Here is a 57,671-nt window from a genome sequence, read left to right as displayed (position 1 = left end):
GCGTTATGTCAGCGACGCTGCCGACCAGCCCAAACTGTCATGGATAAGACACACGCTGCAACACCAGGGCAAGGTGATGATAGAACCCCGCTATAACAAGATGTGCGACTTCGCCATGGAGTTCGTCTCCACTCCCGATGGAGGCGTGAGATATTGCGGACTGTCGGTGTTCAAGACCCTCAACGCCCAGTATACGGGCAATGTGGTGGGCAGCGAGCGGTTCAAGCGCGACATTCTCAGCCGCTATGTCAGCGAGACGCTTCTCGACGACATAGCCAGTCGTCTGGAGCAGAATCTCACCGCCATGCTCTCCGGACGCTATGCGGGAGAATTCGGCGTCGACATGATGGTAGTGGCTGGAGCCGAAGGCAACAGGTTCCTGCTCCATCCGTGTGTGGAGATAAACCTGCGCCGCACGATGGGCCATCTCGCCCTCTCGCTCTATGGCGGTGATGACGAGCACGCACGGTTGATGAGCATCGTACACGACGTGAACTACCAGCTGAAGCTGCAACGCATCGAAGGCGAATACGTCAACGTGTTGTAAGGCGAAACAGACAATCACTAACAAATCAAAATAGCATAACCGATTATGAAAAGAAAACACCTTCTGCTGATGATGCTCGCATTGCCTATGGCAGCGCTGGCACAGTACAAGTCGCAGGTGTGGAGCCCAGACAATGGCAACAGCACCTACACCAACCCCGTTATCAATGCCGACTATAGCGACCCCGACGTGTGTGTCGCCGGCGAAGACTATTACCTCACGGCAAGTTCGTTCAACTGCATCCCCGGTCTGCCCATCCTCCATTCCAAGGATCTGGTAAACTGGGAGATAGTAGGCCATGCCGTTAAGGAACTGGAGCCGAAGCAGGAATTCGACCGGCCATCCCACGGCAACGGCATCTGGGCGCCGTCAATACGCTATCACAACGGCGAGTTCTATATCTATTGGGGCGATCCCGACTATGGCGTGTTTATGGTGAAGGCAAAAGACCCCGCCGGCGAATGGTCGAAACCGCTGTGTGTGATTCCGGGCAAGGGACTGATAGACACCACACCACTCTGGGACGACGACGGCCGCTGCTATCTCGTCAACGCATACGCCAACAGCCGTTCGCGTTTCGCCTCCGTAATCGCTATCCGTGAGTTGTCTGCCGACGGTACTAAACCCATCGGCAACCCCGTGATTATCTACGACGGCAACGGCACCGAGAGCCGCACTTGCGAAGGACCGAAGATATACAAGCGCGACGGATGGTATTGGGTGATGTTTCCTGCCGGCGGAGTGCCGACCGGTTTCCAGGTGGCGATGCGCTCCAAGAATCCGTTCGGTCCATACGAGAGCAAGGTGGTTCTCGCCCAGGGCAAGACAAAGATAAACGGTCCTCATCAGGGCGCATGGGTACACACCAAATTCGGCGAAGACTGGTTTCTGCATTTCCAGGACAAGGAAGCCTACGGCCGCGTGGTGCATCTGCAGCCTGTGACATGGAAGGACAACTGGCCTGTGACGGGCATCGATAAAGACGGCGACTACTGTGGCGAACCCGTCACGACATACCGCAAGCCGAAGACCTCAGGCAAGGTGCAGGTGGTGAATCCGGCAGAGAGCGATGAGTTCAGCGACACCAGACTCGGACTGCAATGGCAATGGCATGCCAACTACAATGAGACCTTCGGTATGCCGACAGCCTTCGGTTCGTATAGAGTATACACCCACAAGGTGTCGGAGAAATTCCAGAACCTCTGGGAAGTGCCCAACCTGCTGCTGCAGAAGACACCAGCCGACAAGTTCACAGCCACCACCAAAATCCGTTTCACATCAAAAGACCAGAACCAGACCGGCGGACTGCTGATGATGGGTCTTGACTATTCTGGCCTTGTGGTGAAGCGAGTGGGCAATGATTTCCAGCTCCTTCAGATTTCATGCAAGAGCGCCGACAAGGGCAAACCGCAGACAGAGCAGCTTATCGCCACACTCAAGCCAACGGCAGTAGACCAGATAGACTATCAGCCAGGCACTCACATCGACATATATATGCGTATGAGCGTGAACGATGGCAAGATGCATTTCTCTTACAGTCTCGACGGCAAGAAGTACACCAAGTGTGGCACCGAGTTCACCATGCGCGAAGGCAAGTGGATAGGAGCCAAGATAGGCTTCGTGGCATACGAGCCAGGACAGAAGACCAACCGTGGCTGGATTGATGCAGACTGGTTCAGAGTGACCAGAAAGTGAAAATGAGATCTGTAGGAAAGGCATTCCTGTAATGCCGCAATATATGAAAATGCAGTTTGCAAAAAGGAACCGTGTCGGATTAGTTTCTGACACGGTTTTCTTTTTCTCATAGTTCTATTATTTTAGTTTATATTCTTTTTAAACATGTGTACAGACATAGTCTGCTATTTAAAATATTATAAATGTAACACCTTTTTCAGAATCCTTTTTGATACAAAGACAAAAAGATAAATGTGAAGGCACACAAGGAAGGAGCGAAAAAATGAAAAGTTTAGAGAAGAAAGAGCGAAAAAACACCTGTTAACTGTTAACTCTGTTAACCCAAATCGGGCATTAGGGCTTGCTTGGATTTTGTTTTTTTAGAAGGGTGGATTTCGTTTGGATTTTAATGAGTAATAGTGGGCTATTGCGAATTTAAACCCGAATCGGTCATTAGGCCGTTTATAGAATTATTTAATGACTGCTTGCAGTCTTTTGCTTTTTATAAGGCGTCTTTTGTCTGTTTTTAATTCGCAATAGCTCGCTATTACTCATTAAAAGCCAAACAAAATCCACTCTTCTAAAAAAGCAAAATCCAAGCAAGCCCTAATGGCCGATTTGGGTTAAAACAGGCAAAAGACGCCTTATAAAAAACAAAAGACTGCAAGCAGTTATAAAACACAGCATTAAAACGGTCTAATGACCGATTGGGGTTCGATTGTCTTATTTGTAGTCAAAAATGGCTGTTTATACGTCATATCCTTGCGCTTCTTAATTAAAATACATAAATTTGCAGACAATTCGTCAATATGGCAGCATGTGGGATACATGCGAAACAAAAGTATAAACAAAAGGGAAAACGTTATGAACAGATTACTTACCACATCGTTCGTTTTAGCCGTCGCGGCAGGCATGGCATATACAGCATTTGCCACCGATGACAACAAGGTCTTAGTAGGCAAAATACAAACCGCCAATCCGGCCAAAGACAGTAAGGCATTACGCCTGGAATACCGTCCTGCGCCATTTCCGTCGAGCATGCCCCGCACCATCCGTCGTGCCGATGCCAAGGGAGTGAAGGCAGACTTCAGTGTGAAGAACGCCGCGACAGGGCAGGAAACGGTATGGGCAGAGAACTTCGACAACGGTACGCTTGCCGACTGGACCCAGGACAATGGCGAAGGCAACAACGTGACCTTTACCCTGAAGCAGCCCTCCGGCGACAAGGCATTCACGGGCATCGACCCCGACGATAAAGCATCGCTGCATATCGACGGACCATATAATATCGTGCGCCGCACCATCGGCACGATAACGAGCAAAGACATCGATGTGCCCGCCAATGCACAATTTCATGGATACGTATACTTCGACACTATGTGGAACGAATACGCCACTCTGACAATCAGTGCTTCAGCCGACGGCTTCGCCACTCAGACAGACCTCTGGAAGAGCACGAGCGTTGCCGACAAGGGAAGCGCATGGCGAAAGGTGGATGCCGACCTCACCGAATTTGCCGGCAAGACGGTGAAGCTGCGCCTCACCTACGGTCCGGGAACCGACGATGGCTTCAACGTTGGCGGATACCTCGGCGACTTCTATGTGGACGGACTCACGGTGAGCAGTATGACCACCATCGACCAGATTGCCGTGAAGACAGGCGAGGAGATACAGTTTGCCGACCTCACCGCCGGCACCCCGGAGTCGTGGGAATGGACATTCCCCGGCGGCACGCCGGAGACCTCGACCGACCAGAACCCTACCGTATATTACACCAAGCCCGGCAACTACGACGTAACGCTGAAAGTGAAAGCCGGCGATGAAGAAGACGAGGTGACCAAGACAGCCTTCGTAAGCGTTGAAGGACAGGAGCCGACGGCACAGGTGGGATGGCCGGCAGAATTCCGCGATCTCACCACGAGGATGCGTATGATGGCACCGCTCGCCACCGTGCATTACACCGACCGCTCTACAGGATTTCCCGACCAGTATTCATGGGCGATATATTCAGAGTATGAACTGAAAAACAACACCGACCCTATATTCACGCCAAAGGGTATATTCACTACAAAGGACGTGGATTTCAGTCATGAGAAGATGAACAAATGGTATGTAACACACATCGCCCAGAACGAGACCGGCTACACGTTCCAGGACGACAGCGTACAGGTGCAGTTCGACGGCTACATCACGAATTTCGAACCCAAGGACGGATATCAGACCAATTTCACCGATGGCAACCTTACCCTGCCGGGAGCCAACAAACTCGGCATCACGGCATGGGCAGAGAAATTCTCGAAGCCGTCCACGCCGATGCTCCTCACCGGTATGTATGTCAACTTCACCAAAGCCTCGGCAGAGGAACTGACAGACCAGATTACAAATGTGTCGTTCTCGCTCTATACATCAAAAGACGGACTCCCCGACCAGAAGATAGACCTGCTCGACACGTGGACGATGACAGAACTGAACTATGCGCTGACTACCAAAGACGGAGTGGTGGAAGTGCAGCTCAGCAAGGATTATGTCATCAACGATGAGTTCTTCGTTGTCATCGACGGCATTCCGGAGAAAAACGACGCTATGGAATGCGCCTTCGCAATGGCTCCGATGCGCGACCACGGCAACACCGCCTATATGCTGAAGAATGGAGAGTGGCGCCCGCTGACGGGCTATTTCCAGGCTGCCCCTGGCGGACAGACATCACTCGCCGTATTCCCGGTGGTGAAACACTCCGTGATGGTGTCGGCGAAAGTCAGCGACAAGGGAGAAGTGACGGTAGACAACGACACAGTGTTTGTGGACAAAGAAGCCGGAGTAGCCACAAAGACCATCTTCTCGAAGCTCGGATGGAAGACGGCAACGTCGGACGAACAGTGGTGTAAGGTGGTCAGCGAGCCGGGAGAATATACCGCCGACGACCTGCAGATAGAGTATTCCGCATTGCCTGTCGGCATTGACAAACGGGATGCCACCATCACCATCACCGATGGAGTGGGAGAGATGAAGATTGTCTTGGTTCAGGAGAACAAGGTGGTGTCTGCCATCAACGACGTCTCTGCCGGCGCTGCTCTACAGGGCAAGGAGGTTTACGACCTCAATGGCATGCGCATAGACTCCTCCGTCCTGCCGAAGGGTATATATATTGTGAGAGACGGCAAGACCATGAGGAAGGTCGTGAGATGATGCAGGCCTGGCATCTCCTATGCGAGATTTTCATTCCATGAATGCTATGGTAGAATTTTATTATCTGCAAAACAAAGATAATCCAAAGGTTTATCGATAATAATCAGGGCTGAACTTCTAGTATGAATAATTAGGGCTGAACTTCACTGGTATGGAGTTCAGCCCTGATTATGATGGAAGTTTTTTGTGGTTGTTGCCTTGTCATGTCGTCATTGCCGCCTTGTCAAGTCATTATCGTTGTCTAAGTTGTCATTATTGCCGTTTCGTTGAGGCTCTTATCTGTTGCGGATTATTCTTTTGCCGTCGCATTCCATGCGTTCCGCATCGGCGAGATGACTCTTAAGAGTTTCTTCTTCGCATATCGAGACCTTGAGTGCAGAGGAGTTGGGAAACTGGTTGAAGAATGTGTCATTGCTCATATAGAGCTGTATTGCTGATACATCCTTTGCCGAGAGCACATTGTTGTAGTAGTAGGTTATCCGTTCCACGATTCTTGGTAACACCTTCACTCCTGTGCGTCCGTCGGTGAAGGTCACCACAGCCACCACATGCCATGACCGTCTGCCTTCCCTTGCCTGCTGTTTCTGCGTTTCCGTTGGTTTGTGTGATATGGCTATATGTCTGCCGAATCTGGCGTTTATGCCGTTCATCATCGTGCGGAACATTCGTCCGTGGGCACTCGTGTCCTTCAGTTGGTTGCTGGCGATGTAGTAGTGTATCATCTCGTGTATGATAGTATCCTCCACTATTTCCTGCGGCAGGTCAAACCGTGTGTTGATGCGCAGCACGAAATCGTAGTTCACCACCTTGCCCATCAATCCGTTGCGTTTCTTCTTGAAGCAGCACATGCCGAGAAACCCTTTGGCGTTGCTAAGCCTTATGGGTATGTCGGGCAGTTTGCCGTCGAACATCATCCTGTTGTATTCGTCGAATTTCTCCTTGATGAATGGAATGGTTGGTGTCATGCGGTTGTGGTTGTTTGAAGGAGAATTTATAAGTCCTTAAGTTCGCCAATTGAAATTCCTGTCAATTCAGAAATCACTTCCATATCCATTCCTTTTGCAAGCATGGCACGGGCAATTTCTGCTTTTCCTTCTGCTTTTCCTTCTGCTTTTCCTTCTGCAAACTTTTTCTTTTCTGCAGTTTTGATTGCGTTTACGATGTCGCGATAAGCATTTACACTATCTTCGTATGATTTCAGTTCCTGTGGGTTGAACTTGGAAATTTCAGCTTGTTCAAACAGACGTGTGAACACACGCTCTTGTAACGAGGCGGGACGTTTCATTAGAGATGAGAGGTTTTTCAGTACAAACATCCATTTGTCATACATCGTTTCAAGTTCATTTTCTGTTTTGTCGAATTTGGGAATCTCTACATATACATACGTTAGTTTGTCATAGAAGACCTCTTTGGTGTCTGTTTCCATTAATTTCACTTCATGATGCCACCTCTTTGCGTTCTGCAAACCCTCTGCAAAGTTGAAGTTCAGCAATCCTATCGTATATACGGAATTGAGATGAAAGTCCCAATCTCCGCCACGTTGCGCTTGCTCTCGTATTGGAAATGTTGAATAATATATTGTTCGGTCTTTGAAGAACTCCTGATATACATTTTGCATCTCTACGATGAATTTTTCGCCTTTGTCATTCTCACAAAACACATCGAATACTGCACGCCTGGCGTCTATGCGGTCGCCGAGCTGTTCTGAGTTCAAGTAGGTAACATCCTTCACGTTCTGTTCTCCACGGAACAAAGCGTTGAGAAAACTTATCAGCAACTCTTTGTTGAATTCTGATCCAAACAATCTCTTGAATCCAAAGTCTGTATGTGGATTGATGTATCTTTCTACCATAATGCGGATTATTTTATCAGTGACAATACAAAGTTAAGCAAATTACTCCGAATGTGCAAATTACTTTTGTCATTCCTTGGTTCTTTATTTATAGAGACAATCACAATTCTTTATAATATAAAGCCTAATTGCCCGTCTGACCCGTTTGGGGTTAAATGAAAATGTATTTCATCACGAACAAGGCAGCGAGGATATAGAGCGTAGGGTTGAGATTCTTCCAGTTGCAGCACAGGATGTTTATGGCAACGTATGCTATGATGCCGCAGAGAATGCCGTCGGAGATGCTGTATGACAGCGGCATCATCACGATGGTGATGAATGCGGGGATGGCTTCGGTGTAGTTGTTCAGGTCGATGTCTTTTATCGGCGACAGCATGAAGAGTCCCACGATGACGAGAACCGGAGTGGTGGCGGCAGCAGGAATGGCGAGGAAGATGGGAGCGAAGAAGAGAGCCACGACGAAGCAGAGAGCCGTGGCAAAAGCCGTTAGTCCGGTCCTTCCGCCCTGTGCCACACCAGCGGCACTCTCCACATAAGTCGTTGTGGTGCTTGCTCCCAGACACGCTCCAGCCATCGTCGCCACGGCATCAGCCATGAACGCTTTGTTCAGACCAGGAATGCGACCGTCTTTTCTCATCATGCCTGCCTTGGTGCATACGCCGACAAGCGTGCCCATGGTGTCGAACATGTCGATGAACAGGAACGTGAACACCACGATGGCCATGTCGATGGTGAAAATGTTGTGGAAATCAAACTGGCAGAAAATAGGTGCTATAGACGGCGGAGTGTCCATTATTCCCTGGAATTTCGTTATTCCCATCGGGATTCCTATCAGCGATGTGGCGAGTATTCCGATGAGCAATGCTCCCGGCACGCGTCTGGCAATGAGCACCGACGTGAGCACTATGCCTATCGACCCGAGCAATGCCGAACCGTGAGGCAGGTCGCCGATGGTGACGAAAGTGGCGGAGCTCTCCACTATGATGCCCGCATTCTTCAGTCCGATAAACGCTATGTAGATGCCGATTCCGGCACCTATCGCCCGCTTTATGGAAGCCGGTATGGAGTCAACGATAAGGGTTCGTATGCGTGTCATTGTGAGAATCACGAATATCAGTCCCTCGATGAGTATCGCCGTGAGCGCAAACTGCCATGAGTATCCCATGGTGAGACACACGGTGAACACGAAGAAAGCGTTGAGCCCCATGCCGGGAGCGAGTCCGAACGGCTTCTTGGCATATATCGCCATCATCAGTGTTCCGATTATGGCAGCAAGAGCCGTTGAGGTGAACACGGCATTGGTGTCCATGCCCTTGGAGGCGAGGACCGAAAAGATGCTTGGATTAACGGCAAGGATGTATGCCATCGTGAGGAAGGTGGTGATACCAGCCATTACTTCCGTCTTGATGTTGTGCTTCGCTGGATCGAAGCCGAAGAGTTTTTCTAACATTGTCGTTGTTCTTGATTTTTGTTTATTTGGCATGAATTGACTATTGTCTTTTGGGGATGAAAGATTATAAATATAGATGGTGCAAAATTATCAATAAAAGTTTGAAAACAATAATCATTACTATTACTTTTGCATGCAGAAGAAAATAAAAGATGATCTTGATGACTATAGACGACATAATATCCAGGTGTGCCACGTTGCCGGCTGCCGACATTGCCAAAGGTGTGAACAGAACGCTCGACGAGAACAATTCTCTCGTCGTCACGGCACCGCCGGGAGCAGGAAAGTCCACACTCCTGCCACTTACCATCATGGATGGGACTGCCGCCGGAAAGATAATGATGCTTGAGCCAAGACGCCTGGCAGCGCGACAGATTGCCGAACGCATGGCGGAGATATTGGGAGAACCCGTGGGGAAGACCGTAGGCTATAGAGTGCGTTTCGAGAGCCGCGTCTCTGAGGCAACGCGCATAGAAGTGGTAACTGAGGGGGTGTTCCTCCGTATGCTCGTGGATGACCCTACGCTCGACGGGGTGTCTGTAGTAATCTTCGACGAGTTTCATGAGCGTAGCATCAATTCCGACCTCGCACTTGCCCTCGTCAGACAGTCGCAGACTCTCCTTCGTGATGACCTGCGCCTCGTCTTGATGTCGGCAACGATTGATGCCACGTCGCTCTGCAATACATTGCATGCCCCGTTGGTGGAGAGCCAGGGAAGGATGTTCCCGGTTGAGGTGGTCCATGCTGACGACGACACCATCGCTATGGCATCCTCCCGTCGCAACGCCGACATTCCGCTTGCCGTGGCACGCATGGTGAGCAGGGCGCATAGGGAGAGCGATGGCGACATACTGGTGTTTCTGCCAGGACAGGCAGAGATACAGAAAGTGACAGACCTGTTGGGCGACTCTTTGCTGCCCACTGTCGTGATGCCCCTCTACGGCAACCTCTCGCCAGAGGCGCAACACAGGGCGATAGCCCCCTCTGCCGGGGGAAAGCGAAAGGTGGTCCTTGCCACGCCGGTGGCAGAGACCTCAATCACTATAGAAGGAGTGAGAGTGGTGGTGGATGCCGGACTGTGTCGCCGCCCGGTGTTCAATGCCCGCAGCGGACTCAGTCATCTTGATACCGTTGCAATAAGCAAGGATATGATGACGCAGCGAACGGGACGTGCCGGACGAGTGGCGGCGGGAACCTGCTACCGTCTCTGGACCGTAGCCACGGAGAACCAGCTTGCCGACCAGCGCCGGCCGGAGATAGAAGAAGCCGACCTCGCCCCGATGCTGCTGCAGGTGGCGGCATTCGGTGAGAGAGACATCCTTTCGCTGCCATGGATCACTCCACCGTCAGCAGGCAGCGTAGGCAAGGCGCAGCATCTTCTGAAACTCCTCGGAGCCGTGGATGCCGACGGAAAGATAACCGCCATTGGAAAACAGATGGCTGCAATGCCCTGTCATCCACGTGTGGCAAGGATGATATTGGGATGCCGCACAAAGGAGATGAGAAGTCTGGCATGCGACATCGCCGCTATCCTCGAAGAGAAAGACCCGCTGACTGCCGAAGAGTCTGCCGACATTACGATACGTATAGGAGTGCTGCGCTCGTGCAGAAACAAGAGGAACGTAGGCCGCTGGCAGCGCATAGCGATGATATCACGGGAATACCAGCGCATGACAGGAGCTACCGAAGACAATGCAGCCATCGATGCCGACGATGCCGGGCTGCTGATTGCCTATGCCTATCCGGAACGTGTGGCGATGGCAACCGACGATGTGGGAGGCTACAAGCTTGCCAGTGGCGACAATGCTTCGCTGTCTGTCACCGATGCCCTCTCGGCAAGCAAATGGATTGCCGTGGCGTCTCTCTATTCACAGAGCAACGGCGGACGTATATATCTTGCCGCACCGGTTGATGTGGAACAGATGCAGACAATTTCATTGGACAATGTTTCATGGAACTCAAAAGAGGGCATGGTGGTGATGCGAAGGGAGCAGAGAATCGGTAAACTCATCGTTGGCAGCAAACCGATACACGATGCCGACAAGGACAGGGTGGTGGAGATTGTGTGTGATGCCGTGAGGAAAGACGGACTGAGCATGCTGGACTGGAGCGATGATGTGGCGAGACTCCAGAACCGTGTGGCTGCCGTTGCCGCCTGGCATCCAGACATGGAACTGCCTGATATCTCAACTCCACACCTGATGCAGACGGCGGGCAGTTGGCTGCCTATGTATCTCGTTGAAGGCAGCAGAGTCATGACATCTGTGACAGAGATGAAAAAGCTGGACTTGAGAGACATCATCTGGGCAACGATACCATACGACAAGCAGCAGGAGATAGACCGGCTCGCTCCAGAATACGTCGTCGTGCCTACGGGCAGCAGGATACGCATCGACTATCGTCAGGGATCGGCAGCACCGGTGGTGAGCGTAAGACTGCAGGAATGTTTCGGTATGACGGAGACACCAACAGTGGACGACGGCAGACAACCGCTGCTCATGGAACTGCTTTCGCCGGGATTCAAACCGGTGCAGCTCACTCAAGACCTTGCCAACTTCTGGCGTGAGACATACTTTGACGTGAGAAAAGAACTGAAGCGCCGCTATCCCAAACACTGTTGGCCCGACAATCCTTTGGATGCCAAGGCGGTGAAGAAATAAGAATCGGCATACAACAAAAACTCCCCCAACTGTCATTAGAACGTTTGGGGGAGTTGTATCTTACATCTGCTTCACCTTCAATGCCCTCATGGCATTTATCACGGCAATTACCGTCACGCCGACATCAGCAAACACCGCCATCCACATAGTAGCCAGTCCGAAAGCGGCAAGCACGAGTACGAGCAGTTTGATGAATATCGCAAACACCACGTTCTGCATGGCGATGGCTATCGTACGGCGTGCTATTCTTATCGCCGTAGCTATCTTCGACGGCTTGTCGTCCATAATCACTATGTCGGCAGCCTCTATCGCCGCATCGCTGCCGAGGGCTCCCATCGCCACACCCACATCGGCGCGTGCCAATACGGGAGCATCGTTGATACCGTCGCCAACGAAGACTATCTTCTTGTCAGCCGACTTACCTTTCATCACGCTCTCCATCATCTCCACCTTGTCGGCAGGCATCAGTTCGGTGTGGCATTCGTCGATGCCAAGTTCCTTGCCAACATATTCGCCCACCTCGTGCCTGTCGCCGGTGAGCATCACGGTCTTTTCCACACCAGTTTCCTTCAAGCGGCTTATCGCCTCCTTGGCATCATCCTTTATCACGTCGGTCACCACGATATGTCCGGAATACGTGCCGTCTACGGCAACATGGACGATGGTGCCCACCTTATGACACTGGTGCCATCTGGCACCGATGCTTTCCATCAGCTTGGAGTTGCCCACATACACGGTCCTGCCGTTCACTGTGGCCTTCACTCCCTTGCCGGCAATCTCCTCCACATTATCCACGCGGCAACCGTCATCCTCGTTGCCGAACGCCGTCTTCAGAGAAACGGCTATCGGATGTGTGGAATAGCGTTCCACATGGGCAGCGAGATGAAGTAGCTCCCGTTCGTCGAAATCATTTGGATGTATGGCTTCCACCTCGAACTTGCCTTTCGTCAGCGTGCCGGTCTTGTCGAACACCACCACACCGGTCTTTGCCAGCGTGTCCATATAGTTGGAGCCCTTGATGAGAATACCCCGTCGGGATGCTCCGCCTATGCCGGCGAAGAACGTGAGCGGAACGCTGATTACCAATGCACAAGGACACGAAACCACGAGGAAAGTCAGCGCACGGTTTACCCATACGGGCAGGGCGCAGAGATAGTCGTCGGATAAGAACGGTGGCAGGAAAGCCAGTGCCAATGCCACGTATACCACTATCGGAGTGTATATGTGGGCGAATTTGGTGATGAAGGTCTCGCTCTTCGACTTGTTCTCTCCGGCATTCTCCACGAGATCGAGAATCTTGCTCACCGTGGATTCACCGAAAGATTTCTCAACTATCATCTTTATCACGCCCGACAGGTTGACGCAGCCTGAGCATATCCTTTCGCCCACTCCAGCGCTCCTCGGCATGCTCTCGCCGGTGAGAGCCATGGTGTTGAGGCTTGTCTCGCCCTCGGTTATCTTGCCGTCGAGAGGGATCTTCTCGCCGGGGCGCACGATGATTGTCTCGCCCACTGCCACTTTTCCGGGATCTACAACCTGCGTTTTGCCGTTTCTCACCACGTTTGCCGTGTCGGGGCGTATCTCCATAAGGTGTGAGATGGACTTGCGGCTGTTGTCCTCGGCGTAGTGCTCGAATAGTTCGCCCAACTGGAAGAAGAGCATCACAAACACCGCTTCGGGGAATTCAGTCTCTGCTCCCGGCAGAAAGCCTATGAGCATAGCTCCGATGGTGGCTATACACATCAGAAAATCCTCGTCGAACACCTCGCCCTCTCTGATTCCCTCTATAGCCTCACCGATTACGTCGTAGCCGATGAGAAGGAATGGCACGAGATAAACCAGCAGCAGTTGCCACACCTCGAGCCCCATTGTCTTTTCTATTGCCACGGCAATGACGAGCAACACCGCGGTAAGTATGATTCTTGTGAGTTTTTTCTTGTCCATATCTATATGTTTTAATATTTTCTTAGTCTGTAGCTTTCCATTAAGCGAGAATTGTCGTTTGGAATCAAAGGTAAGCAATGCGGATAAAGAATGTATTTGACTGATAGCCGTATCGCTTTTGTTCGTTTGCAAAGGTATGGCAATTGTGTTGCAATCGGGTTGCAAAGACGACATGGAGTATAAAAAAGACATGCGCCGAGACTTTGTGAATCCCGGCGCATGCTGAAAATGCTGTATGATATTCCTTTATGATATTCCTGCAGTCTGTGGGCAATTCTTCATGCCCTTCTGCTGTCAGTGTGTGGCAGTAGGCTATTGGTTATGATTCTTGCGTCTGCATTCGGCACATTCTCCCTTGACCACGAATGACAGGGAGTGGGCGTAGAATCCGTCGGGCAGCGGGATGTCGTGGATGTGTATGTCGTCGAGACAGAACGAGCGCTGGCACGATTCGCAGTAGAAATGCACGTGGTTGTCGCTTTGGCTGCATTTGCCGTCACTTCTGCATAACTCGTAGTTGAGGATGCCGCGTCCGTCTTCGAACGAGTGTACGACGTCGTGCTCCAGAAACAGTGTGAGCACACGGAAGATGCTCGACTTGTCCATCGACAGGTTGAGCCGCTCCATGTCGGCAAGGCTGACGGGGTGGTCAGACTCTTCCAGCATGCGATATACCAGAATTCTGTTTGCAGTAGCCTTTACGCCCTTATGTCCAAGTTTCGTTATTATCTCTTCTGCCGTCATCTCACGATATCTCCTTTTATTCCTCCACGATTTCCACCGTCATGCTGATGTCCTCCACGGGGCGGTCGGCACGCGATGTCTCACAAGCCTGTATCTTATCCACTACGTCGAGACCCTCGGTCACTTCGCCGAAAACGGTGTATTGGTTGTCGAGGAACGGTGTGCCGCCGATGGTGGTGTATGCCTCACGCTGCTCGTCGGTGAATGTGGGCTTTCCCTTCTCCATGCTTATGGCCTTGGTCTCTGCCACGAGCTCGTCTTGCAGTTCCTGTAGTCCGGCGCGGTCGCGGTTGCGTCGCAGTTCCATTATCTTGTCGCGGTTCTCGCGTGCGAGCTGGTTGAATATCGTCTGTTCCTGCTGCATCTCCATCTGTCTTTCCATCTGCTGCAGTTCCGATTTCTTGTAGGTCTTTCCCCAGACGATATAAAACTGGCTTCCGCTGCTCTCGCGCTCCGGGTTCACCTCGTCGCCGAGACGGGCGGCGCTCAGCGCACCACGCTTATGGAAGAGCTGCGGATACACGAACTCTGCCGGTATGGTATAGTCCGGTCCGCCGGTTCCCAGATTCTTTCCTGCCGGTGCACCTTTGCTGTCGGGGTCGCCGCCTTGGATCATGAAATCCTTTATCACTCGATGAAACAGAGTTCCGTCGAAATATCCTTCCTTGGCGAGCTTTATGAAGTTGTCGCGATGTTTTGGGGTCTCGTCGTAGAGGCGCACGAAGATGTCGCCTAAAGTTGTTGAAATTTTAATGTCAGCCATTATATATGCTTTATGTTTCTTTTGATTGCCTAGTCCCTCATGCCGAGGTCCCATATTATGTTTGCCGCATTCTCTGCCGCCTTTTTTTCTCCGAGCGATTCTCTGATGCCGGCATATCCCTTGAGCATTGCCTGTCTTGGCTCGCCGTCGGCGATGAGCTGCTGCAGTTCGCTGGCGATGTTTTCTTCGCTGAACGAGTCTGCCACGAGTTCTTTCACCACCGGTTCGTTGGCGATGAGGTTTACCAGTGAAATATATTTCACTTTGAGCAGATGCTTCTTGAGAAAGGCGATGACTTTCGGGATGGGAGTCTTGTAGCATACCACCTGCGGCACGTCGAAAAGTGCCGTTTCGAGAGTCGCCGTACCGCTTGTCACCGCTGCCACACGGGAGTGTGACAGCAGTTGGTAAGTCTGTCCGAACACTATTTTCACGCTGTCGTCGCCTTTCGTGAAGGTGTCGTAGTATTCCGGCGAGATGCTTGGTGCTCCGGCTATCACTATCTGGTATATGTCTCCAGCCACCCTCTTCGCCGCCCTTATCATGTATGGCAGATTGTCTTTGATTTCCTGTTTTCTGCTTCCGGCGAGCAGGGCTATCACCGGTTTGTTGCCGTCCAGCTCGTTTCTGATAGCGAAATCAGCAAACGGCTCCTTGTATTCCTCCTTGAATTCCGCCACCTCGTCGGCAGTAGGGTTGCCCACGTAGTGGATAGGGTAGTTGTGTTTCCTCTCATAGAAATCCACTTCGAATGGCAGGATAGAGAACATCTCGTCCACATCGCGCCGTATGTTCTTTATTCTGTATTCCTTCCATGCCCATATCTTGGGTGAGATATAGTAGTATACCGGTATGCTCGTCTTGGCATGAATATATTTGGCGATGCTCAGGTTGAAGCCGGGATAGTCGATGAGGATGAGCACGTCGGGGTCGAACTCCACGATGTCTCTCTTGCAGAGCGCCATGTTCCTGAATATCGTCTTCAGGTGTAGCAATACGGGTATGAATCCCATGTATGCCAGTTCCTTGTAGTGTTTCACCCTTGCTCCGCCTACATCCGCCATGAGGTCGCCTCCGAAGAATCTGAACACCGCCAGCGGGTCTTTCTCCTTTATCGCCCTCATCAGTCTTGAGGCATGCAGGTCGCCGCTCGCCTCTCCAGCTATAAGATAGTATTTCATTCGTTCCTCCTTGTCGTTACAGGTCCCAATCGCTGATTTTCTGCATCGCAGAATAAGCCGTAGTGTCTATCGTTGTTGGCGTTATGGCAGCGTATCCGTGGGCGAGAGCCCATTCGTCGGTGTCTGTCGCTTCCGGTTCCGTGTCGCGGAACTGTCCCACCATCCAGTAGTAGTCGTATCCTCTGGGGTGTCTTTCCTTCACCAGTTCCTTCTCCCAGATGCCGTTGCACATGCGGCACACCTTCGTTCCCTTTATCTCGGGAGTGTCGGGGAAGTTCACGTTCAGACACACGTTCTTTGGCAGCCCGTCCTCCAGCACTCGTCCTGTGATGATCTTTATCAGTCGTGCGGTATTGCTGAAGTCAGCGTCGGGTGAATAGTTGCACAGAGAGAATGCCACGGATGGTATTCCCTTCATGCATCCTTCCCTTGCCACACCCATCGTACCGCTGTAATGGCTGTTCACCGAGGCGTTGTCGCCGTGGTTTATGCCGCTTATCACGATGTCCGGCATGCGGTCGCATATCTGGTCGATGGCGATTTTCAGGCAGTCCACCGGTGTTCCGTTGCATGCCCACACCTGCAGTCCCGGTTCTTCCCTTACGAGTCTGAGTCGGAGAGGTTTTTCGGATGAGAAGGCGCATGAGAATCCCGATCGTGCCGATTCCGGAGCGCACGCTATGATGTCGCCGAATCCCCTGACGTATTCCAGCAGGCTGTTTATGCCTTTGGCGGCAAATCCGTCGTCGTTGGAGATTAGGATTAATGGTCTTTTTTTCTTCATAAAAACACTAAGTTGCAACTTATTTGCTGCAAAGATAATGCAAACCGAGCGCAATACAAAATGAAAGGCTAAAGACTTTCATTTTTATTGCCGAGGTGCCGCTTATCTTATCCAAAGATAATGCAAAAATCCGATTGAGCGAGAGAAATGGGAATATATTCACATTTCCGAGCGTGAGGATTTTATCAAAACCGAGTGCAATACAAAATGAAAAGGCAAAGACTTTCATTTTTATTGCCGAGGTGCCGCTTTTATCAATAGAATCCTTATAGAAATCAGAAAAGAAAGTTCATGAAACGTTTCGTGTTTGCTTCCTTCTGCTTTATCTCCTCCTGCATTCTCAGCATTGCCATTTTGAAGAAGAAACGGATTAGATGTTCGTCGGTGCCCTCCGTACGAATCATCCGCAGGACAGCAATATACTCCTTGCGCTGTTCAGAAGGAATGATTACCAACGGATGTCCCAGGCGCAGCAGGATATAATTGCTCACAAGTCGTCCAGTCCTTCCGTTTCCGTCGCGGAAAGGATGCAGATATTCATAGAAACCATGGAAACGTGCTGCAATGACAATGGCATGCGTATGGTCTTCAGATCCTAGATTGTCGTTGGTTTCGTTTTTCTGTGCCTGTGCGGCAGCCAGTATTGCCCTTTCTGTAGATTCCAATAGTTTCGGCACCATGGCAATCAGTTTTTTGTGGTCGCCAAACACAGTGTCTCCCGCAGCCATATCCGTAGTGGTGTATTCTCCGGGTATGGCGTCAGGGCAGCGATAAGACAGGGTGTGACAAGTGGCCAACCTGTTGATTTCCTTCAGTAGAGTCTCGTCCAGAGCATGCTGTGTGTTTTGCATCATGAATTCGAAAGCCTTGAAGTGGTCGAGTATTTCAAATGCTTCGAGCAGACTCTTACCTGCCGGTATCATCGCCAGTCCCTTTTCTTTCAGTTCGCGTGTGTCGTCAACGGAGAAGGAGTTTCCCTCTATGGCACAAGAGTGTGTGGAGAAGAGGATTTCGTTATATTTCACGTATTCTTCCCCATTCATCATTCCGATGATTTGAGTCTGGTATTTTCTTCTCAAATCCTCATATTCTTTTATTTCTCTTTCAAATGCCATATCCGCTGCAAAGATAATGCAAACCGAGTGGAGAATAAAATAAATTTATTTATTTTTTATCCCGAGGTGCCGCTTATCTTATCCAAAGATAATGCAAACCGAGTGGAGAATAAAATAAATTTATTTATTTTTTTATCCCGAGATGCCGCTTTTATCAAAACCGAGTGGAGAATACGATTTCGTTGATAATGAAATCTTTAGGACACCCGTTGGCGGAATTGATCTATGTTGATAGATATGAGTAAAAGTTGTAAATGTCGCTTGATTCTCAGTAAAACCAAGAATTGCAAAAAACTGTCAGACCATCTGGTTTTTTGTCGTAATATTCTGACAAACAGACAGTTGACTATTTCGCGATTGTCAGCCAATTGTCTGGATGGTTTGCTGATGAGAGGAATTGTCAGATGGCAGGAATTGCATGCGTTGGCTGAACTCTGAAAATATGAATGTATCGGGCAGGTATCAGAAACCAATTCTGCCCATCCGGGGCAAGCAGCTTGCCCATGATGAGAAAGCAGCGTTCCCCTGTTGGGCAAGCAGCTTGCCCATTTAAGGACATAAAGCCATTGTGCCTCAAGTTTGAAAATAATACTCAGCACCCCTATTGAAGTAACTACTCAGCATCCCCTATGGGCATGAGTAGTTACTCTCCAAGTTTCATGTGAAAATATTTCTTAAATTCATTTTCCATAAATGAATCAATGGGAATAGCCTGTTCCAATATACTGTCAAACTCTTTTAAAAGCATTTTGTAATCACTGTCATTATATATCTTTATTAAACGCCTTAACGTGTTTTTTGCTTCTGTCAAGTCTCTTTTACCAACTAAACATTCAACTTTTTTTAGCTTGTATTTTTTTCCAGTCATTTTGCCACACATATCAATGGCTTTATCATAATATGAATCTGACAATTTCTTATTTCCTAAATATTTGTTTTTTACGGCAAAATACTCCAGATATCTGATATCAGTTGTGTCTAATCTAAGAATGCCTTTTTCTTGAGTAAGAAAGCCTTCCACATATTTACCCAACATTGCCAGCAATTGGCTTTTCTTTTGCAACACAGTATACTCATCGTCTGGAGATAAATTCAGACTGTCCAACTCGTCACATCGATGAATTGCCGATTCTATTATAGTTGTGTCTTTACAAGGCGGTAAACTTGCCAAAATATTATCAATGGAATCTAATTCAACAGAAAAAGACTTCGTATATTCCTGACTATGTGAAAACGTAAAAAACAGCAAAAAACACAATGTTAGTAAATATCTCATTTTATCCTGTATGATTTTGAATTAAACATGTTTACATAAAGGTTCTTCGTCAATTTAGGTGGTAAAAAGAGCCGCTTATTTGTGATTTATAATGTCAAAAGTGCAACATCCGGTTATTATTTTCTGTTTATTACCCGTTGGCGGAATTAATTTAAGTTGATAAATATGAGAAAAGTTGTATATATCGCTGATTATACCAACTTAGTGGTGATCAGAACATTAAGTTCAAACCATCGTATGTACAACCTTTATACAAAATTCGTCAAAATACTTGAGATATGCAAGCAATTATCTAAAAAACTCACCAATGAATCGGGGAATGTTCCACAACGCGGCTCTGTTCATAGGTTTTAGTACTTGGAAGTATAGGCCTTATCCCTTCGGCAGAGACAGAGGGCATTGATAGCGAAAAGTGGCTATTAGACTAAAAATGCAAGAGAACAATGCTAAAGATCTTTTAGGTATCCTCAGAATGATACTATGATATTTTTTGTCGGGAAAACCCTGTTTGCATAAAATAATATAGGCATGCCGTGCAAATGCAGACTCAACCAAAATCAGGAAACTACATCCAAGGTTACTTTCCCATATCGGCAATACCACTTTCCCATATTAAAAAGTACGAAAAAAGGTTTAAAACCTCTGATTGTGGCGCAAATTATGTATCTTTGCAAAATAATTGGGCTATACCAAATCAGTAGGTTTGGCTGAATTGCTATGGCCTCGAACAAATTAGAAAAGGATAAAATGGGAAAGATTATTGCTTTGGCTAACCAGAAAGGCGGTGTGGGAAAGACTACAACTACCATCAACCTCGCCGCCTCGCTCGCCACGCTTGAAAAGAAAGTGCTCGTCATCGACGCCGACCCGCAGGCTAATGCCTCCAGCGGACTCGGGGTCAACTCCAAGGACGTGGACTGCACACTCTATGAGTGCATCATCGACCATGCCGACGTGAAGGAAGCTGTCTATACCACTGACATCGACGGACTTGACATCATTCCGAGCCATATCGACCTTGTGGGAGCAGAGATAGAGATGCTGAATCTCGAACACCGCGAACAGGTGATCAAGAGAATGCTGCAGCCGATACGTGATGATTACGACTATATCCTTATCGACTGCTCACCTTCTCTCGGACTGATTACCGTCAATGCCCTCACGGCAGCCGACTCCGTCATAATCCCCGTGCAGTGTGAGTATTTCGCCCTTGAGGGAATCAGCAAACTGCTCAATACCATCAAGATTATCAAGAGCAAACTCAACACACGTCTTGAGATAGAAGGATTCCTGCTCACGATGTATGACGGCAGACTGCGTCTCGCCAACCAGATATACTACGAGGTGAAGCGCCATTTCCAGGAACTGGTGTTCAAGACCGTAATCCAGAGAAACGTGAAGCTCAGCGAGTCGCCAAGCCACGGACTGCCCGTCATCCTGTATGATGCCGACTCCACAGGAAGCAAGAACCACCTGGCGCTGGCAAAGGAAATCATCAACAAGAACGAGAAAACAAGCAAACAATAAGCAAACATAAGCAACGAGATAATGGGAGTACACAAGAGATACAGCGCACTCGGACGCGGACTCGACGCACTGATTTCAACCGACGACGTGCGTCCGCAGGGCAGTTCTACGATAAACGAAATTGAAATAGACCAGATTGAGGCAAACCCTAACCAACCACGTCGGGAATTCGACGAGGAAGCGCTTCAGGAACTTGCCAACAGTATCCGCGAAATCGGTATCATACAGCCAATCACACTCAGACAGGTGGCTGAGGACAGATACCAGATCATTGCCGGAGAGCGCCGCTGGAGAGCCTCGCAGATAGCTGGGCTGACAGCCATACCGGCATATATACGCACGATAAAAGACGAGAACGTCATGGAGATGGCGCTCGTGGAGAACATACAGCGAGAGGACCTCAACGCCATTGAGATTGCTCTGGCATACGAACACCTGCTCTCAAATTCAGGAATGACACAGGAAAAGGTGTCGGAGCGAGTGGGCAAGAGCCGCACGGCGATAACCAACTACCTCAGACTGCTGAAGTTGCCCGCACAGGTACAGATGGCATTGCAGAAAAAGGAAATAGACATGGGACATGCGCGTGCGCTGTTGTCTATCGACTCACCGTCGCTTCAGATCAAGGTGTTCAAGGAAATACAGAAAAACGGATACTCCGTAAGAAAGGTGGAGGAGATAGCCAAGCAGCTCAACAGCGGCGAAGACGTGACGGTGGGCAAAAAGGTGATAGCCTCGAAGACACAGCTCCCGGAGGAGTTCAACGCCCTGAAGGAACGACTCTCTTCGTTCTTCTCCACAAAGGTGCAGATGACCTGTTCGCCAAAGGGAAAAGGAAAGATAAGCATCCCGTTTGCCAATGCCGATGAACTGGAGCGCATCATGGCGGCGCTCGACAAAATGAACGACTAAAAGCGGAACGTGAAGTGTTGAGCAACATTCATAGAATGATGATGTGCCTCGTGGCAGCATGGACGATGCTTGCCGTGAATGCCGCAGAGACGGAGAAACAGCAAACACCATCGGCAACGCAGCCGACGGTTGTGCCGGACTCGTTGCTGAGTGCGGCGAGGGGTGCCGTGGCTGTGGATACAGTATCTATGTTGAATGCAGATTCCATATATATATTAAATAAGGTGGACTCTGTAGGCGTGAAGCAGAAAAAGGCAAAGCGTGACTGGGCGACATGGAGCCCGGATCCCAAGCGTGCCATGTGGCTCGCCATAGTGCTGCCGGGAGCCGGACAGGTGTATAACCGTAAATACTGGAAACTGCCTATCGTATACGGCGGATTCCTCGGCTGTATCTATGCATGGAGGTGGAACAACCAGATGTTCCGCGATTATTCGCAGGCATATATGGACATCATGGACGACGACCCCAATACGCAGAGCTACAACCAATTCCTGCATCTCGGAATGCAGATAACGGATGAAAACAAAGAGCGATATCAGAATCTCTTCAAGCGCAGGAAGGACTACTACCGCAAATACCGCGACCTGAGCATTTTCTGCATGATAGGTGTCTATGCTCTCTCTGTAATCGACGCATACGTGGATGCGTCGCTGTCGCAGTTTGACATATCCAAGGACCTGAGCCTGAAGATAGAACCTTCGGTGATGAACGACCGCCGTTCGGCAAATCCACTGAAGTCGTCGGCGCTCGGACTGCAGTGCTCGCTCAATTTCTAATGAGCCGGTTTGCGCTGCACGATGTATGAATTAAAAAAAGAAACAATTTGATTAAGTAATGATATTTAAAAACAAAGTTATAGTATTGGCGGCATCTCTGCTGTTGGGCAGCGGGTTACAGATGTTCGCACAAGATGTAAATGACAATGAGATAACAGTGAAAGACAAGGATGGCCGTGAAGAAGTGATCGACGTGCCTGAGTCTATGGGCACTGAGTTTGACGACCTCCTGCAGGAGTATTACTCACAGAAATACCTGAAGGTGGACGACGACTGCAACTACCGAGACGAAAACCGTACCTATGAGCCGGAGGTCTACGTAGACCGTCTGAAGCGTCTGCCGAATATCATGGAGATGCCATACAACGACATCGTGCAGAAATTCATCGACCGCTACACCGGTCGTCTGCGCCGTTCGGTGAGCTATATGCTCGGAGCATCGAATTTCTATATGCCGATATTCGAGGATGCCCTCTCGGCATACGACATTCCACTGGAATTGAAATACCTGCCGGTTATAGAATCGGCACTCAACCCTAAGGCTACATCCAGAGTGGGAGCTGCCGGACTGTGGCAGTTCATGCCATCCACTGGCAAGCAGTATGGACTGGAGATAAACTCTCTCGTTGACGAGCGTCGCGACCCTGTGAAGGCATCCTATGCTGCAGCACGCTATCTGCGCGACCTATATAAAATCTATGGCGACTGGAGTCTCGTAATCGCTGCATACAACTGCGGACCGCAGAATGTGCGCAAGGCGATGCAAAGAGCAGGCGGAGAGGCCGACTATTGGAAGATCTATCCATATCTGCCGCGTGAGACAAAGGGATACGTGCCTGCATTCATCGCAGCAAATTATGTGATGAACTATTATTGTGAACACAACATTTGTCCGATGCGCACCACATTGCCGGCAAAGACCGATACAGTGGTGGTGACTCGCGACATACACCTGAAGCAGATTGCCGACATGTGTGGAGTGAACCTCGAAGAACTTCGTGCGCTCAATCCGCAGTATCGCCGCGACATCGTGAACGGCAACTCCAAGCCATCAGTGCTGCGCCTGCCTATTTCGGTGGTCAATTCGTTCATCAGCAATGAAGACTCCATCAGCAACTACCAGGCTGACCAGCTCTTCACACGCCGTTCTCTCGTTGAGGTGGACGAGCAGACACAGCCCCGCTACACATCTTCGAAGCGTACCTCTTCGAAGAAAGGATACGGTCGCTCATCTAAGAAGTCTAAAGGCAAGAAAGGCAAGAAGGGCCGTGGAGGCAAGAGCGTGACAGTGAGAAACGGTGACACTCTCTCCGAGATAGCCGAGAGAAACCACACCACCGTGGGCAAGCTGCGCAAGCTCAACGGTATAAAGGGCAGCAACATACGTGCCGGCAAGAAGATAAAGGTGAAGTGATAACAGCATACAACCGTTAACTCTTAAAATCGCATTATCATGGGTGAACAGAAACTTACAGACCAGGAGCGAGAGGCTGCTGATGCTAAAATGGTAGATGATGCCTTCAAGCATCTGCTCGACAGTTATCTCGCATCGCGCCACAGAAAGAAAGTGGATATCATAACGAAGGCTTTCAACTTCGCACGTCAGGCCCACAAGGGAGTGCGCCGACTCTCCGGCGAGCCATACATCATGCACCCCATAGCGGTGGCACAGATAGCATGCTCGGAGATGGGACTCGGGTCAACGAGTATCAGTGCGGCACTGCTCCACGACGTGGTGGAAGACACCGACTATACGGTGGAGGACATCCAGAACATGTTCGGTCCGAAAATCGCCCAGATAGTAGACGGACTGACCAAGATTTCAGGAGGAATCTTCGGTTCTCAGGCATCGGCACAGGCAGAGAACTTCAAGAAACTGCTGCTGATGATGAGCGATGACATCCGTGTCATCCTCATCAAGATTTGCGACCGTCTGCACAACATGCGTACGCTCGACGGACAACCGCCAAACAAACGCTACAAGATTGCCGGCGAGACCTTATATATATATGCGCCGCTCGCCAACCGTCTCGGACTGAACAATATCAAGACAGAGCTGGAGAACCTCAGTTTCAAGTTCGAACACCCGGAGAAATATGCGCAGATAGAAGAGAAGCTCGCCAGCACTCAGGCATCACGCGACACCCTCTTCGACAATTTCACGAAACCTATCCGTGAGACACTCGACAAGATGGGCATCGAATACACCATCAAGGCTCGAGTGAAGAGTCCGTTCTCCATCTGGAACAAGATGATGCAGAAAAACGTGTCGTTCGACCAGATTTACGACATCCTTGCCGTAAGAATTATTTTCAAGCCGAAAGACAAGGACGAGGAGGTGGACGAATGCTTCCGCATCTATGTTGCACTCAACAAGATATACAAATCACATCCCGACCGTCTGCGCGACTGGGTTAACCACCCCAAGGCAAACGGCTATCAGGCAATCCATGTCACTCTGATGAGCAACATGGGAAAATGGATAGAAGTGCAGATCCGTTCGGAGCGCATGGACGAGATGGCGGAGCAGGGCTTCGCCGCACATTGGAAATACAAAGACGGAGTTGACGGCAATGGAGCCAAGGAAATCTCAGAAGACGAGGGCGAGCTGAACAACTGGCTGCGCACCATCAAGGAAATCCTCGACGACCCGCAGCCAGACGCCATGGACTTCCTCGACACCATAAAACTGAACCTCTTCGCATCAGAAATCTTCGTGTTCACTCCGAAGGGAGAAATCAAGACCATGCCGGCAGGATGCACGGCCCTCGATTTCGCATTCCAGATTCATACTTTCCTCGGAAGCCATTGTATCGGAGCCAAGGTGAACCACAAGCTCGTGCCTCTCAGCCATAAGCTCAAAAGTGGCGACCAGGTGGAGATCCTTACCTCAAACTCTCAGCATGTGCAGCCGTCGTGGATAAACTTTGTGTCTACGGCAAAGGCGAAGACCAAGATTCAGGGAATCCTGCGCCGAGAGGGTAGGGAAGTGCAGAAGCGCGGCGAGGAGATACTCGACGAGTTCCTCAAACGCAATTCTATGGAACTCACCTTCGCCGTGATGGACAAACTCTGCGCTCTGCATGAAGTGGAGAAACACGAGCAGCTGCTCCAGGCATTGGGCGACAAGACCATCATTCTGGGCGACCAGGACCTCGACGAACTGCAGGGCAAGAACAACAAGAAGAGTGAGACTTCCCGTGGATGGCGCAAGTATGTGCCGTTCCTTGGCAAGAAAAAAGACGATGTAGAGAAACAGCAGAGTGCTACTTCCAAGGGCTATGCAGTCGTGCCGGAGAATTTCAACCGCAAGAAACCGATTTACATCACCGACAACAATATCAATACATACATCTTCAAACCCTGTTGCCATCCTATTCCGGGCGATGACGTGCTTGGATTCATCGACGGCAAGAACCACATCGAGATACACAAACGCTCCTGCAAGGTGGCTTCTAAACTCAAGTCAAGCTATGGCAACAGGATTCTCGACGCCAAATGGGACATGAAGCGTCAGTTGCTCTTCGATGCCACCATATCGGTGAAGGGTATCGACCGTATCGGTATGCTCAACGAGGTGACGAAGGTCATCTCAGACCAGTTCGACGTGAATATCCACAAGCTCACCATTTCGTGCGATGAAGGCATCTTTGCCGGAGTCTTCGAACTGCTTATCCACGACCGCAGCGATGTAGAGACTGTGATGAACGGACTGAAGACCATCAATGGTGTGCAGGAAGTGAACCAGACGGTTTGATGCAATATACCCAACTCCCGGATTTTCGGATAATAGAACTATATCAGTATCCTGGTAACCATAATTCCAACGTCGGCATAATGGACGTTTATGGTTTCCAGGATAACTTTCTGGATAAACTACTAATTTAAAACTAATCAATCAAAATGAGAAAATTACTTCTATCCCTTGTTCTCGCTCTTGCGGGAACGCTGGCTGTCAATGCGGCAAACAAATACGACAATCCCGACACACTCTTCGTGGCTCGCGACGGAACGGCAGAGTTCCGCAATATCGACGATGCCATTGAGGTGTGCAGGGCATTCATGGAATACCACAAGGTGATATTCGTGAAGAAAGGCACCTACAAGGAAAAACTCATCGTGCCGTCATGGCTCACCAATATAGAGATATGCGGCGAGGACAGAGACAATACCATAATAACCTACGACGACCATGCCAATGTGTTCATTCCCGGCACCGACCGCAAGATGGGCACCTTCCGCACCTACACCGTGCGGGTGGACGGCAATGACATAACATTCCGCAACATCACGATAGAAAACAACGCAGCACGACTCGGCCAGGCAGTGGCGCTCCACACTCAGGGCGACCGCCTCACGTTTGTGAACTGCCGCATCCTCGGCAACCAAGACACGGTATATACAGGAGGCATTAACACACGCCTCTATTTCAAAGACTGCCACATCGAGGGAACCACAGACTTCATCTTCGGTCCGTCAACGGCATGGTTTGAAAACTGCACCATCCTGAGCCGTACCGACTCCTACATCACCGCCGCTTCCACTCCGCAGAACGTGGAATACGGTTATGTGTTCAACCGCTGCAAGATTGTAGCAGCAGAGGGAGTCAGCAAGGTATATCTCGGTCGTCCGTGGCGTCCCTACGCCCACACGCTGTTCATGAACTGTCAGCTCGGCAAGCATATCCTGCCCGTAGGATGGCACAACTGGAGCAATACGCAGAATGAGACGACTGCACGCTACTGCGAGTATAACAACCATGGCGAGGGAGCGGCAACGAAAGAACGTGCGGCATGGACACGCCAGCTCACCAGGAAAGAGGCGGCAAAGGTGACGCTTGAGAATGTTTTCAGACAGAATGGCGGTTGGATACCGAATGTCTGATTAAAAGAAATTTTGCACATATACCATTAAACTGATGGTATCGGTCATACATTAAACTGATGATATCGGCCATCTGAGTCTGACAGCAATAGAATTTTCTTTATTGCCAGCCAGTTTCAGATGGCCGATTAAAGTTAAATCTTAGTCTTAAAAATAAAAAACTTTTGCTAAAGTTTTGCGTTTTAAAGAAAACTATATATATTTGCACCGAAACAAACTATACCGTTCCATAACGGAAACGGCACAGGGGTGCCAGAAAAGAAGATGAAACAACTACTGCCCCACATATTATAATATGTGTAGGAAATGTGCTCGGGAAGCACACAGACTGGTACACTACAAGGAGATTGCTACTAACTAATAAATCAAAAAATATCATTTATGCATTTACAATTCAGAAGAGCCTTGACGGCTTCAGTATTGCCTATGGTTTGTCTTACGGCATTTGCCCAGAAGACGGTCACGGGTACAGTGAAGGATGCAAGTGGAGAGCCATTGATTGGTGTTACTGTGTTTGTCGATGGCAAACCAGGTTCCATCACCGACATTGATGGTAATTTCTCTATCCCCAATGCATCTCCTTCTTCTAAAGTAAAGATTTCCTACATTGGTTACAAAGAGCAGACCATTACTCTCGGAAACTCTTCAACGATCAATATCGTATTGCAGGAAGACAATGCTCAGCTCGATGAGGTTGTCGTTGTAGGTTACGGTACGATGAAGAAGAGCGACCTCACTGGTTCTGTATCTTCTGCTGATGGTGCAAAACTTGCTGCCAAGGGTACTACAAGTGCAATGGAGGCATTGCAGGGTTCTGTTCCTGGCGCACAGATTACACAGGCTACCGGACGTGCAGGTTCTGACTTCAACATTCAGATCCGTGGTAAGTCTTCTATCCAGGGTACTTCAAAGCCTATCTATGTTGTCGACGGCGTTATCTGCGAGGACATCGGCTTCTTGAACACTCAGGACATCGAGCGTATGGACATCTTGAAGGATGCTTCATCTACAGCTATCTTCGGTTCACGTGCCACAGCCGGTGTAGTTATCGTTACTACAAAGAGCGGTTCTTCTCTCGCCGGAAAGAGCGAGGAGAAAGTTTCTATCTCATACGACGGATACTATGGCGTTTCAAAGGTTGCCCGTATGCCTGACTATATGAACGCCGACCAGTTCTACAAGTGGCGTTTCTCTCAGTTCCTCTCTTCAGGACAGGTGGCAAACGGTATCGCTACCGTTGCCCAGCCAACATGGAAGATGACCCAGCAGGACTTCCTGCAGGGTATGCTTGCCGATACAGAGGACGGAACTTCTGTACTGAAAAACATGCTGCTCAACGGCGAAGGCTACAACTGGCCAGACCTCGTTACACAGGACGGTCAGAAGCAGAACCATTTCCTCGCCGTAAACGGTTCTTCAAAGAATACACACTATCATTTTGGAGTAGGTTACAACCGTGAGGAGGGAGTATACAAGAACGACCTCCAGAACCGCTACAACATGAAGGGAAGTGTTGACAGCAAGATCAACAAATATCTCTCTGCAGGTTTCACCCTGAACCTCGCTTACACAGAAAACCAGTTGGCTTCAGATGATGCCGTAAAGGATGCGTTCCGTCAGGTGCCGTTCGCTCGTCCTTACGCTTCTGACGGCAGCTTCAACGTGAAGCCGGGTAACTTTGAGTCAATGGGAACAAAGGCAAATCAGTTCACTGATACCGTTAACCCTCTTATCTATCTGCGTGACGACTCAAAGGAGTCAAACACCTTCCGTGTGCTTGGTAACATCTACGTGCAGTTGAAACCGGTTGAGTGGTTGTCATTCAAGACCACATTCTCTCCAAACTACGTGAACTCACGCACTGGTGAGTATACAGCTTCGAGCGGTTCTCGTACTGAGACTGCTTCTCACGAGGAGTACACCCGCAAGGACTGGACTTGGGACAACCAGATTGACTTCAACAAGACCTTCGGCGACCACTCTCTGAGTGCTATGGGATTGTTCTCTATGACTTCTTCCGACAGAATGTACAGCCAGGTCGGCAGAACATCTGCTGATGCCACTTCTATCATGACAGGTACAAAGTGGTACAATTTGTATACAGGTACTATCTTTGAGAAGAAACCGGGGGAAAGCGGTATCGGTTCAGGTACTGCTTACTGGGAAGAGACAATGATGTCTTACGCTTTGCGTCTGAACTATTCATACAAAGGCAAGTATATGTTCACAGGTACAGTACGTACCGACGGTTCTTCAAAGTTCCTGAAAGACTCTCGCTGGGGATGGTTCCCATCAGCAGCTCTTGCATGGCGTATCTCTGAGGAAGACTTCATGAAGAACATCTCATGGATCGACAACTTGAAGCTTCGTTTGAGCTATGGTGTGACTGGTAACAACACCGTGTGCGGACATTATAACTCAGTTGGCGTTTCTGGTCCAAACATTTATGCTTTCGGTTCAGTAGTTGCCAACGGCTATTACCCAAGCGGTGTCATCAACGCTGACTTGAAGTGGGAGAAATCTTATGAAACCAACTTCGGTATCGACTACGGATTCCTCAACAACAGAATCAATGGATCTATCGACCTCTATTCTAAGACATCTAAAGACCTGCTCTATGAGAGATACCTTCCATTGGTTTCTGGTGGTGGCAAACTTTGGGACAACGTTGGTGAGGTGCAGAACCGTGGTATTGAGTTCGCCCTGAACACAGTGAACATCCAGACCAAAGACTGGTACTGGACCACAAGCTTCAACTTCGCCCGCAACATCAACAAGGTGAAGAAGATCAACGGCGAGAACAAGATCATCGATTCAGACAACCCTATCACATCTTCTTTGTTCGTAGGTTCTCCAATGAACTCTCTCTACCTGTACAAGTGGGATGGCGTCGTTTCAGACAAGAACATCACTGTTCCTAACAACGATGCTGCTGTTAATGCAGGCTTCACACCTGGTGACCAGGTTCGCTCTTGCGACTACTACCACAAGGTATACGGTTGGTCAGAGGGTATGCCTATCATCAAGGATAACGACGGCAATGGCGTGATCAACGCTGACGACAAGATGATCCTCGGTTGCCAGGATCCTTCTTGGACAGGCAACATCTCTTCTACTTTGCAGTATAAGGATTGGGATTTCTCATTCTCTATCTATACAAAGCAGAACTTCACGGTATACTCAAACACATTGGCTGACACATACGATTATGCTTACCGTGGATGGAACAAGATTGCAATGGATTACTACATCCCTGCTGGAACACTTATCGACTGCGACGGTGTGAACGCTGATGGTACATACATCAACCCTGTATACCAGGAGACCACACACTATGGTTCATTCCCATTCACAAACAGTTCTATCACCAACAACGGTGCCGGTTCTGCATCTTATGAGAAGAACGTTTACAATGCTCTCGCAGTAGACAAGATTTCTTACTGGAAGGTCAAGAACATCACTCTTGGCTACACATTCCCAAAGAAGTTGCTCTCTTCATGGGGCTGCCAGTATCTCCGTCTTTATGTTAACATTACAAACCCATTCGTATTCACGAAGTACAAGGGATTCGATCCTGAGTGGGCTGATGCAGCCAAGAAGAATGATGGTCCAAGCACAGTGACATATCAGATCGGTGCAAGCATTAAGTTCTAATAACATTTTAAACAAAGAAGCAAAATGAAAAAGTTTATCATAATGTCTGCCCTCGGATTGGCCACGGTGGCTGGTTTGTCCAGCTGTTCTGATTTCTTGGATACAGACAATAAAAGTACTGTAACACCTGAAAGCCAGTTCTCTGACATCTCAGGTTGGAACCAGCAGCTTAACAATGCATATTATGCTCTGCGTGATGTATACAGCGATCCTAAGGTGTTCTGTCAGGGTACAGACCTCTACACCGTTGGACAGAATGCATCGGCTCCTGTATTGCAGTCGTATCAGTATTCTTCAGACAACGAGGATGTTACAAATCTTTATAAAAACACATACGCTGCCATCAACTATGCCAACTGTGTGTTGAAGTATTGCAAGGACGACAAGCTGAACGACCAGGCTCGTTTCGTGCGCGACTATTGCTATTACATCCTTACACAGCAGTTCGGTGCAGTGCCATACATCACCGACTATATTGAGTCGGCAAGCACAAACTATCCTCGCACAGACCTCGCTACGGTTTATGCCAACGTCATTGCTGACCTGAAGGAAATCATCGCAAACGGCAATCTCGAGAGCGTAAGTTCTGAGAAGGATGCCAGAGGACGTGCCAGCGTTATCGGTGCCAAGGCTCTTCTTGCCAAGGTTTACCTCGCAGCAGGATGGGACTTGCAGACAACTGTCAATGATGCAAAGAACGGTACATACACAGTGAACAGCACCGAGTATTTCGCTGAGGCTGCAAAATATGCTTCTGAGGTAGCTGATGCAGTTCCTTTGACACAGTCTTTCGACAAGAAATGGGACTTCGACAACAATGAGAAGGGCACCAACGCCGAGACTCTTTTCGCAATCCAGTACGACCGTGCCACTTCATCCGACAAGGTGACGGGTGGTCACGACCAGCAGCACAACTTTGCTCTCTATATGGGTTCAAACACTCTGGGTGTGAAGGGTGTGAAGAGCGACCTCTGTCCTACAGAGCGTGTTTACTACGCTTTCGACAAGGGCGACGACCGCTTCGAAGGAACTTTCATGACCACAGTATATGGTTATGACGGAAATGAAAGCAACTGGAGCAAGCAGGGCTATTGGGCATACTACAATGCAAATGATGACGAGAAGGCAAAGCTCTCTATCGCATTCAAGTATTTCCCATGGTATACTGAGGATTCTGAGATTGAGGCTTATTGCACAGCCCACGCTTCTCAGTTCGTTACCACTGGTATGAAGAGCACTACCAAGGTGTTCAAGGTTGCTGAGAACTCCACTTGCAAGGCTTATGCCGCAAACGGTTCTTACGATGCAAAGAACTCTGCCACTTACACACAGCCATTCTCTTCTGCAATCCAGAAGATCGGATGTCTGCCTCCAGTACGCAAGTTCGACGACAAGAATACTACCAGCGACTGCAAACAGTCGGGCGGTGACTACCGTGATGTTGTGGTTCTGAATGCAAGCGAGATTTATCTCGTTGCTGCAGAGGCTTACCTTATGATGGGTGACGATGCTAATTCGCTGAAGTATCTGAATGCTGTACGTACACGTTCTCATGCTTCTTATCTTGGCTCATTCAGCGACTACAAACGCTACGACTGGGGCTACAATGATGCCGGTGGATACGTGTCATTCGGACAGACCGACAGCTACGGATTGACCATCAACAAGCTGGATGTCATCCTCGACGAGCGTATGCGTGAGACTCTCGGTGAATATTACCGTTGGATGGACCTGCGCCGCACCCATCAGCTCGTTCGTTACAACACTACCTATTGCGGTCTTTCTGTTGCCAACATGACAGGTAACGACGGTCAGATCAAATGGCTGCGTCCAATTCCAGAGAACGAGATACAGATCAACTCAGGTATCACTGCTGCCGACCAGAACCCTGGCTTCCGTACATATAGCACAGCAGAGGAAAGCGATGCAGAATAATCCTGCTTCATTATTAACCGAATTAAAACAGAAAAGAAAATGAAACTGAAAAGTATATTGTTTTTGATGCTTGGTGTTCTCTTCTCGCTCACATTCGCTGCATGCGACGATGATGACGACCCAGTGACACACACCGATGCATCTGTTCTCGTAGGTGGAACTTTCAATGGTTCTATGTTCGACGAAGACGGAAACGAGAAAGCTTCAGATGTAGTTGTTACAATCAGCAAGTTTGAGGCTGAGAATACTCAGGCAATTACAGTCAAGATAGCTTCCGCTACTTTGAAAATGGACCAGGAGGCTGTGTTCAACGTTGCCAAGGCTGGTGAAAACCGTTACACATTCGGAAACGGTTCTGCTGCAGCAGCAAGAAACACAGGTGGAGTGATAGAGGGTAACGACCTTACTGTCTATACCTCTCTCAGCTCAAAGTTCAAGTTCAATGCCACAAGCTCTGCCAAGCGCTACACCATCAAAGCTGTAAAGGCTGGCGAGTAAAATCTTGAATATATAACGACAATGTGATAATAATCCGAGTTCATTGCTGGATATCATAAATCCAGCGATGGACTTGAACCAAACGATCAATTTTATTAATAACTTAAAAACAAAACAAATTATGAAAAAGAGTTTACTTTTCGTAGCTGCTATGTTTATGGCAGTATGTGCTAACGCACAGGGTCAGTGGAATGCAGTTCCTTCTACAGCTACTGTTGATCAAGTAGTTGCTAACGCAGGTGAGCCTACAGTTGTTGCTACAGAGATTCAGAACGCCAAGGTTGTTCTTCTCGACGGTGGTCAAAACTGGACAGTAAAGAGCGATCCTACTACAGCTGAGACTTTCGTGTCACAGGGCAAGACTTTCTCTAATGCTTACATCCAGGGTGGTACTAATGGTGTTGACGCTTCTTTGGACAAGGCTGGTTCTACATCTGCTCACATAGAGTTCACTCCAGCTGTTGCTGGTAAGGTTTATGTTGCAGCTAAGTATGGTTGTAAAAAGAAGATCTGGACTGCTAAGGTTCCTAACTCAGTTATCGAGAATGAGGAGCTTGACTTCGCTGCTATGGGCGATTATGCTACAGACGTATGGGGACAGTACATCACTGCTGATGGTGGTCTGGCCGCAGAGCAGGCTACAGACGCTGACGTTTACGCAGCTCTCGCTTACGACGTTGAGCCAGGCAACACATACTTCTTCTGGGTATCTGGTTCTAAGATCATGCTTTGCGGTCTTGCTTTCGACACTAACGGTGATGTTAACGGCATCAGCAACGTTGTTGCTCCAGAGGCAGACGCTAACGCTCCTATCTACAACCTCGCTGGTCAGCGCGTAAGCTCTGACTTCAAGGGTATCGCTATCCAGAACGGCAAGAAGTTCGTTAAGTAATAAGCGAATCAATTGAACCCAAATCTGTCGTTTCCGACAGATAGAATATATGCCAAGTCCTTCAGTGGGCTTGGCATTTTTGATATTCCATCGTAAAAGTATATCTTATTATTATATCGTGAAAGTATAAAAAGTGCAAATTATTTTGTCGGTTCGAATAAATAGTGTACTTTTGTGCCGGTAATAGAAACACAGGGGCGTAGCCCAGTTGGTTTAGAGCGCTGCAGTCACATTGCAGAGGTCATCGGTTCGAGCCCGATCGTCCCTACTTGTTTTCTATTTCTTTTTTTCCTTAATAGTATTCCGTAACTTATTCTGCTGATTCCTAATGCCCGTTTTGGGTTAAATCCGTCATTACGTAAGGTAGTCGAACTGCTTTTTCATCTCCTGCAGCTGGTCGCGCAGCTTTATGAGCGTCTCCAGCACCTTGGTGTCGGAGCTTACGGCATTCTTCTGTTCCTTCAGCATCTTGCGGGCGGCGGCAAGCTTGAAGCCACGCACCTTCACCAGGTTGTATACCACTTTGATGTTCTCGATGTCCTGCTCCGTATACTGTCGGATATTGTTGCCCGTGGTCTTGGGTTTTATCATCGGAATTTCCTTCTCCCAGAAGCGCAACATGCTTTCAGAGACGCCCAGCATCTCTGCCACCTCCTTGATGGAGTAATACAGTTTCAGTTTCTTTTCCGTGTTAAGTGCCATATTATATACTTTCTTCGGCAAAGATAATAATTTTCTTCTGTTTCGTCAACATCCGTGGCTTATAACACGCTAAAAAACACAAGGATAACAAATAATTTGGCTGTTTATCATATTTTTTTTAATTTTGCCGATTATATCAATAGGTAAGAGGCATGGGCAAGTACACCCGGCAATATCATTGCCCTTTTCCTGTGCCCTTAGCAACAGAGTCAAAAAGAAATATTATTAAAGAAACAAGAATACGATGATGACAGCAAATGAAATCCGTGACTCATTCAAGAAATTTTTCGAGTCGAAAGGACACGTTATTGTACCGTCAGCGCCAATGGTCATCAAAGACGACCCTACGCTGATGTTCACCAATGCAGGTATGAACCAGTGGAAAGACATTATCCTCGGCACCCGCGAGCCGGAGCCACGCCGTCGTGCCGACACACAGAAGTGTCTGCGCGTGAGCGGTAAGCACAACGACCTCGAGGAAGTGGGCCACGATACCTACCACCACACCATGTTTGAGATGCTCGGTAACTGGAGCTTCGGCGACTACTTCAAGGAGGGCGCCATCGACTACGCATGGGAATACCTCGTCGACGTGATTCATCTCGATCCAAACGACCTCTACGTCACAGTATTCGAGGGCTCTCCCGAGGAGGGACTCGCTCGCGACGATGAGGCAGCCGGCTTCTGGCTCAAGCATGTGCCTGCCGACCATATCATCAATGGCAACAAGCACGACAACTTCTGGGAGATGGGCGACACAGGCCCTTGCGGTCCATGCTCAGAGATTCATCTCGACTCCCGCACTCCGGAGGAGAAGGCAAAGACACCGGGACGCGAACTCGTAAACAAGGACGACCCACAGGTGATTGAGATCTGGAACATCGTGTTCATGCAGTTCAACCGCAAGGCCGACGGTTCTCTCGAACCCCTGCCAATGCACGTCATCGATACCGGTATGGGCTTCGAGCGACTCGTGCGCGCCCTGCAGGGCAAGCATTCTAACTACGACACCGACATCTTCCAGCCTATCATAAAGGAAATCAGCACTCTCTCTGGTCTGAAATACGGCGAGACAGAGGAAGTTGACGTGGCTATGCGTGTCGTTGCCGACCACCTCCGTGCCGTGGCATTCTCCATTGCCGACGGTCAGCTGCCAAGCAACGCCAAGGCTGGATACGTCATCCGCCGCATCCTTCGTCGTGCTGTGCGTTATGCCTACACCTTCCTGGGTCAGAAGGAGTCGTTCCTCTTCCGTCTCGTGCCGGTATTGGTACAGGAGATGGGCGGAGCATTCCCGGAGCTTTCTGCCCAGCGCGAACTCATCACCAAGGTGATAAAAGAGGAGGAGGAGTCGTTCCTGCGCACACTCTCCAACGGTATCAACATGCTCAGCAGCGCCATCGAGGCTGTGAAGGCTGCCGGCAAGACAGAGCTCGACGGCACACAGGCGTTCCGTCTTTTCGACACCTACGGATTCCCTCTCGACCTCACCGAGCTTATCTGTCGTGAGAGCGGCGTCACCGTAGACGAGAAGCAGTTTGACGTAGAGATGCAGAAGCAGAAGGAGCGTGCCCGCAATGCGGCAGCTGTGGAAAACGGCGACTGGATTGAGGTTCGTCCGGGCGAGCAGCAGTTCGTGGGCTATGACTATACTGAATATGAATGTCACATACTGCGCTACCGCAAGGTGACGCAGAAGAAGAACACATACTTTGAGCTCGTTCTCGACAACACTCCTTTCTATGGCGAGATGGGAGGTCAGGTGGGCGACACCGGTGTCCTCGTAAACGAGGAGGAGACCATCACCATCACCGACACCAAACGTGAGAACAATCAGTCTGTACATATCGTGAAGGCTCTGCCAAAGAACGTAGAGGCAGAATTCATGGCTTGTGTGGATACCGACAAGCGTGAGGCGAGTGCAGCCAACCATACTGCTACCCACCTTCTCGACTATGCCCTCAAGCAGGTGCTCGGCGACCACGTGGAGCAGAAGGGATCATTCGTGTCGCCAGACACATTGCGTTTCGACTTCGCTCATTTCCAGAAGGTAACCGACGAGGAAATCCGTCAGGTTGAGCGTATCGTCAACGATATGATCCGTCAGGACATCCCGTTGCAGGATCATCGCAACGTGCCGATAGAGGAGGCTAAGCAGCTCGGAGCTATAGCATTGTTCGGTGAGAAATACGGCGACAGGGTCCGCGTGGTGCAGTTTGGTCCGAGTGTTGAGTTCTGTGGTGGTATCCACGCCCACAGCACCGGTCGCATCGGTATGCTGAAGATCGTTTCCGAGAGCAGCGTTGCCGCCGGCATCCGTCGTATCGAGGCTAAGACAGGCGCTGCCTGCGAGCAGATGATGTATGACCTGGAGGACGGCATGAAGGCTATCAAGGCTCTCTTCCATAATGCCAAGGACTTGCAGACCGTAATAGGCAAATACATCGAGGAGCACGAGGCGATGAAGAAGAGCATAGAGAAGTTCCAGGCTGAGGCAGTGGAGCGTGCCAAGGAGCGTCTTTTGCAGCAGGCTCGTGAGGTTGGCGGTGTGAAGGTCGTTACCTGCGTGTTGCCGATGACTCCAGAGGCAGCCAAAGACCTCGCTTTCAAGCTCCGTGCCGCACAGCCGGAGAATATGCTCTGCGTCATCGGCAGCAAGCATGACAACAAGCCGTTGCTCACCGTTATGGCTACCGACGATCTCGTCAGCGACCGCGGTTTCAATGCCGGTAAGGTTATCCGCGAGGCTGCCAAACTGATTCAGGGTGGCGGTGGCGGTCAGCCTCACTTCGCCACAGCGGGAGGAAAGAACGTCGACGGTCTTTCTGCCGCTGTAGACAAGGTAGTAGAGCTGGCTCAGTTATAAACCTCAAACGGTCTGATGACCGATTTGGGTTAAATCAAAGATAAAGACAATTTTTGAATAAAATTGTCAACCATCTGGTCGTAAGTGCGGAAGTGTCTGAATTACAGATACTTCCGCATTTTAGTACGCGCAAAAACCATCTGGTTATTGTCTGGATGGTTTAAAGAATAACCCATCCTAACCTTCCCCAAGGGAAGGAACAAGTTACTCAGAATATTAACCTCAGCCCCCACCTAGCCTCCCCCGAAGGATAACCCATCCTAACCTTCCCCAAGGGAAGGAACAAGTTACTCAGAATATTAACCTCAGCCCCCACCTAGCCTCCCCCGAAGGGGAGGGACGGATACCTTTGGCTACATGATTTTCGTCAGTAGTCGTCTGATTTATCAATGGTTTATCAATGGCAATAGTGACTGTCCCTCCCCCGAAGGGGAGGGACGGATACCTTTGGCTACATGATTTTCGTCAGTAGTCATCTGATTATCAACGGTTTGTCAGCAGCAATAGTGACTGTCCCTCCCCTTCGGGGGAGGCTAGGTGGGGGCTGTAGTGATTATGTGGTGCTGGGTTTTAGGTTATGTGGTGCTGGTGTCAATATCCGGAGTAATATGTTCCTTCCCTTTGGGAAGGTTAGGATGGGTTTGAGTTTAGGATGGGTTATCCTTTGGGTAGGTCAGGATGAGTATTAAAGTGTTTTTGGGCATCTTTTGAGCATCACCCGTGCCCACATGGGGCAAGGTGCTTGCCCCTGTTGGGTAACGTGCTTGCCCCACATGGGCACGCTGCTTGCCCATTTCGTGACGTTTTTGTTGTCTTTGCCGATGATTGTGATTTGGCTTATCAAAGGATTAGCCCGTGATTTAGGATTCAATGGATTAGCCCGTAGGCTTCAATGAGGATGCTGTGTGGCCGTCACTTTTATGCTCTTGTTTCCATGTTCTATGATACTTCTGTGATACTTCGATGATACTTTTCTGTAAAACATTCAGAAAAGTATCATTTGGTCAAATCGTTAGTATATAAGGTCTTAGGGGTGTAATTGGAGGACAGAATGATACTATGATACTTTATTTTGAGAAAACAATATTACTCGTTGATGTAATGAGGGAGTGTGATGATTATTTGTCGTTGTAGTGTTCTTCTGCTTGGATTATCAGTACTTATACGCGGTCGTCTTAGATGTCGTATATAATGCGGTCATTTTTTCCACTTACGTAGTGTCTTGTCAGCCTCTTTGGAATACTCAATAGTGTAGATCATAGGTTGTCGAAATATCGTTGCATTTCTTCTGGTGTACTACATGAAATGGTCTCGCCATTGGCATACTCGCGACGCGCCTTGTTTATAGAGCGGTGTATGGCGGGTGTGATGGTCTCGTCATCTTTGAGGTTGGCCATTCGTACAGAGGCTACACCTCGTAATAGTTTCAAAGCCTTCTTGATGTCGGCTATGAGCGCATTGTCTTCCAGTGTGACAATCATCTGTACTGGTTTGGAGTTTAATGTTGCTGATGCCATATCGTTATCATTTAGTTGTTCTTTGTTAGTAAAGTTACGAAAATATTTTGAATGTAACCATAAGCTTCTTATCCTTTTATATTTTATTGCGTTTTTATATTATCCGTTTTAGCCCCTGTGTCCATCAGTCTGCGGCGATGGACACTATATTCTCACCGATATCTCATTCCGTGTTGCCGTTGTGTCCCCAGCCTTCGGCGTGGACACAAATCAAAAAAATGAAACACTGATATCACCGAGGAACACGGATTGGTCTTCACGGATCCATTTTTTTTGAAATATTTCGTCAGTGATATTTGGATTATGGTTTTGGATTTAGCAGGATTTTGAGCACTATGGTGCTCGCTTTTTCCAATCACTTCAGCCCCCTCTCGTTCTCCCCCGTAGGGGAGATGCAGGTTACTCCGTCTTGTTGTTAAGTTACTGTAATAGGCAAATTATGATTGCAAAATCAGGGAACATGCGATGCCCTCGTAAAACGCACTGTTTATGCAGTATTGCGTACAAATTCAAGAATTTGGAAGCCATAATCTTGACAAAATTGTGATTATTCGGAGAGTATGCATATCTTTGCGATGTGACAAGAGACGGTGGTCTTTTGGTTAAACCCCAAACGGTCATCAGGCCGTTAAAAACCACTCTTCTAAATAATCAAAATCCAGGCAAGCCCTAATGACCGTTTTGGGTTAAACGGCCTAATGACTGTTTGGGGATTAATCTCGAAGAAAAATCGTTTGGCTTTTACTTGCAACAGTCTGACGAAAGATGTATCTTTGCATTACATAAAATATGTAACATAAAACATGTAATGACTGTAAAGCGCTATGGAACAACTGAATAACCCCTTCGTGATATATGGATATAAGGGAGCGGAATACTTCTGCGACCGCAAGAAAGAAGCGAAGACCATCGTGGAAGCTCTGGAAAATGAGCGCAACGTAGTGTTGATGTCGCCACGGCGTATCGGCAAGACGGGACTTATACATCATGTGTTTGAGAACATACAGGATGCGGATTCCGCTGTGAAATGTTTTTATATGGACATCAATGCCACACGGAGCATGGAGCAGTTCGTGCAGCTCTTGGGAAAGACGGTGATTGGAAAGGTAGACACGTTCTCACAGTCGGCAATGCGAAAGATAAACGCATTTTTCGCCAGCTACAAGCCGACAATGTCGTTTGATGAGCTGACGGGTATTCCTACGTTTTCCATTACCGTGCAGCCCAACCAGAGGGAAGAGTCGCTGAAACAGATTTTTGATTATCTGCGACTATCGGAAAAGCGTATCTATATCGCCATAGACGAGTTTCAGCAGATAGCAGAATATCCGGAGGGTAGGGCAGAGGCGCTATTGAGATCATACATACAGTTTCTGCCGAATGTGTATTTCATCTTTGCCGGCAGCAAGCAGCATATGATGACGGATATGTTCCTGTCAGCCAAGCGCCCGTTTTATCAGAGTTCGCAGATGGTGTTGCTGCCGCTTATCGACAGGCAGGAATATCAGGCTTTTGCAAATCGGTGGATGGCGAAGAAGGGGTTGTCTGTCGATGATGAGGTGTTCGGGTATCTGTATGATTGTGTTGACGGTCAGACATGGTATGTGCAGGACATATTGAACCGTCTGTATCAGAACGGCAGACCGATAACGAGAGAAGAGGTGAAGGTGGTAATAGACGAACTGGTGGATGAGCAGGAAGTGGCTTTCATAAACTATTATGAGTCGCTCACCGACAACCAGTCTGCTCTCCTGACAGCCATAGCCTGTGAGGGGAAGGTGGCATCGGTGATGTCGCAGGAGTTCTTGGCAAAATACCGTCTTCCGGCGGCAAGCAGTGTGAGTCTTGCTCTCAAGACATTGGTCAGCCGTGAGTTTGTATATCGCTACGGGGAGGCATACATTGTTTATGACCGCTTCTTCGGCATGTGGCTGCGGAAGAAACTGGCTTAATGGTGCTCCTGTCGGTGTGCTTGCGGCAGTCTGCCGTTACTTCTTGCGGTAGTATGCCCTTATGCCGTCTTTGAATTTCAGCTGCAGACTGTCTTTCATCATGAGTACAATCTCCACGGTGTCTTTCTGAGGCTTCAGTTTGCGGCGCTTCTTGTTGCCGGTGTCTATCGTTCCCTCGGTGAACACCAGCTTGCCGTTGAGCACATGCCACTCCTTGTAGTATTCCGCCTGTGGATATTCCACGGGGCTCTCGCCCGTCAGACTCGTCTGCTTGAAACGCAGTCCCACGGGATCCATCGTGAACTGCTTCTTGATTTTGAATCCCTGTTCTATCGGCACCATCAGCTTCTGTATCATGGAGTCGCGTTCCGGACCGGCTTTTGGCTGCGGCATACCGGCGATGTGGGGCATCTTGCGCAGTTTCGGCATTACCTGATACACCCATGTGCCCTTCAGCTCATCGAGGTCTATCACGATGTCCGCCTTCCTCTTGTCCTCCTTGTTTATTACGATGGCGAGCTGGTCGCCGATCTTCGGTCTGCCGAACACCTGTCGGGACTGCATGGCGTCGATGATGCTGAACGTTATGGGGTCGCTGTCGTCGGTAGGCAGCACTACCACTACGGAGTCGGTGCATCCCTCGCAGGCAAGTCCGTAGAATGTGGAGTCGCCGGGTATGCGCTCGTCTTTCACCACAGCAGGTTTGTCGTCGCTTTTCTTGTCGGATGAGCATGCTGCCGTGATGGTGAATATCGCTGCTGCTATTATGAATAGGGGTAGGAATCTCGATGTTCTCATTGTCTTGTATTTTCGTTTGTTTTCTTCTTCAAGGCAAAGGTAGCGTAATTTGTGTGAAATCACAAGACAATCAATTAAAAAAAAGAGCGGACCCCGTCTGTGAGTCCGCCCCTCGTATTGTTTTTCGGCTGCTGCCATATCCGGGAAAATCAGTCATTCCGCGATATGGCGGCTGTCGTTATCTGTTGAAAGATTTGATAGCCTTTCCGTTTCTCATGAGCATCATATTGAAGCCACGCACTTTGGCGTCCTTCTGAACCTGCTTGCCGTCGGCAGTGAAACGAGCCACAACCTTGTTTGCAGCGTCGGCAGATGGTGCAGACTCCACGGCGTCGGTGTCGTCATACTGAGTGTCGAGAACCCAAGACACATATCCGCCGCCGAGCTCATCAGAAGTAGGGTCTTCTTTGTATGCGAATCCGGCGATGTAGCGACCGTCGGCAGAGATGGCAGCAGGAACGTTGAATGCACCGTTGTCGTAGTCGGCAAGGAGAGTAGCCTTAGGGAATTCAGAGGCGAGCGCCTTGATGCTTTCGTCGCCCTTCTTCCAGATGAATCCCAGACGCGGTCCGTAGAGTCCGCCATAGAATCCGATGATTGTGCCTTCGTCAGAAACGGCGGAGCCAAACACCTGGCTTCCTGAATTTACGAACATCTCGTCTTCGGCATTAGGAGTGAATAATTCCAGAGAGTCGTTCTCCGTGTTGTAGCGTGCCACGCTCTGGATGGATTCCCACTCACCGGTATACTGCTCGTAGTTTATCACCAGGTATTTTCCGTTGGCACTCATCACAGTCTGGTCGCAGCTGAATATTATGAATGGCAATGTAGATTCCATTGTAGCTGCAAAATACGGACGGGAGAAAGGATAAGGCATAAATGTCTTTCCGTCGCGGTTTGGAGCCCACAGCAGGGCAGGACGCGTAGCCATATCATCAACCCAATATCCGGATATTATGGAGTCGTTGGAAACCGACAGGGCAGTAGCACCGGAACTGGTAGCGCCGAGGAACTTGTCAGAAGGCTGCGGCAGGTCTACCGGAGTGCCCTCGTTGAAGATACAAGGTGTTCCCTCGAAGTCATCACCGTCGTAGTGAGCACCAACAATCAGTTTTCCGTTCGGACTGATACCCATGAAAGTATACTGTTCGTTCTCGCCGTACTGAGTGCACTGCTCTGTGGCGAAATCGAATGTTGCTGCAGGACCGTTCCATCCCACAGCCACGCCATTGTCGGCCATAGACTTGATCTGTACGTCTGCTTCTGGGTCAGCGGCAGGGAAAGCCACAAACTTCTTGCTTTCCATATCGTATATCCATGCCTCGTTGACGCCAAATCCCACACCGCCAAAGAATTTGCCGTTTGGAGACAATGTTGTGCCCATGAGCTCTACACCTTCTGGATCAGGAATTTCAGTTATCCCATTCTGTGCCATCATCGCACTGCTTGTTGCCATCATCGCAACCATTGTTAGTAAAGTCTTTCTCATATCTTTTCGTTTTTATTGTGATTAGTTTCGTATATTGTGTGCGTTTTCGTATTGCAAAAGTAATGATTATTTTGGATATACTGCAAGAAAAATGCTAAAATTTTACATATATTATCCGTTTTGTCGATAAATAGTAAGTTTTTTAGGGTCTGTTGGTGATATTCTATTAATAAGATAAGGTGTATGAGATACAGATGCTGTAACGCAGATTCCCTGTGTTGATTATCACGTTTGACCGGTTTCTTAAGAACAAGATGAGCGAAACTTCGTAATTTACCCCCAAACGGTAATAGACGGTGTTATGACAGGTTTGGACTTAAAATAAATAAATTATTTTGTATTGCTCACGATTTAGTTTATCTTTGCAATGTCAAAGGAAAGAGAATATAAGTGAAAAGAACAAAGATAAGCAATGTAGCTCTGAAATTCGTGCTGCCCGTGTTGCTCGGAGGAGTGATACTTTATTGGATGTATCGCGACTTCGACTTCAAACGCATAGAGAAAGTGATGCTACACGACATGGACTGGACATGGATGCTGCTGTCGCTGCCGTTCGGTATCACGGCACAGCTCTTCAGAGGCATAAGATGGAAGCAGACCCTGGAGCCGGTGGGCGAGAAGCCACGCCTCTCCACATGCGTCAACGCCATCTTCCTGTCATACGCCGCAAGTCTCGTGATACCCCGGGTGGGCGAGTTTACACGCTGCGGAGTGTTGAAGAAATGCGACGGAGTGTCGTTTCCGAAAGCCTTGGGGACGGTGGTCACGGAGCGAGCCATCGACACGCTGCTCGTGATGATAGTGACGGGAGTGACGCTGCTGGCGCAGATGACAATCTTTGAGAGCTTCTTTCTGAGCACCGGAACGAGCATCGACGGCATACTGGCAAAATTCTCTGCCACAGGATATGTGGTGACGGCGATTTGCGCCGTGGCAGTGTTGGTGTTGCTCCATTTCCTGCTCAAACGCCTGTCGATATATAATAAGGTGAAGGCAACGCTCAGCGGCATCTGGCAGGGAATGCTCTCGCTGAAGAGCGTGAAGAACATACCGTTGTTCATCGTGCTCACGCTCGGAATATGGGTGAGCTACTTCCTGCACTACTATCTCACGTTCTTCTGCTTCGGCTTCACCTCGGGTATGGGAGTGACGTGTGCCCTCGCCACCTTCGTGGTGGGAAGCATAGCGGTGATAGTACCCACGCCAAACGGAGCCGGACCATGGCATTTCGCCGTGAAAACGATGCTGCTGCTGTATGGTTCGGCAGCCCTCGGTCCCAATGCCATCACGGCAGACGAGGCACTCTCGTTTGTGCTCATCGTGCACACCATACAGACGATGCTCGTGGTGCTGCTCGGAGTGTGGGCTATGATAATGCTGAAGGCCCGTCCGCAAGCCATCTCGGAAATAGTGGAAAGGGAGGGAACGGACAGTATGGCGCAGAGATAACGAAACCGACTTTTTTTTACAACCACGCTTCTCCGCACGAAGAATGCGATGCCGGAGGAGCCTAAACTTTAAATACTATGAGTGAAATCAGAAACCTGAAGCCAGAGTGCATCTGGAGAAACTTCGATGAGCTGACAAAAGTGCCACGCCCATCAGGACATTTGGAGAAAGTGCAAAAGTTCTTGCTTGAGTTTGCAAAACGTGTTGGTGTGGAGGCATTCCAGGATGCAGCCGGAAACATCGTGATGCGCAAACCGGCATCCGCTGGTATGGAAAACCGCAAGACAGCCATTCTGCAGGCCCACATGGACATGGTGCCACAGAAAGACCCCAAGAGCACTCACAACTTCGAGACCGATCCTATCGAGACATGGATCGACGGTGAGTGGGTAAGAGCAAAGGGCACTACGCTCGGCGCCGACAACGGTATGGGAGTGGCTGCCATCATGGCAATCATGGAGGACAACACGCTGAAGCACGGTCCGCTGGAGGCTCTCATCACCGCTGATGAAGAGACAGGCATGTTTGGTGTTACCGGCCTGCCGGAGGGCGAACTCGAGGGAACAATCCTCCTGAACCTCGACACAGAGGACGAGGGCGAGCTCATCATCGGTAGTGCCGGTGGTGTGGACATCACAGCAACTCTCGACTACAAAGAGGTGGAGACCGACAAGACCGACATCGCAGTAGCAGTGACCGTGAAGGGCTTGAAGGGTGGACACTCTGGACTGGAAATCGGTCTGGGCAGAGGAAACGCCAACAAGATGCTCGTGCGCATCGTTCGCGAGGCAATCACCGACGACGAGGCCCGTCTGGCTACATGGCACGGAGGAAACATGCGTAACGCCATTCCTTTTGAGGCTACGGCAGTGCTCACAATGCCTAAGGAGAACAAGGAAGACTTCATGGCTCTCTGCGCTGACTTCAAGGAGGATTTCATCGCTGAATATAAGGGTATAGAGGACGGTATCGACGTAGTGGTAGAGGATGTGGAGCTGCCTGCAACACAGATGCCACAGGAGATACAGGACAACATCGTTGACGCTATCTATGCCGTTCACAACGGCGTATGGCGCTACATCCCGTCTATCCCTGGAATCGTGGAGACATCATCAAACTTCGCTATCATCAACATCGAGGGTGGCAGCGTGGCATTCAAGTTCCTGGCACGCAGCTCAAGCGATAGCGTGAAGGCAGAGATCGGCGCTTCTATCGAGAGCTGCCTGAACATGGCAGGCATGAAGGTGGTGTTCAGCGGCGAGTATGGCGGCTGGGATCCAAACCCAGACAGCGAGCTGATCAAGGAGATGTGTGGCATCTACCGCAAACTCTTCAACAAGGAGCCTACAGTACAGGTGGTACATGCAGGTCTGGAGTGCAGCATGATCCTGAACAAATATCCAGGTCTTGATATCTGCTCATTCGGTCCGACACTCCGTTCACCACATACTCAGAACGAGCGTTGCCTGATTCCTACAGTTCCTATGTTCTGGGATCTGCTCGTGAAGACTCTCGAGGAAATTCCTGTGAAGTAATACTGAATCCATCATCCCTCAACTGGCACATCGGGACACTCCATGATGCCAGTGGGGGATAACCCAATCATCGTGATTTGGGATAATCCCCAATCGGCCATTATGCCATTCGGGGACAAACAATAAGCCGTGTTGACAACTACACTCTCTGTAGCATTGTCAACACGGCTTTTGGTTTTATTCCTTGTTTTATTCTTAGCTCGTCATTTGCCTATAGGTTCCTTCCCTTTGGGAAGGTCAGGATGGGTTGCCCTTTGGGAAGGTCAGGATGGGTTGTCCTTTGGGAAGGTCAGGATGGGTTCTATGGTCATGATGGTTCCTGTTCAGCTCTTCCATCTCCATTTCTTCTTCACTTTATTGCCGATGCGCGAGAATACGTATGTGATATGCTGCGTAGGCAGGGATTTGCCCGTAACGATAAGAATCACGGCAGTCAGAATAAGCAGGATGCCGATGCCGAGACGCATGCTGAAAGACTCGCCGAAGACGAATATGCCGATGCATACCGCCGTGATAGGTTCCAAGGCTCCCATCACCGCAGTAGGAGTAGAGCCGATGTCGTGTACGGCTACTACCATGAGCACCAGTGATATCACCGTAGGGAATACGGCGAGCACCAAGGCATACACCAGTTCGTGCATGGAGGTGAGCGGCTGCAGCCGGGCGTCGGGACCTACGAAGGAATAGCCGATGAGGATGAACGTGCCGATGAAGAGCACATAGAACGTGAGCTTGACCGACGACAGGCGCAGCGACGACTTGTTGACCACCACGATATACACGGCATAGGTGAGCGACGATATGATGACGAAGAACACGCCGATGGTGGACAGTGTGGCTCCGTCGCCACCCTTGTATAGCAGACTGATGCCGCTGAGGGCGAGGATGATGGAGACTACGGTGACTGCCGTGACACGCTCCTTGAAGAACACTGCCATTATCACAGCCACCATCACGGGATATACAAACAGGATGGTGGAGGCAATGCCGGCATCCATGAAATTGAAGCTGAAAAACAATGTCAGCGACGATGCCACCATCAGTGTGCCGAGCGTTGCCAACGTCTTTATCTCACGTAGCGTCACGGCAAACGACTTGCGCTGTGCCACCATCATCACTGCGAGAATCAGTGTGGCGAAGGCGTAACGATAGAAAATCACCGAGTTGGTGTTCAAACCGTCGGCATAAAGGTTCAGGGCACCAAGCGGGTTAGTGCCATAGCTGACAGCGGCGAGGATGCCGCAAATCGTACCTCTGATCTTTGGATTCATTTCTTGTTATTATTCTCTTTTATTGGTGTTTTAAAATAGAAAGGGGAAAATCTTGATGGGCTATATAGGACAGGCTGAAGTCAGCAGAATCTCATCTGCAAGGCAATCAAGGATTAAGAATTGGAATCCTCTTTAACCCAAATCGGTTATTAGGGCTTGCTTGGATTTTGTTATTTTAGAAGAGTGGATTTTGTTTGGCTTTTAATGAGTAATAGCGAGCTATTGCGAATTAAAAACAAGCAAAAGACACCTTATAAAAAACAAAAGACTGCAAGCAGTTATTAAAATTAGACTTTAAACGTCCTAATGACCGTTTTGGGTTTAACCCAAATCGGTTATTAGGGCTTGCTTGGATTTTGTTATTTTAGAAGAGTAGATTTTGTTTGGCTTTTAATGAGTAATAGCGAGCTATTGCGAATTAAAAACAAGCAAAAGACACCTTATAAAAAACAAAAGACTGCAAGCACTTATTAAAATTACACTTTAAACGTCCTAATGACCGATTTGGGTTTAATCCTGTTAGCCTTCTGCAGCCGTTCCAGGTCTTCCTTTTCACCTACCACCCAGATAGTGTCTTCATCAGCAAACTTATGGTCGGGAGTGAGCTGCGAGAGAGCCTCTTCGCCTTCCTCCATACCCACCACCATACAGTTGTATTCGTCGCGGATGCCACTCTCAGAGAGGGTCTTGCCGAAGAACTGCCCGTCCCGGCATATCATGAGCTGGCGCAGTTTCATCTCCCTCTTCTCTATGTCGGGATCTTCGGGGTGGAGGTCGCTTCGCAATGCCTTGCCGAAGGCCGTCAGCTGGTCGTCGTCGCCGATCACCTGCAGTTTGTCGCCCGGGAATATCAGGTTGTCGCCGTTGGGGATATTGATGCGTTGGGTGCCGCGCAGAATGCTGCTCACGTTCACTCCAAACCGCCCCCTCAGTTTCATGTCCGCCAGTGTCTTGCCAGCCCAGCGTGAATCCTCCGGCACGTCGAAGTCGGAGATATGAATGTCTCTGTCGAGCAGATGGCCCTCATAGAGCGGACGCTTGTGGCCGTAGACCTGTGCTTCGATGTCTTTCGACCGCAGGTTGCGTATGAACATCCTCTCCATCTCTATGCTCCTCCTCTTGAGTCTTCTCGACAGTACCATCAGTGTGACCATCGTAACGGCGATGACTATCATCAGCGCATGGGTGAAGCGGGTGAGATAGTTGCAGATATAGAATATGAAAGCCATGGCTATCATGAAGCGCACGATGATGGTGACGATGAGCGGAGCGTGGTTCATCCAGTTCTCTTGCCACAGCGCCTTGAACTCCTCGCTGTGGTTCTTCTTCATCACCATGGCTCTCAAGAACGGCGCTATCATGGCAATCGTCATCAGTCCGCATGTGGCGTTTGCCCACCAGTGGGGCAGTATCTGGCGGAGCGGGATAAGGGCGAAGGTGAACATCAGCGTTATCACCGCTACGGAGAGGATGGAATATACCAGAGTGATTCTGAACAGCTGTATCAGCAGTTTGCGCCAGTTGCCCTGTGGGGCAGAGGAGGGACGGCTGATGGCGAAGTCGTTGAGTATATGTATGATGTCCTTTGACAGATGCTTCTCCAGCTTGTTGTAGGTCGGTGTGGAGAGTCTTATCATATATGGCGTGAGGAATGTGGTGATGACACTCACCGCCACCACTACCGGATAGAGGAAATTGCCGATGACGCCGAGCGACAGTCCGAGCGAGGCAATGATGAACGAGAACTCACCGATCTGAGCCATGGAGAATCCGCACTGCATGGCAGACTTCAATGACTGTCCGCTGATGAGGAAACCGAAGGTGCCGAAGAGGGCCTGCCCGACGAGGATTGTCATCACGAGGACGAGAATCGGCACACTGTATTCCACGAGAATCTTCGGGTCGACGAGCATACCCACGGAGACGAAGAATATCGCTCCGAAGAGGTTCTTCACCGGTTCCACCAGCTTTATTATCTTCTCTGCCTCTATCGTCTCGGCAAGGATGGAACCCATGACAAACGCACCGAAGGCGCTGCTGAATCCTACCTGTGTAGACACCACTGCCATGGCGCAGCATAGACCGAGCGATATGATGAGCAGCGTCTCGCTGTTTATCAGTTTGCGCGACGAGCGCAGCAGCCACGGAATGGCGAATATGCCCACCACGAACCACAAGACGAGGAAGAACCCGATGCGCACCACGCTGCCCAGCATCTGTCCGCCGTCGAGGTTGGCTCCCGACGCCAATGCCGAGAGCATCACCATCATCACTATGGCGAGCATGTCTTCAAGGATGAGCACGCTCATCACCATGCCGGCAAAGCGCTGCTGCCGCAGTCCGAGGTCGTCGAACGCCTTGTATATGATAGTGGTGGAACTCATGGCGAGCATTCCGCCGAGGAATATGCAGTCCATGCGTCCCCAGCCGAAGGTGTGTCCCACGGTGATGCCCAGCGCCATCATGCAGAACACGATGGCGCACGTGGCAATGATGGGCGACGAACCCATCTTGAGAATCTTCTTGAACGAGAAATCGAGTCCCAGCGAGAAGAGCAGGAACATCACTCCGATGTCTGCCCATGTGTGGATGTCGGCGATGTCAACCACCGACATGGTGTAGGGCATGTTGGGACTTACCAGAAAGCCGGCAACCACATATCCGAGGACAAGTGGCTGCTTCAGCCTTTTGAAAATAATAGTCACTATTCCCGCCACAACGAGAATAAGGGCAAGATCTTTTATAAGGTGTGGTAATTCGCTCATACTGTTTGCGTCATATCTGTAATTCATAATATGGATTATGGCACAAAGGTACGAACTATAATCAGTATAAACAAAAATGTGGCAGAAGGAATTATCCGATTTGGTCTTTTGCAGCTTTTCTGTATCCTATCAAACCATACCATAGTATCACGAATTCACAGAACAATGGTATTTTTCAACAATAGTCATCAACCATCTACGTCACATATCCGTTATGTACATATAACGCTGTATTCTATGGATAAAACATATACTTGTATTCGTAAAGCATAGACTTGTAATCTCTAAAATACATACTTGTAATTCATAAAATATAGACCTCGGATTTCCCCCACGCCGTGGGGAACAGAACCCCCTAATGTGGGGATGTCTTCCCCCTGGCGTGAGGAAAATACGGGATGCCCAAAGGCATGATACTTCTATGATACTTTAATGATACTTTTCTGTAAAAAATCCAGAAATGTATCATCGGGTTAAGTCCTTAGCCTATAATGTTTTAGAGGCTTGGCGGCGGTCTGGAATGATACTATGATACTAATAAGGACACCTTAGTCGTTGTATCCAGCGGTGAGTTCACAAATCTTCACCACTGTCTGCATAGCCTTCTCCATCACCTGGATGCTCACGAACTCGTATGGTCCGTGGAAGTTCACGCCGCCGGTGAAGATGTTAGGACAAGGCAGACCCTTGAACGAGAGCTGTGCTCCGTCGGTGCCGCCACGTATCGGCTGCACCTTTGGTGGCACGCCGCAAAGCTCCATTGCCTTCAACACGATGTCGATGACGTGCATGTTCGGGTCGATCTTCTCCTTCATGTTGTAATACTGGTCGTTAACGGCAATCTCCACCGTTCCCTCACCGTATTTTTCGTTCATCTTGTCTACTACAGAAACGATGAACTTCTTGCGGTCCTCAAACTTCTTGCGGTCGTGGTCGCGTATGATATACGACATCTTGGCGTGTTCGGTGTTGCTCTCTATGCCCAGCAGATGATAGAAGCCCTCGTAGCCCTCAGTGGTCTCCGGTCTCTCGTCGGCAGGCATCATGCCTGCGAGCTCAGTGGCGAGCATGCTGGCGTTCACCATCTTGCCTTTGGCGAATCCAGGGTGTACGCTTACTCCATTGATGTTTATCTTGGCAGCGGCAGCGTTGAAGTTCTCGTATTCCAGGTCGCCCAGGTCTCCGCCGTCGATGGTGTATGCCCACTGGCATCCGAATTTCTCCACGTTGAAGTGGTGGGCGCCCATTCCGATTTCCTCGTCGGGGTTGAAGCCCATGCGGATGTCGCCGTGCTTTATCTCGTCGTGGTCGCGCAGCCAGCACATGGCCTGCACGATTTCAGCAATACCAGCCTTGTCGTCGGCACCGAGCAGCGTGTGGCCGTCGGTCACGATGAGGTCCTCTCCTTTGTGGGCAAGCAGCTCAGGGAATTTCTTTGGTGATGACACGATACCCTCAGAGAGCACGATGTCTCCACCGTCGTATTCCTTCACGATGCGTGGCTTCACGTCCTTGCCGCTGCAGTCAGGTGATGTGTCGTAGTGGCTGATGAATCCAATAGTAGGAATTTCCTTCTTGGTGTTCGCCTTGAGAGTGGCATAGATATATCCCTGCTCGTCCATCTCCACGTCGGCAAATCCTTCAGCCTTCAGTTCGTCGCGAAGATATTCTGCGAATATCAGTTGCTTACTGGTGCTTGGCACTGTCTGGCTCTCTTCAGCCGACTGTGTGTCAAACTTCACATAGTTGAGAAATCTTTCTGTTATGTTCATATTAAAATAAGGTTTATTAAAGTATTCTGCTCAATATCGTAGCAAATTTATGAATGAATTTCGGAATAAACAAGAAAAAAGGGATAAATTGTGTTCATTCCGCTATCGCCGGTCCTGTTTACTAAATGTAAAATGCAGCGTATGTCGTTGATATATAAAATGTTGCTTGAAAACGACATCTGTATGTCATAACGAACCATTTATCAAATGCCGGTCCAATTTGTCAATGGTGGTTACATTGTTTGGCAAGACAATGATACACCTCAATGGCTGATGTTATGTGAGAGAAGTCTCAGTGCTGATTTATATAGCTTGCAGAAAATAATTTGCTTTTTATTATGTATTGAGTTGATTTTGCATTATCTTTGCCTTTGTAATATTTTGAAAAGGAAATGATGAATCAAAATGAATCTGTGGATGAATAGAATAATAAAATTTTTATTTATACTATTATTAATGCCGATATCTGTTTATTCTCAATATTCTGTTCGTGGAATAGTGATAGACGATAATGGATCACATGTAAATGGAGCGCAAATATCCCTTTATCAGAATGGGGAACTTGCAGCATTGACACGTTCTAATGTTGATGGCGAATACTCCATTGACAAGGTTTCTCAAGGGAAATATCTCTTGGTTGCAAGTTGCGTCGGACTTGCAAGTGAAGAGGATTCGGTTTTAGTGGATAGGGATATGTCCCATAATTTCATACTTGAAACGAGAGATATAATGCTTGATAGTATTGTTGTAAATGGTAAAAACAATTATGCTTCATCAAGAGGACATGTGTTCATTTTGTCGAAGAAGGCTAAGGAGAGCGGAAACCCTTTTGTCGCCTTGCAAGAAATTCCATATATCTATAGTGACCCTGTAAATGAAACCGTTCGTTCTTCTGATGGTCAGTCGATGATGATTCTCATAGACGGAATTAGAGTGAATTCGGGAATAAGTCCTATTGATCCGTCTCGCATCAAGTCTGTGGAGATAATCGATGTGGTTGGCGCAAAGTATATGCGGCAAGGAGTAAAACGTATTCTAAATATAAAACTAAAGGAAACTTCGATATATACTTATGCACAGTTGGCTGCTCATGCCGATTATCCAGAAAAGTCCTTTTTTGCTATACCGAAGTTTGAAGTCGGTAACAGTAACATTTCTCTTTACGGTGATGCTTCTTTCGGTGTGAGCCATAGTAGGCAAAAGAATACTTATAATCTTGTATCGCCAATGTTGGTCAAGTCCTATTCCGGGGATTCTAAAGGTAAAGAAGTAGATTATGACTATTCGTTGATGCCAAAGTGGCGTATTTCGGAAAAAGATTATTTTGCAGCATATATTCAAGGAAATGTAAATAGGGAAACCAATAATAATACTTCTAATGGTGAATCGAATCACCATGATATTTCCCGTGGCAGTACATCAGACTATAGTTCCCATCTGTTTTCGGTAACAGCATACCATAAGCACCTCTTTTCAGAAGATGCTGAAATAGAAACGTACGCAGTATATTCGGATAATCGGGCTGAAAATACTAACAGTCTGGAAGAAAATGCAAATGGGAATAAGGACTTGAATGCTCAGAAATATGACAATAGGCACAAACAGCTTACATTGACAATGAATTTTACTAAAGACTTTGACAATGGCGGGAGTCTGGAAATAGGGAACGAAACGCAATACTCTTATGACAGGATTGAGAACATTGGCATTGAAGATTTTCTATTCAGTCATCACCGTTTGAATGAATGCGTATTTGCCGGATATACCGGGATGTTGGTGCGAAAACTGACATACGATGCTTCAGCAGGAATGGAGTATGTCTCTATGAAATCAGACAGTATAATTCACCGTTATTTCAGACCGCGTCTCTCTCTTGGCTTGTATTATAATATAACTAATAACTTGAGCACACGGTTCAGCTATACATATAGTAACACACCACCGCCTGTCGCAATGCTTTCTCCATACAATACTTCTGCCGATACGCTTCTTGTCAGTCATGGAAATCCTTACCTTATGCCTTCTGAAACGCATTCTTTCGGATGGAATTCGTCATATCTTATAGGCGGCTTGTATCTTAATACGAGTGTGTCTTATGGAATATCAAACGACATCATTGAGCCTGTACACATTGAAGAAGGAGATGGTGTGCTGCTCACTACATATGGGAATATGGGGCGTTATCGCTCATTGAAGTTGAAGTACTATATGTCATGGCGTATCAGAGGTTTGTTTTTAATGATGGATTTAGCTCACAACGTCAGTTATTATACAACTGCTGGAGCAAAAAAACATTTTTCCGGTATGTTGATGTTGAGCAAAAAATGGGGAAAGATAGAAGCACGTACCGCTTTTTCCTATCAGAATTACTTACACACCGAATTCTCGAGGACCAAAAACTACAACCCAGAGAGCAGTCTCACACTCTCGTATAGTTTCACACCAGATATCCTACTGTCAATAGGATGCTCAAGCTTTATCGGTAATCCGCGTAGTAAAACTACGATAAGTACTGGCCAATACAGGAGTGTTGCATATTTAACGAAAAAGACATTTACTCCATGGATTTTATTCAGGTGGAGTTTTAGAAAGAACGATAATAAAAAAATAGGACTTGAAAACGAAATAATGCGTGACCATGAGAACAAGATAAAACTGTAAACGGCTCTTGAAGTGTAATATAATTTAAAGGAGTTGCTAATATCAATGCTTCTTTGTTCCATTTCATAAATTTTCCCTATTTTTGCAATAATCTTAAATTTCCAATCAGAGCAAAATTAAAACTGACAGATATGCAAATCAAGAAGATAACGGCTTTATTCATGATGCTGGCAGCAGTGGCGAGTCCGGCATTTTCGCAGTCTGTGCATGGCGGCACATTGCCACCGCTGAAACCGGTGGAGAAAACGGTGTATGACACGGCATACGTGAAGGTGTATTATGAATTCTCATACAGGCCAGACTCTCTCAGCAAGGGGAGGAAGGAGGGTCAGACGATACTGCTCAAGGGCGACAAGGCACAGAGCTTCGTCGACTATTTTGACGACAGGACAGATTTCATCAACGACTCGCTCGCCGCTGCCAAACGCCCACCGATGGAAGCCTTCACGATGAATGTGGGAATGATGAAAAGAAAGGCATACGAATATCCATTGGTGATAGACCGCAGTCGCAATGTGGCAATCATACAAGTGAACAACGTGAACAAATATCAGTACACCCAGCCAGTTCCGGAAATCAGTTGGCAGACCGTAGAAGGCGACACCACAATATGCGATGTGGCATGCAGGAAAGCCGTGTGCCGTTTCGGCGGCAGAGACTGGACGGCATGGTATGCCCCTACGTTTGATTTGCATACAGGACCATACCTCTTCGGAGGATTGCCAGGATTGATATTCAGTATCTGCGACACAAAAGACAACTACCGCTTCACGCTGAATGGCCTGGAAAACCTCGGCAATGGAGTGCCCGTATATCTCAAGTCGAGCAACAAAATATTGCATACTACGCGTGACAAAGTGCGCAAGGCAGTGGAAAACGAACAGGCTGACATATACAAAGCTTTCCAGTTGCAGAACCCGGGTGCGGTGTTCACTCCACAGGCTGGTGACACCGGCAGACGCCCCTATAACCCTATAGAACTCGAATAGATGAAAAGAATACCCACTCTGCTGTGTGCGTCACTCTGCGTAATCATCGCTGAAGCCCAGAATGAAGGAGACGGAATACGCCGTACGACGAAACTGCCGGAAGTCACTGTCAGACTGAAACCTGTGGAGCAGGTTGGCGACACAATAAAATACAACGTGTCTGCCTTTCAGGGCAAGGACGACCATTATCTGGAGGATGTGCTGAAAAAGATGCCCGGGATACAGGTGTCGCCAAACGGTACGATACTCTATAAGGGCGAAACAATAAACCAGTTTAATATAGAAGGACAGAACCTCCTCGGCAACAGATACAGTCAGGCAACGCGCAACCTCCCAGTAGAGGCGATATCACAGGTGCAGGTGATGGAGAACGACCAGCCCATCCGTGCACTGAAGTCTACGGTTCCGTCAGACAGGGCAACGCTGAACATCAAGCTGAAGAGCGGCTACAAGATGCGCCCCTTTGGAGAACTGGAAGGTGGAGCGGGATATGGCGAGGATGCCACATGGAACAACCACCTGTCGGTGATAAACATCGCCGCCAAGAACCAGCTGCTCCTCACGGCAAAGATGAACAACACAGGCGAAAACTTCAGCGGCAATGCCCTCTCAAACAATATCAATGTGAGCGACCTGGAAGGTTACGTGGCATTGCCGCGCAACAGCGTGAACGCTATGGAAAACATCTTCTCGCCGATACCGCAGCAGCGCTATCTCAAAAACAAATCGTATTCCGTCGGATTCAACCACATGCATAGGGTGGGGCGGTATGGCGGACTGCGCACTAACATCGACCTCTATTCCACTGCCGACAACCTTGCCGACAGCACCTATTATCTCTATGGCGGAGCACATACCGCCACTCTCTCGCAGAGCAACCGCATAAAGGTGGGCGAGAAGACCATCGCCCCAAAGTTCAAATACGAGCTAAACGCCCCCAAAGTGTATCTCCTCGACCAGCTGTCGGCATCCCTCTCTTATCATACGGGTCAGAACGACATCTATAGCAACGGCAGACAGGTGGGGCAGCAGGTGACACGCCATCCGTCATACGTCCAAAACAAGTTGGCGATGACGATAAGTTCCGGCCTGCATACCTACAACATCGGTTCCACGCTCTTCTACTTCCGCCGAAGCGAGACGTTGGCGGCGACTGATGCCGGGGGAGTCTATGACATCCGTGAGCGCATCGGTTTCAACCGCTTCAAGACAGCCAACAGTATTTCCACGTCATTCCCCCTGTTCGGCAATATCCTCGACCTGAGATACGAATTTTCATATCTCTCAGACAGGGTGAGGATAGACGCTGCCGACGACAACGACAACAGCAGTCTGCTCAACACCATTGCCCCTTCATACACCATGCGCTATTCCAAGGACATACTGGTGCTGGATTGTCCCATAAACCATTATGCCGCAAAGATACCATGGCGGTCAGGTGGAAGACATGTCAACCGGACATCCCTCTCGCCATCCGTGCGCTGGAACCACAATTTCTCACCCCAATGGCGACTCACCATCGCCGGGGCAATGCTCCAAGGCGCTGACGACGATGTCATAACGCCGCAGGCCTACCGCTCCGACTACCGAACTCTCACCGCTACCCCAGACCGCATGGGGTGGGCACGGTCGTCGAATGCGTCGCTGA

At 49.0% G+C, this 57,671-nt stretch carries 38 protein-coding genes, 1 tRNA gene and 1 pseudogene (2 of these 40 running past the window's edge); 23 read left to right on the top strand and 17 right to left on the bottom strand.

Annotated elements, in window-relative coordinates; translation table 11 throughout:
- From CCC32_RS08250 to CCC32_RS08240, 3 genes are all read left to right on the top strand, one after another.
- Window positions 1-547: the 3' portion of an ATP-grasp domain-containing protein gene (locus CCC32_RS08250; RefSeq protein ID WP_042519308.1), read on the top strand. 533 nt of this gene lie to the left of the window's left edge; 547 of the gene's 1,080 nt are visible here — the last part of the coding sequence; its start codon lies off the left edge, out of view; it ends in the stop codon at window positions 545-547.
- Between the two features lie 45 nt (window positions 548-592).
- On the top strand, window positions 593-2,242 hold the full coding sequence (locus CCC32_RS08245; RefSeq protein WP_287073606.1) for a glycoside hydrolase family 43 protein: 1,650 nt from the start codon (window positions 593-595) through the stop codon (window positions 2,240-2,242).
- Window positions 2,243-3,085: 843 nt separating this feature from the next.
- Window positions 3,086-5,407, top strand: coding sequence for a PKD domain-containing protein (locus tag CCC32_RS08240; protein ID WP_287073605.1), 2,322 nt, complete (start codon window positions 3,086-3,088; stop codon window positions 5,405-5,407).
- 275 nt (window positions 5,408-5,682) lie between these two features.
- Here CCC32_RS08240 and CCC32_RS08235 read toward each other — a convergent pair whose 3' ends face one another.
- The 3 genes from CCC32_RS08235 to CCC32_RS08225 form a co-directional block, all read right to left on the bottom strand.
- Window positions 5,683-6,372 carry a SprT-like domain-containing protein gene (locus tag CCC32_RS08235; RefSeq protein ID WP_287073603.1) on the bottom strand — a complete coding sequence of 230 codons (690 nt, stop codon included), beginning with the start codon at window positions 6,370-6,372 and terminating at the stop codon, window positions 5,683-5,685.
- A 26-nt stretch (window positions 6,373-6,398) separates the two neighbouring features.
- A complete protein-coding gene (locus CCC32_RS08230) occupies window positions 6,399-7,259 on the bottom strand; it encodes an Rpn family recombination-promoting nuclease/putative transposase (RefSeq protein WP_042519313.1) in 861 nt (286 codons plus the stop codon).
- Between the two features lie 151 nt (window positions 7,260-7,410).
- On the bottom strand, window positions 7,411-8,709 hold the full coding sequence (locus CCC32_RS08225) for an NCS2 family permease (protein WP_287073600.1): 1,299 nt from the start codon (window positions 8,707-8,709) through the stop codon (window positions 7,411-7,413).
- A gap of 161 nt (window positions 8,710-8,870) precedes the next feature.
- Between CCC32_RS08225 and hrpB the strand changes: the two genes are divergently transcribed.
- A complete protein-coding gene (gene hrpB / locus CCC32_RS08220) occupies window positions 8,871-11,369 on the top strand; it encodes an ATP-dependent helicase HrpB (protein WP_287073599.1) in 2,499 nt (832 codons plus the stop codon).
- A gap of 60 nt (window positions 11,370-11,429) precedes the next feature.
- Here hrpB and CCC32_RS08215 read toward each other — a convergent pair whose 3' ends face one another.
- The 7 genes from CCC32_RS08215 to CCC32_RS08185 form a co-directional block, all read right to left on the bottom strand.
- Window positions 11,430-13,313 (bottom strand): heavy metal translocating P-type ATPase, encoded by a 1,884-nt coding sequence (locus CCC32_RS08215; protein ID WP_287073597.1) that lies wholly within the window; start codon window positions 13,311-13,313, stop codon window positions 11,430-11,432.
- Window positions 13,314-13,625: 312 nt separating this feature from the next.
- A complete protein-coding gene (locus tag CCC32_RS08210; protein ID WP_044065488.1) occupies window positions 13,626-14,057 on the bottom strand; it encodes a Fur family transcriptional regulator in 432 nt (143 codons plus the stop codon).
- A 16-nt stretch (window positions 14,058-14,073) separates the two neighbouring features.
- On the bottom strand, window positions 14,074-14,820 hold the full coding sequence (locus CCC32_RS08205) for a peptidylprolyl isomerase (protein ID WP_481388108.1): 747 nt from the start codon (window positions 14,818-14,820) through the stop codon (window positions 14,074-14,076).
- A 29-nt stretch (window positions 14,821-14,849) separates the two neighbouring features.
- Window positions 14,850-16,001 carry a lipid-A-disaccharide synthase gene (lpxB, locus tag CCC32_RS08200; RefSeq protein WP_287073595.1) on the bottom strand — a complete coding sequence of 384 codons (1,152 nt, stop codon included), beginning with the start codon at window positions 15,999-16,001 and terminating at the stop codon, window positions 14,850-14,852.
- A gap of 16 nt (window positions 16,002-16,017) precedes the next feature.
- Window positions 16,018-16,785 (bottom strand): 5'/3'-nucleotidase SurE, encoded by a 768-nt coding sequence (surE, locus tag CCC32_RS08195; RefSeq protein ID WP_022317397.1) that lies wholly within the window; start codon window positions 16,783-16,785, stop codon window positions 16,018-16,020.
- 275 nt (window positions 16,786-17,060) lie between these two features.
- Complete coding sequence (locus tag CCC32_RS08190) at window positions 17,061-17,900, bottom strand: Fic family protein (protein WP_042519316.1); 840 nt, start codon at window positions 17,898-17,900, stop codon at window positions 17,061-17,063.
- Window positions 17,901-18,543: 643 nt separating this feature from the next.
- Entirely contained in the window at window positions 18,544-19,176 is a 633-nt protein-coding gene (locus CCC32_RS08185; RefSeq protein ID WP_022316345.1) for a hypothetical protein, read from the bottom strand.
- A gap of 175 nt (window positions 19,177-19,351) precedes the next feature.
- Here CCC32_RS08185 and CCC32_RS08180 point away from each other — a divergent pair.
- The 12 genes and pseudogenes from CCC32_RS08180 to CCC32_RS08125 all read left to right on the top strand — a co-directional run.
- Window positions 19,352-19,601: pseudogene (locus tag CCC32_RS08180) on the top strand (IS982 family transposase); the annotation flags it as partial.
- Window positions 19,602-19,923: 322 nt separating this feature from the next.
- A complete protein-coding gene (locus CCC32_RS08175; protein ID WP_022317207.1) occupies window positions 19,924-20,703 on the top strand; it encodes a ParA family protein in 780 nt (259 codons plus the stop codon).
- Window positions 20,704-20,724: 21 nt separating this feature from the next.
- Window positions 20,725-21,615, top strand: a complete 891-nt coding sequence (locus tag CCC32_RS08170) for a ParB/RepB/Spo0J family partition protein (protein ID WP_022317208.1) — start codon at window positions 20,725-20,727, stop codon at window positions 21,613-21,615.
- A gap of 14 nt (window positions 21,616-21,629) precedes the next feature.
- Complete coding sequence (locus CCC32_RS08165; protein WP_022317209.1) at window positions 21,630-22,394, top strand: DUF5683 domain-containing protein; 765 nt, start codon at window positions 21,630-21,632, stop codon at window positions 22,392-22,394.
- A 58-nt stretch (window positions 22,395-22,452) separates the two neighbouring features.
- Window positions 22,453-23,808 (top strand): lytic transglycosylase domain-containing protein, encoded by a 1,356-nt coding sequence (locus tag CCC32_RS08160; protein WP_022317210.1) that lies wholly within the window; start codon window positions 22,453-22,455, stop codon window positions 23,806-23,808.
- A 39-nt stretch (window positions 23,809-23,847) separates the two neighbouring features.
- Window positions 23,848-26,151: a RelA/SpoT family protein gene (locus CCC32_RS08155; RefSeq protein ID WP_042519320.1), complete on the top strand. Its 2,304-nt coding sequence runs from the start codon at window positions 23,848-23,850 to the stop codon at window positions 26,149-26,151.
- A gap of 146 nt (window positions 26,152-26,297) precedes the next feature.
- Window positions 26,298-27,278 carry a pectinesterase family protein gene (locus CCC32_RS08150; RefSeq protein WP_287073591.1) on the top strand — a complete coding sequence of 327 codons (981 nt, stop codon included), beginning with the start codon at window positions 26,298-26,300 and terminating at the stop codon, window positions 27,276-27,278.
- A 381-nt stretch (window positions 27,279-27,659) separates the two neighbouring features.
- Window positions 27,660-30,932, top strand: a complete 3,273-nt coding sequence (locus CCC32_RS08145; protein ID WP_287073590.1) for a SusC/RagA family TonB-linked outer membrane protein — start codon at window positions 27,660-27,662, stop codon at window positions 30,930-30,932.
- Between the two features lie 24 nt (window positions 30,933-30,956).
- Window positions 30,957-32,867 (top strand): RagB/SusD family nutrient uptake outer membrane protein, encoded by a 1,911-nt coding sequence (locus CCC32_RS08140; protein WP_287073588.1) that lies wholly within the window; start codon window positions 30,957-30,959, stop codon window positions 32,865-32,867.
- Between the two features lie 39 nt (window positions 32,868-32,906).
- A complete protein-coding gene (locus CCC32_RS08135; RefSeq protein WP_022317215.1) occupies window positions 32,907-33,365 on the top strand; it encodes a hypothetical protein in 459 nt (152 codons plus the stop codon).
- A 121-nt stretch (window positions 33,366-33,486) separates the two neighbouring features.
- Window positions 33,487-34,257 (top strand): hypothetical protein, encoded by a 771-nt coding sequence (locus tag CCC32_RS08130; protein WP_287073585.1) that lies wholly within the window; start codon window positions 33,487-33,489, stop codon window positions 34,255-34,257.
- A 193-nt stretch (window positions 34,258-34,450) separates the two neighbouring features.
- Window positions 34,451-34,525, top strand: a tRNA-Val gene (locus CCC32_RS08125).
- An 86-nt stretch (window positions 34,526-34,611) separates the two neighbouring features.
- On the opposite strand, the gene CCC32_RS08120 is transcribed toward CCC32_RS08125, so the two are convergent.
- Entirely contained in the window at window positions 34,612-34,959 is a 348-nt protein-coding gene (locus CCC32_RS08120; protein WP_042519326.1) for a MerR family transcriptional regulator, read from the bottom strand.
- A gap of 244 nt (window positions 34,960-35,203) precedes the next feature.
- Here CCC32_RS08120 and alaS point away from each other — a divergent pair, with 244 nt between their 5' ends.
- Window positions 35,204-37,825, top strand: coding sequence for an alanine--tRNA ligase (alaS, locus tag CCC32_RS08115; protein WP_287073582.1), 2,622 nt, complete (start codon window positions 35,204-35,206; stop codon window positions 37,823-37,825).
- A 1,256-nt stretch (window positions 37,826-39,081) separates the two neighbouring features.
- On the opposite strand, the gene CCC32_RS08110 is transcribed toward alaS, so the two are convergent.
- Window positions 39,082-39,342 carry a hypothetical protein gene (locus CCC32_RS08110; protein WP_287073579.1) on the bottom strand — a complete coding sequence of 87 codons (261 nt, stop codon included), beginning with the start codon at window positions 39,340-39,342 and terminating at the stop codon, window positions 39,082-39,084.
- Between the two features lie 824 nt (window positions 39,343-40,166).
- On the opposite strand from CCC32_RS08110, the gene CCC32_RS08105 reads away from it, so the two are divergent.
- Entirely contained in the window at window positions 40,167-41,294 is a 1,128-nt protein-coding gene (locus tag CCC32_RS08105; protein WP_287073578.1) for an AAA family ATPase, read from the top strand.
- A 36-nt stretch (window positions 41,295-41,330) separates the two neighbouring features.
- Here the strand turns inward: CCC32_RS08105 and CCC32_RS08100 are convergent, their stop codons facing one another.
- Together CCC32_RS08100 and CCC32_RS08095 are read right to left on the bottom strand one after the other, a co-directional pair.
- Window positions 41,331-42,092 carry a lipocalin-like domain-containing protein gene (locus CCC32_RS08100; RefSeq protein WP_044075183.1) on the bottom strand — a complete coding sequence of 254 codons (762 nt, stop codon included), beginning with the start codon at window positions 42,090-42,092 and terminating at the stop codon, window positions 41,331-41,333.
- A 178-nt stretch (window positions 42,093-42,270) separates the two neighbouring features.
- Entirely contained in the window at window positions 42,271-43,581 is a 1,311-nt protein-coding gene (locus tag CCC32_RS08095) for a hypothetical protein (RefSeq protein ID WP_287073576.1), read from the bottom strand.
- A gap of 390 nt (window positions 43,582-43,971) precedes the next feature.
- Here CCC32_RS08095 and CCC32_RS08090 point away from each other — a divergent pair, with 390 nt between their 5' ends.
- On the top strand, window positions 43,972-45,030 hold the full coding sequence (locus CCC32_RS08090; protein WP_044075175.1) for a lysylphosphatidylglycerol synthase transmembrane domain-containing protein: 1,059 nt from the start codon (window positions 43,972-43,974) through the stop codon (window positions 45,028-45,030).
- A gap of 77 nt (window positions 45,031-45,107) precedes the next feature.
- Window positions 45,108-46,565, top strand: a complete 1,458-nt coding sequence (locus CCC32_RS08085) for an aminoacyl-histidine dipeptidase (RefSeq protein ID WP_044065514.1) — start codon at window positions 45,108-45,110, stop codon at window positions 46,563-46,565.
- 323 nt (window positions 46,566-46,888) lie between these two features.
- On the opposite strand, the gene CCC32_RS08080 is transcribed toward CCC32_RS08085, so the two are convergent.
- The 3 genes from CCC32_RS08080 to pepT form a co-directional block, all read right to left on the bottom strand.
- Complete coding sequence (locus CCC32_RS08080; RefSeq protein ID WP_042519333.1) at window positions 46,889-47,836, bottom strand: DMT family transporter; 948 nt, start codon at window positions 47,834-47,836, stop codon at window positions 46,889-46,891.
- 476 nt (window positions 47,837-48,312) lie between these two features.
- On the bottom strand, window positions 48,313-50,601 hold the full coding sequence (locus CCC32_RS08075; protein ID WP_287073573.1) for a monovalent cation:proton antiporter family protein: 2,289 nt from the start codon (window positions 50,599-50,601) through the stop codon (window positions 48,313-48,315).
- 548 nt (window positions 50,602-51,149) lie between these two features.
- Window positions 51,150-52,373 (bottom strand): peptidase T, encoded by a 1,224-nt coding sequence (gene pepT, locus CCC32_RS08070; RefSeq protein ID WP_044065518.1) that lies wholly within the window; start codon window positions 52,371-52,373, stop codon window positions 51,150-51,152.
- Between the two features lie 417 nt (window positions 52,374-52,790).
- Between pepT and CCC32_RS08065 the strand changes: the two genes are divergently transcribed.
- The 3 genes from CCC32_RS08065 to CCC32_RS08055 form a co-directional block, all read left to right on the top strand.
- Window positions 52,791-55,034 carry a TonB-dependent receptor gene (locus CCC32_RS08065; RefSeq protein WP_287073571.1) on the top strand — a complete coding sequence of 748 codons (2,244 nt, stop codon included), beginning with the start codon at window positions 52,791-52,793 and terminating at the stop codon, window positions 55,032-55,034.
- 131 nt (window positions 55,035-55,165) lie between these two features.
- Window positions 55,166-56,023, top strand: coding sequence for a GLPGLI family protein (locus CCC32_RS08060; protein WP_287073570.1), 858 nt, complete (start codon window positions 55,166-55,168; stop codon window positions 56,021-56,023).
- Window positions 56,024-57,671: the 5' portion of a carboxypeptidase-like regulatory domain-containing protein gene (locus CCC32_RS08055; protein WP_287073569.1), read on the top strand. The gene runs 695 nt beyond the window's last position; the window shows 1,648 of its 2,343 coding nt (coding positions 1-1,648); the start codon lies at window positions 56,024-56,026; its stop codon lies off the right edge, out of view.

The sequence above is a fragment of the Prevotella sp. LMAG:51 genome (genome assembly GCF_008680225.1).
Lineage (GTDB): Bacteria > Bacteroidota > Bacteroidia > Bacteroidales > Bacteroidaceae > Prevotella > Prevotella pectinovora.
The sequence above is the reverse complement of the archived record's forward strand: the minus strand, read 5'-3'. Positions and strand labels throughout refer to the sequence as shown.

What these genes read in the sequence shown, in the direction of transcription:
- CCC32_RS08225 (WP_287073600.1), bottom strand. Translation starts at nt 8,709, where the DNA reads ATGTTAGAAAAACTCTTCGGCTTCGATCCAGCGAAGCACAACATCAAG.
- CCC32_RS08215 (WP_287073597.1), bottom strand. Translation starts at nt 13,313, where the DNA reads ATGGACAAGAAAAAACTCACAAGAATCATACTTACCGCGGTGTTGCTC.
- CCC32_RS08185 (WP_022316345.1), bottom strand. Translation starts at nt 19,176, where the DNA reads ATGAGATATTTACTAACATTGTGTTTTTTGCTGTTTTTTACGTTTTCA.
- CCC32_RS08240 (WP_287073605.1), top strand. Translation starts at nt 3,086, where the DNA reads ATGAACAGATTACTTACCACATCGTTCGTTTTAGCCGTCGCGGCAGGC.
- CCC32_RS08160 (WP_022317210.1), top strand. Translation starts at nt 22,453, where the DNA reads ATGATATTTAAAAACAAAGTTATAGTATTGGCGGCATCTCTGCTGTTG.
- CCC32_RS08155 (WP_042519320.1), top strand. Translation starts at nt 23,848, where the DNA reads ATGGGTGAACAGAAACTTACAGACCAGGAGCGAGAGGCTGCTGATGCT.
- CCC32_RS08245 (WP_287073606.1), top strand. Translation starts at nt 593, where the DNA reads ATGAAAAGAAAACACCTTCTGCTGATGATGCTCGCATTGCCTATGGCA.
- CCC32_RS08150 (WP_287073591.1), top strand. Translation starts at nt 26,298, where the DNA reads ATGAGAAAATTACTTCTATCCCTTGTTCTCGCTCTTGCGGGAACGCTG.
- CCC32_RS08065 (WP_287073571.1), top strand. Translation starts at nt 52,791, where the DNA reads ATGAATAGAATAATAAAATTTTTATTTATACTATTATTAATGCCGATA.
- hrpB (WP_287073599.1), top strand. Translation starts at nt 8,871, where the DNA reads ATGACTATAGACGACATAATATCCAGGTGTGCCACGTTGCCGGCTGCC.
- CCC32_RS08205 (WP_481388108.1), bottom strand. Translation starts at nt 14,820, where the DNA reads ATGGCTGACATTAAAATTTCAACAACTTTAGGCGACATCTTCGTGCGC.
- CCC32_RS08235 (WP_287073603.1), bottom strand. Translation starts at nt 6,372, where the DNA reads ATGACACCAACCATTCCATTCATCAAGGAGAAATTCGACGAATACAAC.
- CCC32_RS08140 (WP_287073588.1), top strand. Translation starts at nt 30,957, where the DNA reads ATGAAAAAGTTTATCATAATGTCTGCCCTCGGATTGGCCACGGTGGCT.
- pepT (WP_044065518.1), bottom strand. Translation starts at nt 52,373, where the DNA reads ATGAACATAACAGAAAGATTTCTCAACTATGTGAAGTTTGACACACAG.
- CCC32_RS08175 (WP_022317207.1), top strand. Translation starts at nt 19,924, where the DNA reads ATGGGAAAGATTATTGCTTTGGCTAACCAGAAAGGCGGTGTGGGAAAG.
- CCC32_RS08080 (WP_042519333.1), bottom strand. Translation starts at nt 47,836, where the DNA reads ATGAATCCAAAGATCAGAGGTACGATTTGCGGCATCCTCGCCGCTGTC.
- CCC32_RS08105 (WP_287073578.1), top strand. Translation starts at nt 40,167, where the DNA reads ATGGAACAACTGAATAACCCCTTCGTGATATATGGATATAAGGGAGCG.
- CCC32_RS08230 (WP_042519313.1), bottom strand. Translation starts at nt 7,259, where the DNA reads ATGGTAGAAAGATACATCAATCCACATACAGACTTTGGATTCAAGAGA.
- CCC32_RS08145 (WP_287073590.1), top strand. Translation starts at nt 27,660, where the DNA reads ATGCATTTACAATTCAGAAGAGCCTTGACGGCTTCAGTATTGCCTATG.
- CCC32_RS08210 (WP_044065488.1), bottom strand. Translation starts at nt 14,057, where the DNA reads ATGACGGCAGAAGAGATAATAACGAAACTTGGACATAAGGGCGTAAAG.
- CCC32_RS08120 (WP_042519326.1), bottom strand. Translation starts at nt 34,959, where the DNA reads ATGGCACTTAACACGGAAAAGAAACTGAAACTGTATTACTCCATCAAG.
- CCC32_RS08170 (WP_022317208.1), top strand. Translation starts at nt 20,725, where the DNA reads ATGGGAGTACACAAGAGATACAGCGCACTCGGACGCGGACTCGACGCA.
- CCC32_RS08135 (WP_022317215.1), top strand. Translation starts at nt 32,907, where the DNA reads ATGAAACTGAAAAGTATATTGTTTTTGATGCTTGGTGTTCTCTTCTCG.
- CCC32_RS08110 (WP_287073579.1), bottom strand. Translation starts at nt 39,342, where the DNA reads ATGGCATCAGCAACATTAAACTCCAAACCAGTACAGATGATTGTCACA.
- CCC32_RS08075 (WP_287073573.1), bottom strand. Translation starts at nt 50,601, where the DNA reads ATGAGCGAATTACCACACCTTATAAAAGATCTTGCCCTTATTCTCGTT.
- lpxB (WP_287073595.1), bottom strand. Translation starts at nt 16,001, where the DNA reads ATGAAATACTATCTTATAGCTGGAGAGGCGAGCGGCGACCTGCATGCC.
- CCC32_RS08100 (WP_044075183.1), bottom strand. Translation starts at nt 42,092, where the DNA reads ATGAGAACATCGAGATTCCTACCCCTATTCATAATAGCAGCAGCGATA.
- CCC32_RS08060 (WP_287073570.1), top strand. Translation starts at nt 55,166, where the DNA reads ATGCAAATCAAGAAGATAACGGCTTTATTCATGATGCTGGCAGCAGTG.
- CCC32_RS08190 (WP_042519316.1), bottom strand. Translation starts at nt 17,900, where the DNA reads ATGGCATTTGAAAGAGAAATAAAAGAATATGAGGATTTGAGAAGAAAA.
- alaS (WP_287073582.1), top strand. Translation starts at nt 35,204, where the DNA reads ATGATGACAGCAAATGAAATCCGTGACTCATTCAAGAAATTTTTCGAG.
- CCC32_RS08095 (WP_287073576.1), bottom strand. Translation starts at nt 43,581, where the DNA reads ATGAGAAAGACTTTACTAACAATGGTTGCGATGATGGCAACAAGCAGT.
- CCC32_RS08130 (WP_287073585.1), top strand. Translation starts at nt 33,487, where the DNA reads ATGAAAAAGAGTTTACTTTTCGTAGCTGCTATGTTTATGGCAGTATGT.
- surE (WP_022317397.1), bottom strand. Translation starts at nt 16,785, where the DNA reads ATGAAGAAAAAAAGACCATTAATCCTAATCTCCAACGACGACGGATTT.
- CCC32_RS08085 (WP_044065514.1), top strand. Translation starts at nt 45,108, where the DNA reads ATGAGTGAAATCAGAAACCTGAAGCCAGAGTGCATCTGGAGAAACTTC.